Raw genomic sequence first — 57,671 nt, forward strand, 5'->3', positions numbered from 1 at the left:
ATGGATAATGAAGCTTTAATAGATTCTTTTTCAGATTTTAAATATGAAAAAAATATAGATAGAGTTAGTCTTATGGCTATTTTAGAAGAATCAATACGAAGTGTATTAAGAAAAAAATATGATTCATCTAAAAATTATGACATTATTGTAAATCCAGATCAAGGAGATTTAGAAATATGGAGGAATCGTATTGTAGTACTAGATGGAAAAGTAAAGGATCCCAATAAAGAAATTGAATTATCTATAGCACGTAAGATAGAACCTGATTTTGAAATAGGAGAAGAAGTAACAGAAAAAGTAGAGCTACGAACTTTGGGAAGAAGATCTATTTTATCTTTGAAACAAAATCTACTTTCAAAAATCAATGAATATGATAATACCAATGCTTATAAAAAATTTAAAAATAAAGTAGGAGAAATAATGAATGTAGAAGTATATCATATTCTTGCAAAACAAATTATCATGAGAGATGAAGAACAAAATGAAATGGTTTTACCTAGACAAGAACAAATTCCAAGTGATTTTTTTAGAAAAGGAGATCCAGTTAAAGTTTTAGTAAAGAGAGTAGAATGGAGAGATAATAAACCTTTTGCTATTCTTACTAGAAAAGATGAATCTTTTTTAGAGGAACTTTTTAAGTTAGAAATACCAGAAGTTTCTGATGGTTTAATTACAGTAAAAAAAGTAGCACGTATTCCAGGTGAAAAAGCTAAGGTTGCTGTAGAATCTTATGATGATCGTATTGATCCTGTTGGAGCTTGTGTAGGAATGAAAGGGTCTAGAATTCATCCTATTGTCAGAGAATTAAGAAATGAAAATATAGATGTCATTAATTATACCTCTAACACTCAGTTATATATTACTAGAGCCATCAGTCCTGCTAAAGTTTCTATGATGGAAGTAAACGAAGAATACAAATATGTTAACGTATATGTAAAACTAGAAGAGATTTCTAAAGCCATTGGAAAAGGAGGTCAAAACATAAAATTAGCTAGTCAATTAACTGGATACAAAATACATATATTTAGAGATTTTCCTTATGAAGATGACGTTGAATTAATAGAATTTTCTGATGAAATAGATCCAAAAGTATTGGATAAATTTCATAAAGTAGGTTTAAATACTGCAAAATCTGTTTTAAATTATAGAAGAAATGACTTAAGTAAACGTACTAATCTTGAAGAAAAAATAATCAATAAAGTAGTTTCCATATTAAAAAAAGAATTTGAAGAAGAATTAAATATAAATACATAATTATTTTATTTTTATTAATACATTCTTATATGACGGATAAAGATAAAATCAGATTAAAAACAGTATTAACCAAATTTAATATCTCTTTACAAAGAGTAGTTAATTTTTTACAAAAAAAAGGAATTAAAATAGAACATAATCCTAATACTAAAATAGAAAAAAAGGTCTATAAATTTATTATGAGAGAATTTAAAACTTATAAAGAAATCCGAGAAGAATCTGAAAAGGTTGTTTTGCAAAAAAGAATGGAAAAAGAAAAAATAAAAGAAGAATTACTGAGATCAAAACATATTTATGCTACTAAAATTATACGTGATAAACCAGAAGAAGATTTAATTGAATTCAAAAAGATAGAAATAGAAAATAGTAAAAAATATGATAATCAAGAAGAAAAAAAAAATAAAAAATTAGAACAAAAAATAGAAAATAAACTTACAAAAAAACCTGAACATATTGATACTATTTATCATAAATTAGATGGAGTAATATTAACAGGAGATAGAATAGATTTATCTCAATTTGAAAAAAAGAGAGTAAAACAAGAAAATCATATCAAAAAAAAACGAAAAAGAATTAAAAAAGAAATTATTGTTGATGAAATAAAAAATTTTCCTGTAGAAAAAAAACAAGATAAGGAAAAAGAACGTTTTTATTATGAAAAAAGAATAGAAAAATCAAAAGAAAAAAAATATTCTAAAAAACTAGAAATTACTGAAGAACAAATAGAAAAGCAGATCAAAGAAACTTTAGAAAAACTATCCTACAAAGGAATAAAATCAAAAGCTTCAAAAATTAGAAAAGAAAAACGTCAACAAAAAAAAGAAAAAAGACTTTTACAAAATGAAATAGAACATGAGAATAAAGAAAAAGTATTAAAAATAGCTGAATTTACAACTGTAAATGAATTAGCATCTATGATGAAAGTAAACGCTACAGATGTTATTGTTTCTTGTATGTCTTTAGGAATTATGGTTACCATGAATCAAAGATTAGATGCTGAAATATTAACTTTAGTATCAGATGAGTTTGGATATAACGTAGAATTTATCGGATTAGATTTAGAAGAAGCAATACAAGATGATAAAGATTTGGAAGAAAATTTACATCCTAGACCTCCAATCATTACTGTTATGGGCCATGTAGATCATGGAAAAACATCTCTATTAGATTATATTAGAAATACTAATGTTATTGCTGGAGAAGCTGGGGGTATTACTCAACATATAGCGGCATATAGTGTAGAATGTTCTAATAATCAAAAAAGTATTACTTTTTTAGACACTCCGGGTCATGAAGCCTTCACTGCTATGCGAGCTAGAGGAGCTCAAATTACAGATATAGCAATTATAGTTATTGCTGCAGATGATCAAGTAATGCCACAAACTAAAGAAGCTATTAGTCATGCTCAAGCAGCTAATGTTCCTATTATATTTGTGTTTAATAAAATGGACAAATCAAATGCTAATCCTGATAAAATAAGAGAACAATTAGCAAATTTAAATATATTAGTAGAAGAATGGAGGGGAAAATATCCTACTCAAGAAATATCAGCAAAATTAGGAACTGGAATTCCCCAATTATTAGAAAAAGTACTGATAGTATCTGAATTATTAGATTTAAAAGCTAATCCTAATAAACCCGCTGTAGGAACTGTGATAGAAGCCTCTTTAGACAAAGGAAGAGGATACATAACAACCTTACTATTGCAAGGAGGAACATTAAAAGTTGGAGATTATGTATTGGCAGGAAGTCATCATGGAAAAGTTAAAAGTATTTTGGATGAAAGAGGAAAATCCATTCCATCAGCAGGACCTTCTAAACCTATTACTATATTAGGACTAAACGGAGCTCCTACTGCGGGAGATAAATTTAAAGTATTTATAGACGAAAAAGAAGCAAAACAATTGGCTTCTAGAAGAGAACAATTACAAAGAGAACAAAATATACGTGCTCAAAAACATCTTACATTAGATGAAATAGGAAGACGTATTGCACTAGGAGATTTTAAAGAACTCAAAATTATTCTTAAAGGAGATGTAGATGGTTCAGTAGAGGCTATTACTGATGCACTTCAAAAATTATCTACAAATACTATCATGATAAATATTATTTATAAAGGAGTAGGTCAAATCACAGAATCTGATGTATTATTGGCAAGTGCTTCCGATGCTATTATAATAGGATTCAATGTTCGTCCCAATATTGGAGCAAAAAACATAGAAAAAAAAGAAGATATAGAAATACGAACTTATTCTATTATATACGATGTTATTAATGATATTCAAGAAGCTATCGATGGAATGCTTATTCCTGAAATAAGAGAAAAAATATTAGGAAATGCAGAGATAAGAGAAATATTCAAAATTCCGAAAATAGGAACTATAGCTGGATGTATGGTCATAGAAGGAAAATTATCAAGACAAGCAAAAGTAAGATTAATACGAGAAGGAATTGTTATCCATAATGGAGAATTTACTTCTATGAAACGTTTTAAAGAAGATGTAAAAGAAGTTTATAAAGGATATGAATGTGGATTAAGCATAAAAAATTATCATAATCTAAGATCCGGAGATATTGTAGAGGTTTATGAAGAATTAGTTGAAAATAATAAAAACTGATAAATTTTATGTATAGAACACATAATTGTGGAGAACTGTGTAAAAAAGATATTGGAAAAGAAGTTATTTTATCTGGATGGATTCAAAACATAAGAGATTTAGGATCTTTATTTTTTATAGATATTAGAGATTATTTTGGAATTACACAACTTATTTTTACAAAAAAAAAGAAAAATATTTTTTTAGAAAAAGAGTTTTTAATTAAAATCAAAGGAAAAGTAATAGAAAGATTATCTAAAAATTATAAGATTCCTACAGGAGAAATAGAAATTCTCGTATTTTCCATAGAAATATTAAACTCCTCTATTTCCATTCCTTTTAGCATAGAAAATGAAAAAGATGGAACTGAAAAAGTTAGAATGATGTATAGATACCTTGATATAAGAAGAAATACTATAAAAAATAATTTAATTATTCGTCATGATCTCACTTTGGAAATACGAAATTTTCTTTCTAGAAATGGTTTTCTAGAAATAGAAACTCCTATACTTACAAATTATACTTCAGAGGGAGCTAGAAGTTTTGTTGTCCCGTCTAGAACACAAATCGGAAAATTTTATGCATTATCTCAATCTCCTCAATTATTTAAACAATTATTGATGATAGGTGGGATCGATAAGTATTTTCAAATAGTAAAATGTTTTAGAGATGAAGATCCTCGTTCTGATAGACAAATAGAGTTTACACAAATAGATTGTGAAATGTCTTTTGTAGAAAAAAATGATATATTAATTTTTTTTGAAAATTTTATAAAACATTTATTTAATAAAATCAAAAATATTCAACTTGAACCTTTTCCTTCTATTTCTTATACAAATGCGATAAAAATGTATGGAACGGATAAACCTGATCTTCGTTTGGATATGTCTTTTGTTGAACTAAATCATTTAGTGAAAGATATTAATTTTTTAAAAGACCAAGAATTGGTTATAGGAATAAAAGTCAAAGAATTTGTTCATGTAAATGATTTTTTAATCAAATTGAAAAAAGTAGAAAATAAAAATTTTTTATGGATTCATATACAAAATAATAAAGAAGAAAAAAATTATATTTCTTCTAATCAAGATTTTAGTAAGGAAAATTTACTACTTTTTATCAAGTATTTTAAGGCTAGTCCTGGTGATTTATTATTTATTTATTTCGGAAATAAAAAGGAAACAAGAGAAAAACTTAGAAAAATACGTTTTAAAATCGCTCATCATTTGAATTTAATCAATCCTAAACTTTTTAAACCATTATGGATTATAGATTCTCCTCTTTTTGAATGGGAAGAAAAATATAAAAGGTATAAATCAGTACATCATCCGTTTACTAGTCCAAAAGAAGAAGATATTCATTTATTATTAGAAGAAAAAGATCCAGGGACTATTCGGTCTCAATCTTTTGATTTAATTATCAATGGAATAGAGATTGGAAGTGGATCTATTCGAATTCATAATAAAAACGTACAAAATTTAGTATTTAAACATTTAGGATTATCAATAAAAGAAATAGAATCTCAATTTGGTTTTTTTATAAAAGCTTTAGAATATGGAACTCCTCCTCATGGAGGAATAGCTTTTGGATTAGATAGATTAATTAATCTTTTGGAAGGGAATGATAACATCAAAAATTTCATAGCCTTTCCAAAAAATAATTATGGAAAAGATTTAATGATTAATGCTCCATCTTTTTTAAAAGATGAAAAATTAAATAAATTACATTTTTGATAAACAATTTTTATATCGTAAACAAGATTCTTGATATACTGATACAGCTTTTTTTTGATTTTTCCAATCTCCTATTTTTACTTTTTTGTTTTCTAAATCTTTATATACCATAAAAAAATGTTCGATTTCTTTTTTAATATGTAATCCAATTTCGTCAATATTGTTTATAGTATTATAATTAGGGTCAGAAACTGGAACAGTCATCATTTTTTCATCTTTTCCTTTTTCATCTGTCATGAAAAAAATCCCAATAGGTTTTACTTTTATTAAACAACCTGGAATTGTAGGCTCAGTTAAAAAAACCAATACATCTAATGGATCTCCATCCATAGAAAGTGTTTTTGGAATAAAACCATAATCTGTTGGATAACTCATAGGAGAATATAAAACTCGATCTAATCGAATAAGATTATTTTTTTTATCAAACTCATATTTATTTCTACTTCCTTTTGGTATTTCAATGAGTACATCAAAGTTTACTTCCATATTTTTATATTATTGTTGTATAACAGTTAAATTTTTCTAGATATAAAGCTACTCTTTTTGCAAAACGACCACCTAATTCTCCATCTATAACACGATGATCATAAGAATGAGATAAATAAATTTTATGTCTGATTCCTATTAAATCTCCTTTTGGGGTTTCTATAATTGATAATTTCTTTTGAATTAATCCTATAGCCATAATAGCAACTTGTGGTTGATGTATAATTGGAGTTCCAAAAAGATTACCAAAACTACCTATATTACTGATAGTATAGGTTCCACCTTTAGTTTCTTCAGGTTTTAATTGATTAGATTTAGCTCTTTTTATTAAATCGTTGATAATTTTTATTAATCCTCCTAAATTGTAGGAATCTGCATGTTTAATTACTGGAACAATTAAATTACCGTTAGGTAAAGCTGTTGCTAATCCAATATGGATATTTTTCTTTCTTATTATGTTTGTTCCATTAATAGATATATTGATCATAGGAAGATCTTTTATCGCTTTCACTACGCATTCTACAAAAACGGACATTAAAGTCAGTTTTTCTCCCGTATTTTTTTGAAAAGTCTCTTTCATTTTTTCTCTCCATTCTACAACGTTTGTAACATCTGCTTCAACAAAAGAAGTTACATGTGCAGATATATTTTTACTTTTAATCATATGTTCTGCAATGATTTTACGCATTCTATCCATTTCTACAATAACTTCTTCGTTTTCTTTATCATTGTTTTTTTCACATGATAAAAAAATATCATCATATTTAGGAGAAATTATTTTATTTTTTTTTATACTCTGAAGATAGTTTAATATATCTATTTTAGTAACTCTTCCTTTTCTTCCTGTACCTTCTATAGAGTTTAGTTCATAAATGCTAATCCCCTCTCTATGAGCAATAGTACGTACAAGAGGAGAAAAATATTTTTTATTTTCAGAAGAAAATATATAATTCTCTTTTATAGAAAAAATTTTTTCTTCCGTCTCTAAAATCGCTATTGATTTACCAATTTTAGCTATTTCATTAGTAGCTAATAATTTCTTTTTTAAGATACCATTAACCGGAGAAGTAATTTCAGAATCTACTTTATCCGTGGCTATTTCTACTAAAACGTCTTCTTTTTTTATGGAATCTCCCTCTTTTTTTAACCAACGAATGATAGTAGCCTCAGCTATACCTTCACCCATGGCGGGGAGCCTTAAATTATACTCTTCCATATAGATTAATCGTTTTATATTTGCAAATTAGGGATCAGACTTCATACATAAAATAAAATCAAAAATAATAAATTCATTTTAAAAAATGAAAATTCTTTCTTTAAATCAAATCAAAAAAATGGATCAATATTGTATTGATTACGAATCAATTTCTTCATTAAAATTAATGAAACGAGCAGCTAAAAGTTGTTTTAATTGGATTATAAATTATAAATATTTTCAACTTAAAAAAGTTCCATTTATAGTATTAGCAGGAAATGGAAATAATGGAGGAGACGGACTTTATTTAGCTAAAATGTTATATTTATATGGAGAAAAAGTTTCTGTATACATAATTAATATTTCTAATCATTATTCAAATGAATTTTTAATCAATAAAGAGGAAATATTAAAACATAAAATAGGATTGAAAATTATTTGTGAGAAAGATCAATTTCCTTGTTTAGATCCAAATAGTTACCTTATTGATGCTATTTTTGGTATAGGATTAAATAGAAATATAAATCAATATTGGAAATCTTTTTTTCATTATATCAATAAAAATCAATTTAAATCAGTGATATCTATAGATATTCCTTCTGGACTTTTCATGGAAAAAAATCATGAAGATTTTAAGGGAATAATTAAAGCGAATCATACTTTAACTTTTCAAGTTCCTAAACTCCCTTTTTTTTTACCTACTTATGCTGATTATGTTGGAGAATGGTCTATATTAAATATTGGATGGAAAGATCATTTCTTTCATAGAATACATACTAAAAAATTTTATATAGATAAAAGGTTTATTAATTCTATATATATATTATATAAAAGAAATAAATTTTCTCATAAAGGGAATTATGGCCATGGAATGATTATAGGTGGTAGTTATGGTATGATGGGATCGGTTGTACTTTCTGCAACAGCAAGTCTTCGTACTGGAATTGGAAAATTAAGTATTTATGTTCCATTTTGTGGATATGAAATCATACAAAATTCTATACCAGAAGCAATTGTTAAAACAGACAAATATAAAGATTGGATTGGAAATATTATTGATGATATTGATCATATTAATGCAGTAGGAATAGGAATAGGAATGGGGAATCATCCAAAAACTGCATATGCTTTGGAATCTTTTTTTTTAAAAAAAAAAAAGATTCCAATGGTGATTGACGCAGACGCTATAAATATAATGTCCAATCATATCTATTTATTAGATTATCTTCCAGAAGGAAGTATTATTACTCCACATCCAAAAGAATTTTATAGATTATGTGGCCCATGGAAAAATGATTATAACAAATTGGAAATTTTAAAAAAAATATCTATAAAATATAAAATATTTATTGTTTTAAAAGGCGCTCATACTGTAATTTCAACTCCTCATGGAGAATTATATTTTAATAGTACTGGAAATCCAGGGATAGCAACATCTGGTAGTGGAGACGTTCTTACCGGTATGATTCTAAGTTTTTTATCTCAAAAATATACTCCTAAAGAAGCCTGTATTATGGGAGTATATTTACATGGATTATCAGGAGATATAGCTGTTTTATCAAAAAAATTAAGTAAAGAATCAATCATATCTCGTGATATTATCAATTATATAGGAAAAGCTTATCATGAAATAAAATAAACTAACTGATATATGTTATATATTATTGTGTATAATAATATTATTATTAGGACTAATAAACTTATTTTAGCAATAAAATCTCCATGTTTTATATAAAAAGTATGATTTTTATTCAGATATATTTTTTGGTATAAAATCCCTTCCTTTCCATAAGGAATAGATGATGTGATATCTCCTTTTTCATTGATGAAACAAGAAATACCTGTATTTGCAGATCTAGCTATCCACTTTCTATTTTCAATAGCTCTCAAACGCGCATAAAACATGTGTTGTTGATGGCCTTGAGTCTGTCCCCACCATCCATCGTTAGTAATAATAATCATAAATTCAGCATTTTTTTTTCTAAAAAAATTAGAGACATATTCCCCAAAAACAGATTCATAACAAATAATCGGAGCTATTTTGATTCCTGAAAAAGGATGATGAAAAACGGTAGGTTGATTTTGTTTTCCAAGTTCCATTACGGTTCCACCCAAATTCAGTAAAATATTTCCTAATATAGGATAAAAAATCTTTTTATAGGGAAAAGTTTCTACCGCTGGTACTAACTTAGATTTATGATGATATTCTATATTTTTGTTAGTTCCTATTTGAATAACTGAATTAAAAATATCTATCCATATTTTTGTATTCTTATTAGTAGAAACAGGTATTGAAGTTTTACTTATATTTTTTTTATATAAAGTAAATAATTCTATTCCTGTTATAAATACGGTTTTGGGTGATTTTTTTATCAGATAATTTTTAAAAATAGAGATGATTCTATTTTTACTTATATTTTTTATGGATATTTTGCTCGATTTTCCAGGTAATGTAGTTTCAGGAGCTATTATGACTATGGATTTTAAAGATATTTTCTTATTTATTAGTTTTTTTAATTTTAAAATTAATTTTTGTGTTGATATACTATATTTTTGATTATATGGATCTATATTAGGTTGTAATATTAATACGTCTATAAATTTTTTATATTTTTCTCCTTCATATTTGAAATATATAATATTAGAAACCAATATTAATAAAAAAATTTTTCCTATGTTAAGTAAAATTTTTTGATATAAAAAAAGTATTTTTCTATTCTTTTTGTATTTTATAATGGATTCGGTGAATCCAATATTAACGATCCATATCCATAAAGTTCCTCCTAAAGTTCCAGTATATTCATACCATTGAATCCATTCTATACGATTGCAAAAACCATTTCCTAAGTTTAACCATGGCCAAGATAATTCCCATTCTAAATGTATTTTTTCAAATAAAATCCATAAACAAACTAGAAATATATATCCTATATTTCTACTTTTTACATATTTCTTTATCCATGAATAACATATAAAAACCATTGACATAAAAAAAGAATTCAGGAATACAGGAATTAAATAAGCTTCTATTGCAAAAGATCCATTAGTTTGTTTTGTATAGGATAACCAACATGTAGAAATAGCATTCCATGTGAAAAAAGTAACAAAAGAAAGAAAAAAAATGTAAAAAAAAGAATGATTTAAACTATTTTCCACATATAATAAAGGAACAAAAGCAATAAATAAAAAAAACGGATTACCATTAGTAGGCCATCCTAATCCTAATAAAATCCCTGAAAAAATACTGTAGATAAAAAATTGAATCTTTTTATTCAAATTAAAAAAAAAAAAAATGGAGCTGGCGGGGTTCGAACCCGCGTCCAAACAAGTAGTATAAAAAATTTCTACATATTTATCCAAAATAAATTTTATCCATTTTTATTTAAGTTTTGGATCTTAAATAAAAACTTAAGATTCAATATTTTTTCAGAAAACTTAAGAATCATTTGTTTTCTTATCCTTACTTAATATTAGTATTTCTATTAGAAATTGTAAGGATCAATTTCATAAGAAATATTTTGCTTCTGCATTTTTTTTGCAGATTAAGCTATTTTGAACACAAATTCATTAAGCAGCAAAAGCGTATTGTTTTTCGCCATTTGTAATTTGTAACGATTGATTAACGTGTAATACCTTACGTAACACGATATGCTTTTTTTTATAACTTATTCTTGTTGTCAAATCCAAAATCAGCCCCAATGTTAATTAAAAATTTTCCTAAAATTAGGAAATTTTTTCATATTAAACTAATTTGATCAAATGCATCTATTCGTATAAATATAAATAATAAAATAGTAAAAGACCAAAGAGATGAACCTCCATAACTAAAAAAAGGTAAAACAATTCCTATTGTAGGAAATAACCCCATTACCATTCCTAAATTAATAATGAGATGAATAAAAATAATACTTCCAACTGAATATCCAAAAATTCTTCCAAAAATATCTTTTTGTCTTTCCGATAAAAAATAAATACGACTAATAAATAACAAATAAAATATTATGAATAGGATACTACCTATAAAACCCCATTCTTCTCCTACAGTACAAAATATATAATCAGTATGTTGTTCTGGAACAAATTTTCCTTTTGTTACCGTTCCTTTCTTATATCCTTTTCCAAAAAGTCTTCCAGAGCCAATAGCTGTCTTAGAATATAATAAATTATATCCTACATTATCTCTATATTTTCTATCAAATTCATTTTTAAATATAATATTGATTCTATCTTTATGATGTTGTTTCAATAATTTTTGAAAAATAAATGGAGAAAATATGGAAAAAATAGAAAAACCGATAAACAAAAATATATAAAAAAAGAAATCAAGAAATAATATGTTCTTCTTTACAAAAAAAAGAAAAGTTATAAATAAAAACAATATAACAATAAAAGGAGATACACTTAATGAAATAAAAAACAGAAAAATAGAAAATAAAAAATAAAATATAAAATAAAAAGATAAACCTTCTCTATATAAAGTTAAAATGAAAGAAAAAAATACTATGGATGAACCTGGATCTGGCTGAAAAAATATTAGAGTAACAGGAAAAACTAATATAATAAATATATATAATAATGTTTTATTATTATTTTTTATATTATCTCGACTCAAAATATGAGCTATCATTAAAGATGTTGATATCTTAGATAATTCAGAAGGTTGAAAACTAATAGGCCCGAAAACATACCAAGATTTGGAGCCATTTATATTTTTACCAAAAAAAAAGACTCCTATTAATAGAAGTAAGGTTAACAAAAATAAAAAAGGAGTAAAAGATTTATAATGAATTGGTTTAAATAAAAAAACAAAAAATATAAAAATAAAACTTAATAAAATCCATATTAATTGTTTTTCTGCTTTTTCAGAAGAAACGGAATATAAATTTATATATCCAAAAAAAATAAAAAAAACATAAATGATTACAATCCACCAATCTATATTTCTTAATAAGATTTTATTTCTTTTTATCAAAAGAATTTTTTGTATAAGAATTATTCAATTTTTTCATTTTTGCTATACGATCATATACATTTTGTAATCCTGAGGTTAGAATTTTTTTTTCTAGACTTTTTCTATCCACATGATTTCTTATATATTTTTCTGCAATGAGACTAGCTATTGGACCAGCCCAACGAGATCCGTATCCTCCATTTTCTATGATAACAGAAACGGCTATTTTAGGATTTTTTACTGGAGCAAATAATATAAAAATAGAATGATCAGGTAATGATATTATTTTTTTATTAACTTTAATAAAATTTTGAGAGGTACCTGTTTTTCCAGCCATTCTAATATCAAACGATTTAAAACTTTTTCCTGTTCCAATTATAAAAACTTTTTCCATTCCATTTATAATTAGATCAAAATATTTACTTTTTACTTTAGTATACTTAGCTTTAGTATAATTAGGATTACATATAGGTTGATGATTGATCCGTTTAACAATATGTGGAGTATAGAAAAAACCTTTGTTTGCTATAGCACAAACCATATTTGCTAACTGTATAGGAGTAACATTAATTTCTCCTTGCCCAATACCATTGGAAATAATAGTTATAGCATTCCATTTTGTTATTCCATATTTTTTATTATAATAATCTCCAGAAGGAATTACTCCTTTTTCCCCTGTTGCTAAATCATTATATAAATAATTACCAAATCCAAAACTTTTGATAATATCACTCCATTCATTTACTCCTTTAGTAAGATTTTTAGGATATTTTTCAATAACTCGTTTATAAACTTGTGCAAAATAATTATTACAAGAAACAGCAACAGCTGTTTCTATTCCTATGGGTAATCCATGAATCCCAGAATGACAATGGATCCTTTTTTTTCCATATTTGAATCCTTTATAACATATAAAAGTCGTATTAATATCTACTACTCCCATTTGAAGACCAACTAATTCCGTTAATAATTTAAATGGAGAAGCTGGAGGATAACGAGCTTGTGTTGTTCTATCAAATAAAGGATTATCTATCGTATTTTTCATTAATTTTATAAATTCTTTAGATCGATTCATTCCTACAAATAGATTAGGATTATTTATAGGACTAGACACTAAGGTTAGTATTTCTCCATTTTTAGGATCTATTGCAACTATCCCTCCTTTTTTTTGATACATTAATTGTTCTGCGTAATTTTGTAAATTCCAGTCAACAGTCAAAGAAATATCATTTCCTCTAATAGCTTTTATATCATTTTTACTATTATTATAACTCCCTATGATACATCCTTTTCTATTTCTTAACCAATATTTTATACCCTTTTTTCCTCTCAATATTTTTTCATAAGATTTTTCTACTCCAGCCCAACCAATAAAATCTCCTATTTGATAATAATTAGATTCTTTCTTAATATCTTTTGGAGTTACTTCCCCTATATATCCTAAAATATTAGAAGAACTTTCTACTTTATAATCTCTAAGAGAACGTTTTGTCCAATCAAATCCTTTATATTTATAAAGTTTTTCTTGTATAGTAGCGAATTTCTCTTTTGAAATAAAAGGAAGAAAAACAGATGGTAAATATTTAGAATAAGCCGCGGCTTTTGATAATTTTTTATAAAAAGTATTTGTTGTAATTCCTACAAGATCACAAAATTCTATCATATTAAAACGTTCATCTACAAGGATAGGAATTACTATTAATTCATAAATAGATTTATTAAAAACTAGTAATTTGTCATTTCTATCAAAAATAGATCCTCTTTCAGGTATAATAATTTCCTGTTTAATAGAAGTATTAAAAGCATTAAGGATATACTTTTCCGTATAGATTTGTAGATAAAATAATCTAGCTATAAAAATGAGCCCTATAGTACCTAACAATAGGTAAAATCTATGTAATTTTCTCAATGTTTCGTTTTTTTTTCAAAAAAAAATATACAATACATAAAATTGTTGTAAAAATACTATCAAATATTGTTCTTAATAAAAGAATGATACTAAAAGCAGTTCCCTTAAAAATTTTTAAGATTAATAAGGAAAAGTGATGTATCAATATCAATGAAAAAATATAAAATGTTTTTCTAATAAAAGGTAATTCATCAATTGAGAAATCCTTTCTATTTATAATAAAACTTTTCCCATCAAAAAATTGTAATAGTTTTCGTCTTAAAAAAGCAGATAAAGTAGTGGAAAAAGCATGAATCCCTCCTGTATTTAAACAATTGTCTATAATATAACCAATAAAAAAAGATAAAAGTAAAAATAAAACATTATTTCCATTATATGGATATACTAATATAAAAAGGATGTATATATAAGAAAAACATCCTATAAAAGAAGGATTCAATATCGATATTTGAATTAAACAAAGAATAATAATATAAAATATGGAAACAATAAAATATTTGACTAAATTCATTATTTATTTTCAACTTTATGAACATCTGTCCATTCTTTTTTTAATAAATTTTTAACTACATAAGCATTTTCTATAGTAGAAAAATCAGCCATAAGTTTTACTTTTATAATATAATTAGCATGTGTTTCATCTAGTTGATAATAAGATACTATTCCAATAGGAATTCCTTCAGGAAAAGTTGCAGATTTTCCATCTGTTTCTACGATATCTCCTTTATGTATAATGGAATATCTGGGTATATCATATAAAACAACATGTTTATGATCTAATCCATTCCAACTTAGAATTCCAAAATATTTATTTTTTTTTAATCTAGCATTTACTTTAATTTTTGGATTTAAAAGAGAAATAGCGATGCTAAAATTTGGAGATGTTTTAATAATAATTCCTGCAATTCCATCGGATAATATAATTCCCATATCAGATTTTATTCCATCTGTACTTCCTTTATTAATAGTTATATAATTTTCTTGTTCATGAATGCTGTTATTTATAATTTTTACAGGGGTAAAAGTATATTGCTGTATATATTCAATATTTTCTTCTTTAAAATCTTTAGATATTTTTTTTATTTTATAAGATATTTGTGCATTTCGTAATTTTTGATTTTCATTTAATAGTCTTTTATTTTCAATTTCTAATAAAAAATAACTATGTAATCTAGAAATAGTTTCATAAATTTTTCCAATCATAAAATTGGAAGATCCTGAATAAATATATTGTTGAAATTTTGAATTAGAAAAAGAAAGAAAAATAGCGAAACATTCTAATAGAAGGAAGAAAATCAAGAAACGCCATTTTAAAAAAAAATTGAAAAATTCACGCATAAACTTTTTTTACCTATTTCATTAAAAATGTAAATTTGTCAATGTTTTTTAAAGCGACTCCAGTTCCTTTAACTACAGCCCTTAAAGGGTCTTCTACTAAAGAAACGGGAAGGCCCGTTTTTTTAGATATTCTTTTATCTAAACCTCTTAAAAGAGAACCTCCACCTGCCATATAAATTCCTGTTTTATAAATATCTGCAGCAAGTTCTGGAGGAGTTCTTGAAAGAGTTTCCATTACAGCATCTTCAATCCGTAAAATTGATTTATCAAGAGCAGGAATAGTTTCTTTATAAGAAAGATTTATTTCTTTTGGTTTTCCTGTTGGAAGATCTCTTCCTTGTATATGAATATCCTCAGGAGGGTTTTCTAGAGATTCCATTGCAGATCCTATATCTATTTTGATTTTTTCCGCTGTTCTTTCTCCGATATAGAAGTTATATTTAGAACGTAAAAAATATGCTATATCATTAGTAAAAACATCCCCGGCTATTTTTATAGATTTTTGACAAACTATTCCACCTAAAGCAATAACACCACATTCTGTAGTTCCTCCTCCTATATCAATGATCATGTTCCCTTCAGCTTTAGTTACTGAGATTCCAGATCCTATAGCAGCAGCCATAGGCTCTTCAATTAAATATACTTCTTTAGCATTAAGATGTTGAGCAGAATCTTTTACTGCTCTTTTCTCTACTTCTGTAATTCCGGATGGAATGCAAATCACCATTGTCAATGATGGAGTAAAAAATTTATTATTTACACCTGGAATTTTATTGATGAATTCTCTGATCATAAGTTCTGCTACTTGGTAATCTGCAATAACTCCATCTTTTAATGGCTTGTATATTTTGATATTTTCATGTGTTTTTCCTTGCATTTTTTTAGCATCTTCTCCTACAGCTAATACTTTATTTGTCCTGACATCTATAGCTATTATTGAAGGTAAATCGACTATAACCTTATTATTATGCATGATAAGGGTATTAGCTGTTCCTAAATCTATAGCGATCTCTTGAGTAAAGATATTTTTCATAAAATCTATTACTAATCCCATGAATATTTTTTTTTACAAGAATATATCCCTAAATTTAAAAATAAAATTACAGTTTTTCAGTATATTAAATGTTTCATAGAAATTTTTTCTTTTGAAGGAACATGATATTTTTTTATTACAAGGAAGTAACAAAGAAAATAGAAAAAAATATTTGGATGAATCTATAATTTTAATATCCAATAAAATAGGAAAAATTATTAAAAAATCTTCATATTTTCAAAGTGAAGCTTGGAATATGAAGAATTCATCTTATTTTTATAATAGAGTTTTACATATAAAAACTGATCATTCTCCTATTGATCTTTTAGAAAAAATATTTGATATAGAATATCTTATAGGAAGAAGAAGAGATTCCATAATAAAAAAAGAATATAAAAATAGAGAAATAGATATAGATATTTTATTTTATGATCATATGATTATATGTAGTTCTACATTAACTATTCCACATCCTTTATTGCATTTACGAAAATTCGTTTTATTACCTATGTGTGAAATTAGTCCAAATCAAAATCATCCTATATTTAATTTGACTATTTTAGAAATATTAGGATCATGTATTGATAAGTCATATGTAAAAAAATTAGATTATTAAAATAGATTTTCATTCGTAAAAATTATGAATTTTTTAATTTCTATTAATATTAGAATGATATTCTTTATTTTTTTATTCGTTTTTTATGTTTATGCAAACGATAATAAAAAAAACGAAAATATTATCTTTCCTAATTTAGAAAATAAGTTATATAAAGATATTATAAAATATGATTCTAATATCCAAGAACATAATATAGAAAAAGGGATTTCTTATTTAAAAGGAAAAGCTAACATAGAATATAATGATACAAAAATTAAAGCAGATTATATTGAATTTAATTGGAAAAGTGGAGATATACATGCTATTCAAAAAGAAAACCCTATTGTTGTAGAACAAGGAAATCATAAATATATTTCCAATAATATTTACGCAAATTTAAAAAGTAAAAAAATAGAAATCAAAAATTTTTATGTACAAGAAAAAGATTATATAATTATAGCCAATAATATTATAAAAAAAGATAATAATATAAGTTTACTAAAAAAAGTAACATACATATCGGATCCTTTTTTTATAAAAAAGAAAGATAATCATCCTGATTTCTACTTACAAACAGATTACATAAAATATTTTAATAATAATACTAGAAAGTATATTTTATCCGGACCAATTTTTTTTTATTGGTATCAAGTTCCTATGCCAATATTTTTTCCTTTTTTATTTATTCCTTTTAAAAAGCAACATAACGAAGTTTCTTACGGAATAATGTATCCAAAATTTGGAATCCAAAATAATAAAATTTATATAGAAAACATAGGATTTTTTTTTCCAATTTATGATTTTATTAATTTCAAAATATTTGGTTCTATACATCATACTAATAAATGGAATTTAAAAACAAAAATAGAATATAAATTGAAATCATCTTATCATGGTTATTTTAACTATCAATATACGGTAGAAAATAAATCCAATTATCAATTTCAATGGAAACACATACAAGATTTTAAATCCGGTTCTAAAATCAATTTTAATGCAAATATTAATTATAATAAAAATATCTTATTTACTAATCATGAGAATGAAGATTTTTCATATATCCATATAAGAAAAAAATTTTCGAATTATTTATTATTTATGGATGCATATATGATACAAGAAAATGATAATCATAAAGTAAAAACAAGATTTATAATTCCAGAGTTCATATTTCATATAAAGGATTCTACTTTTGGAGAAAACTATTTTTTACGTCATATAAAAACGGATAGCAAAGTATCTATTCATAATTTAATGGATTATTATTATCAAAAAATATCTTTTCAGACAATATTAAATCATCAGATGAATATGTCTATTTATTTTCCTTTTTTTTATCCTTACGTAAAAATTGTACCAAAATTATTTTTAGAAGAATTTTATACATGGAAATATCTAGATTTTTATCCATCTTTTTCAAGTTTTCATCAAATAGATTTTTCAACTGATATCATCATTATCCCTTTTTATGGGACTTTAAAATTAAAGAAAAATAGTATTTTTTTGGAACATAAAATAGATCCTATGTTATCTTTTCATATAAGATATTTTCCTAATGTTTTTCATAATGTAAAAAGTCATTTAGAAAAAACAATAAATCTTATATTGAATAATAATTTAGATATTCAATTCAATAAATATAAAACAATAAGAATTATTAAAAATTTAAAGACTTCCTTTATTATTAACCCTAGTTTTATCAAATGGAACAATCTTTTGTTAAATGGAAAAATAGAACTATACAATGACTTGGAAGTCAGATATCAAGGAGAGATTAATTTTGAAAAAGAAAAAAAGATGCATCTCTCTTTTTATTGTAATTATAATTATGATACTAATTTTTTTCATGGAAAGAATAAATACAATAAAAAAGGAGAAAATCGTTATGATTATTTTTTTTTCGATAGAAAAAATTATGCAAAATATCCAATTCCGTTTAATTTAAAAATCGATTTTCAATCTAATTATATATATATCAACAAAAAAAAATCATTTGATACATTTTTATGTATCAATGGATCCATGAAAATTACAAAATATTGGAAAATTGATATTAATGTAAAATATGATTTATACAATAAAAAAATTATATTTTCTAATATTACTTGTTATAGAGATTTAAGGAGTTTCAAAATGAGTTTTAATTGGATTCCTATGAATAAATGGTCTTTTTTTATAGGAATTAAAGATAAAAATTTAAGTGATTATATTCAATATAATGAAAAAAAATTAGATGACCGATGAAACCAAAAAAGTTTTTAATAGAAAAAATTCCATCTTATGGACCGTATAGTACATGTATTTTTGTAGAAAATTTTTTATTTGTTTCTGGACAAATAGCAAATATAGAAGTAGAATCTGAAACGAATAAATTGATTCGAAATTCCATAGAAATGGAAACAAATTATGTAATGAATAATTTAAAAATTATTCTTTTAGAAAATAAAATGGGATTTCAAGATGTTATTAAGACTTCTATTTTTGTAAAAAATATGAATGATTTCTCTATAATAAATGAAGTTTATTCTAGGTTTTTCAATAAAGGAGATTATCCAGCCAGAGAAACTGTTCAGGTTTCAGGATTACCAAAAAGGGCTAATGTAGAAATATCTTTAATAGCATACAAAAAAAAATAGAATAAAAATTGTGAAATATTGTTTTTTATTTTTTTTTTTTTTTATTTTTCTTTATGAAGGATTTTCTTCTAATTTTTATAAAAAAAAAATAAAGTTAATTCATGCTGATTGTATAGAAAAAAATAATAATGAAAATTCTTTTTTTTTAAGAGGAAATATTCATATAAAATATCATAATTTACATCTATTTTGTGATAAAGCCATTTATAAAAATAATGAATTTTATGGCTCTGGAAACGTTCAATTACAATCAGGAAAAGAGAAAATCATTTCTAAAAATATATATGTGGGAAAATATTTTCATTATTTAAAATTATCTGGAAGAGTAAGGTTCAATCAAGGTAAAAAAAAATTAATAGCTGATACAATAAATTATAATATTAGAAAAAAATTACTACAAGCTGTAGATAATGTAGTTCTATTTTTTGATAATGAAAACATAAAATTAACTACTAATATGTTAGAATATAATTTAGAAATAAAAAAAATTTTTTATAAAAATGGCGGAATTATTTATTACGATGAATATACTATATCTAGTAAAGAAGGTTATTTTTCTGAATCAGAAAAAAAGGCTGAATTAAAATATGGAATAAAATTGATGAGTAAAAATTATACTTTATATACAAAAACATTGGAATATTTATTTATAAAAAATCAAATAAATTTTGATGATCCAATTCTTATAAGACAAAATAAAGATATAAATAATTTTTTATATGCTCAAAAAACACTATTTTTTCTTCATAGAAAGATATTTGTTTTTAAAAAAAACATTAGTATTCATTATAATGGAAAAATTGTAAGAGGAAAAAATTTATTTTTTGATCAAAAAAAACAAAGTGGATTTCTTAGAGATATTTTTTTAGAAGATTCTAATAAAAAATATTTATTGATGGGAGGATCTGTAAACTTTAATTTGAATCATGGTTTTTTTCTTTTAAAAGAAAATCCTAAAATCATAAAAATATTGAAAAAAGATTCAGTTATTATTGATTCAGATACTTTAAAAATAAATTTAAAAAAAAATTCTATACATTTAATTCAAGCATTTTCTGTTAAAATTTTTTTTCCAAATGAACAAATTCAAGGAAAATGCCAGATTTTTAATTTAGATTTTTCTAAAAATTATATTCAACTTGATGGAAATCCTATGTTTTGGTTTCAAAATAAGCAATTTTCCGGAAATTCTATTTCTATTCATTTTGAAGAAAAAAATTATTCAATAAAATATATAAATATTATAAAAAATGCTTCTTATATAGAAAGAATAAATTTACAAGAATTCAATCAAATAGAAGGACAAATAATGATTGGTTTTTTTAACCAAAAAAATACTTTGAAAAAAATTATAACTAAAGGAAATACTAAAATCCTAATCTTTATTCCTACTTATAATGGAAAAAAATGGATTCATAAATCTTTTTGTGAAAACTTATATATAGATTGGAATGAAGAAAAAAATATAAAAAAGGTTTTTTTTACGGATAGATCCCATTCAGAATTAATTCCCGTAGATAAAGATACTCCCAAAAAATTTTTTTTTCTTCCTAAATTCTATTGGAAAGAAAAAGAAGAAACGCCCAACATAAATAAAATTTATAAAAAAATAGAAAAATACAGAATACAAAATCTATTAGAACAAAAAGAAATAAAAAAAATAATAAAAAAATAGAACTAAATTCTTCTTTTATGAAAGAAAAAGAATTAGAAAAGGACTTCCTTCAGTATCAAACTCAGGTTAACCCTTATCCTATGAAAATTATAGTGGATTATGCTGATGGAAATTATATTTATGGAAAAGATGGTAAAAAATATTTGGATTTTGTATCAGGGGTCTCTGTCAATGTACTAGGACATGGAAATAAAAAAATAAAAAAAGCCATAAAAAAACAAGTAGATAAATATCTACATACTATGGTGTATGGAGAATTTATACAAAGCCCTTGTGTTATGCTTTGTAAAAAAATATCGGAAAACACTCCATATCCACTGACTTCTACATATTTATTGAATTCAGGTACAGAAGCTGTAGAACTAGCCTTAAAAATAGCAAAATGTTATACTGAAAAAGAAAGAATAATATCTTGTAAATGGTCTTATCATGGTAGTACCCACGGATCATTGAGTATTATGGGATATGAAAATAAAAAGAGACCTTTTAGACCTTTACTTCCTTTAGTAAAATTTATAACATTTAATCATATAGAAGATTTGATCTCTTCTATTACAGAAAAAACCGCTTGTGTAATTTTAGAAACCATTCCTTGTTCTTATGGAATTATATTACCGAATAATGATTTTTTAAAAAAAGTTAAAGACCAGTGTTATAAAAAAAAAGCTTTAATGATATTAGACGAAGTTCAAACTGGATTTGGAAGAACAGGAAAACTTTTTGCTTTTGAACATTATGGGGTAATTCCTGACATTTTGGTCATGGGAAAAGGAATGGGAGGAGGAATGCCTATTAGCGGATTAATTTCATCCAAAGAAATTATGAAAACTTTTTTGGATTCCGTTCCTTTAGGACATTTAAGCACTTTTGGAGGAAATGCCGTATCGGCTTCAGCTTCTTTAGCTACTTTAGATCAACTTGTAAATTCTAATATAATGGAACAAGTATCTATGAAAGAAAAGTGGATTAGAAAATATTTAGTTCATGATAAAATAAAAAGTATTAATGGAAAAGGGCTCCTTTTATCTTTTGATCTAGAAAATCCAAATTTATCGGAAAAAGTATTCAAAAATTGTATAAAAAAAGGATTAATTTTATTTCGTTTTCTATTTAATAGTCATGCTTTACGAATTTCTCCTTCATTAACTATTACAAAAAAAGAAATTCAAAAAGGATGTTCCATTATTGTTGAATGTTTAAATAAAATTTAAAAAAAATAATGTAATTGAGATTTTTCATAGAATTAGCTTATAATGGAAAATATTTCTATGGATGGCAAATACAAAAAAAAGTAAATACCGTAGAGGAAAAATTGGAATACTGTTTATCCAAATTATTAAAAAAATCGATCAATGTAGTAGGAGCTGGTAGAACAGATAAAGGAGTGCATGCCAAACAAATGTTTGCACACTTCGATTATGAAAAGAAAATAAGTACTGATCTTATTAGGAGAATAAATATTTTCTTACCAAAATCTATTAAAATATATAGGATATTTCCGGTAAAAGAAAATATTCATGCAAGATTTCATGCTATTAAACGAACATACAAATATTACTTAATACGTGAAAAAGATCCTTTTTTAAAAGATTTTTCTTGGTATTGTTTTTATCCATTAAATATTGAAAAAATGAATGCGGCTTCCAGTAAATTAATGCAATATAAGGATTTTAGTTCTTTTTGTAAAAAAGGATTTTCTGAAATAGGAAAAAATAATATCTGTCAAATAAGTTATGCTTTTTGGTCGGTTCATAACAATATTTTATGTTTTACTATTGAATCCAATAGATTTCTAAGATCTATGGTTAGATTTATTATTGGAACATTGATTGATGTAGGAAGAAATAAAATTAGTATTTGTGAATTCATAAAAATTATAGAATCCAAAAATTCTAATTTTTGTAGTCCAATAATTCCTGCACGTGGATTATTTCTTACAAAAATTACTTATCCAGAAGATATTATCCTATGAAAAAATGAAAAACAATTTGAAAAATAAAAAATCTTCTCTAAAACAACTTCTTAAAATTAGTTTGGATTATAAATTTATACTAGTATCAACAATCATTACTTCTATATTGATATCCTTCATTTCTGCTTATCGTCCTAAATTAATACAAAAAGCGATAGATTTTCATCTTATTTATAAAGATTTTTTTGGACTAAAAAATATATTAATGGTGATTGTTATACTTCTTTTTTTGGAAAGCATTTTTCATTTTATTTTATTGTATCTTTCTAATGTATTAGCTCAAAACGTTATCGAAAGAATTAGAATTCTTTTATTTAATAAACTACTACATTTCAAAAATTCTTTTTTTAATAAAACTCCAATAGGAAAACTGGTTTCTTATTCTGTATCTGATATAGAAACTATAACTGTCATATTTAATGATGGAATATTACTTGTTTCAGGAGATGTTTTAAAAATTATCATGATTATAATTATGATGTATACTGTCCATCATCAATTATTTTTTATTGTTTTTTTTACAATTCCTTTTATGTATATCATTATACGATTCTTTCAAAAAACATTAAAAAAAACTTTTCGTGAAGAACGTATTCAAACATCTCTTTTAAATAGTTTTCTACAAGAAAATATTATAGGAATGTCTATTATTCAACTTTTTCATAAAGAAAAAGAAGAATATATAAAATTTAAGTCTATTAATAAAAAATTAATGAATGCTCATTTTAAAACCATTTTTTATTTTTCTGTTTTTTTTCCTATAGTAGAACTAGTTTCTGCAATAACTATAAGTATAGTTATTTTTTATGGAGGATTTCATGCAATTGAAAAAAGAAATATTCAACCAGGACAAATTATTGCTTTTATTTTTTTTATATATCTTCTTTTTCGTCCTATGCGACAAATAGCAGATAGATTTAATATTATACAAAGAGGAATAGCAGGAATAGAACGTATATTTTCTATATTAAATAATTATGAGGATATTATTATTAATCAAGGAAACTTACGTTTAAAAAAATTAAGAGGACATATTGTATTTAACAATGTTCATTTTTCTTATCTTGAAAAAGAAACAGTATTAAATGGAATTTCTTTTGAAATTAATCCAGGAGAAAAAGTAGCTATAGTAGGATCTACAGGTTCAGGAAAATCTACTATTACTCATTTAATTTCTAGATTGTATGAAATAAAAAAAGGGATCATTTATATTGATGGACATTCTATTCAAGATATTGAACTTAATAATCTTAGATCTCATATAAGAGTTATTACACAAGATACTTTTTTGTTTAATGATTCTATTGTAAATAATGTTACTTTAGGAAATCCTTCGATAAGTATTGAACAAATAAAAAATATGGCACGAAAAATAGGAATCCATAGGTTTATAAAATCACTTCCTAATGGATATCAGTATATTGTAAAAGAACGAGGAGGTTTGCTTTCTCTTGGAGAAAAACAATTAATTTCATTTTTAAGAGTTCAAATGCATCCTTATTCTATACTTATATTAGATGAAGCTACTACCTCTTTAAATAAAGAGTTAGAAAAAAGGATCTATCATGCTACAGATTTTTTAACTAAACATAAAACTTCTATTATTATTACTCATCGCATTTCGACATTAGAAAACGCAGATAAAATATTAGCAATTGATAAAGGATGTCTTGTAGAACAAGGCTCTCATGAACAATTAATTCAATTAAATGGTTATTATGCTGGTTTGTATAAAGAATCTTTTAGTAAAAAAAATTAAGTGCAATTAATTTTTACATAGGTTTTTTTTAATATTTTTTTTGCCCAATTTTTTATTTCATCTTCTTTTTTTACATTTATTACAAAATTTTTTAATCTTGTATAATCTTTTTCAAAAGAAATAGGATAAGAAGGAACTGTGTCTAATAATTTTACTATTACAAATACTTCTTTATTATTCATAATTTCTTTATAAGGATTAGATATTTCTCCTTTTTTTAAAAAAAATAATATTTTTTTCATCTTTTCGGAAAGATGAGTTTCTTCAATACAAATTTTATTCCGTACTATATAACTAAAAATTTTTTCATTATTATGATTAGACATGTTTTCTAAACATAATCTCTTTTTAATTATTCCTTTTCTAATAGACTCTGCAAATAATTTTGTTTTTTCTAATTCATATTTTGTATATTTAGGTTTAATAAGTATATGTTTTATATCAATTGCATCTTTTCTTTTTTTTTCTAGTTTTATTAAATGAAACCCTAAATCTGTTTCAAAAGGTTCAGATATTTCTTCTTCTTTCAAAGAAGAAATAACATGTTTAAATTCTTTTGGTAAATCATTGATTTTTATTCCTTTCATTAATCCACCATGTAATGCAGTTTTATTATCTTCTGATAATAAAATAGCTTGTGTAGAAAAATCTTCATCAGTATGTATTTCTTTTTTTATTTTTTTTAGGAAGTTAAGAACTTTATTTTTTTTCAATGAACTCCATTTTGGATAAAAAACTATATAAGAAATACATGTTTGTTTAGGAACAAAAAGTATTTTGTTTTCATTTTTAAGAAAAAATTTTCTTACTTCTTCAGGGGTCACATCCACAGAATCCGTAATTTTTTTATGTAAAATTTCTATATATTGTTGATTCTTAATAATTTCATTTAATTCTTGTAAAAATTCTTTTTTTTTAAACTGTGTTGTTATCAATTCTTCTTGATCGACATATTTTTTCTTCATTTCTGAAAAAAAAGATTGAATCCGTAATTGTAATTCTTGGTCACTTATTTGTATACTATTATCTTTTTTTGCATAATCAAGCATTAATTTCTGAATGAGAAAATGATTGAAAGCATTACAATCATAATTTTTTATTTCAGAGTTTAAAATAATTTCATTTCCTACTACAGCAGCAATTCCTCCTAATTTATCTAACCCATAAGAAAAATAACTATATATTAATGTAGTAAATAAAAAAAAATAATAAAGACACTTTTTTATCATAGATATCCTAATATCAAAATAATATTAAAATATAAATAAATAATTGATAATATCATGACTTTAACCGCTATAAATATGTACAAAAAATATAAAAATAAATATGTAGTAAAAAATGTTTCTTTCAAATTAAATCAGGGAGAAATAGTAGGATTAATTGGACCAAACGGCGCTGGAAAAACTACTTCTTTTTATATGATAGTAGGAATTATAAAACCAGATATGGGAAAAATATTTCTTCATGAAGAAGATATTACAGAAAAACCTATGTACTTACGTGCTAGAAAAGGAATTGGATATTTATCACAAGAATCATCTATATTTAGAAAGTTGTCTGTAGAAGATAATATTTTATGCATATTAGAAATGCAAAAAAAGTTTTACAAAAACAGAAAAAAAATAACGGAAAAATTAATCGAGGAATTTGGATTACAAGATATACGAAAAAATCGTGGAGATCTTCTTTCTGGGGGCGAAAGAAGAAGAACTGAAATTGCTAGATGTTTAGCCATAAATCCTAAATTTATTCTTTTAGATGAACCTTTTTCTGGAATTGATCCAATTGCTATAGAAGACTTACAAAAAATTATTTTTTCTCTAAAAAAAAAAAATATAGGTATATTAATAACGGATCACAATGTACAAGAAGTTTTTACAATAACAGATCGCATTTACTTAATGTTTGAAGGTCAAATTTTGAAACATGGAAGTAGTATAGAAATTATGCAAAATTCTATGGTAAAAAAAGTTTATCTAGGGAATCGGTTCTTCAAATAAATAAAAGAAATGAATCATCGTTTTAAAGGACCAGAAATTGGATTGTTTCTTAATGGAGAAAAGACTCCTTTTTTATGTAAAAAAATTTTTCTTTACGAAAAAATATTTGCTGTTGATGGAGCATTTTACTATTTGAATCAACATGGGATTTCAGTAGATTATATTATTGGAGATTTTGATTCTCTTTTAAAAAAAGATTTTCCTAAAGAAAAAAATTTTTTAATCACTTGTGATCAAAAATATACCGATTTTGATAAAGCATTAAATATAATTTATGAAAAAGGATTTTTTAATATAAATGTTTGGGGAGGAAGTGGAAAAGAACAGGATCATTTTTTAGGAAATCTATCTGTAGCTTTAAAATATAAAAAAAAGTTATCTATTATCTTTCATGATCAATATCATACTTATTTTTTTTCTGAAAAAAAAACCTTTTTTCAGAAAAATAAGAAAAAAAAAATATCTTTATTTCCATTTCCTATAGTAGAAGGACTACAAACATATGGCTTAAAGTATCCCATCAATAATGGATTTTTAAAAATAGGTAAAAATATAGGGATAAGAAATGAAACTTGTGAAAAAAAAATAGAAATAATATACAAAAAAGGAGAATTATTAATATTTATAGAAAAATAAAATTTATAGAAAAAAACATAGATATTTTTTTTATTTAAAATAATTTCAGTTTATTTATCATGTTGTTTATATGATTTGCAGATTTATTTAAAAGATTTTTTTCTTTTTTATTTAATTGTAATTCTATAATTTTTTCTATTCCATTTTTTCCTAAAATAACTGGAACTCCTAAATATATATTTTTATAATTATATTCTCCGTTTAAAAAAACGGAACATGAAAAAATACGTTTAGAATCTTTCAAAATAGCTTCCACCATTTCTACAATAGATGCTCCAGGAGCCATCCAAGCAGATGTTCCCAATAAATTTACTATTTCTTCTCCTCCTTTTTTTGTTTTTTCAATGATCCCATCGTTTTCTCTTTCTGAAAGAAATTCTTGTAGGGGAATTCCAGATATAGAAGTATATCTATATAAGGGAACCATAGAGTCTCCATGTCCTCCTAATAATAAAGTTTGTATATCATTAGGAGAAATTTTTAATTTTTTTGATAGAAAGTAGCGATATCTTATAGAATCTAATATTCCAGCCATTCCAATTATTCGAGAAGAATCGACTTTAGCGGTCATATAACTGACATATGTCATTACATCAAGTGGATTAGATACTATAATAAATTTAGATTTTGGAGAAAAATAAATAGATTTTTTAGTAACAGAATGAATAATTTTTTCGTTAATATTCAATAAATCATCACGACTTAATCCAGGCTTTCTAGTTATACCACTAGTGATAATAATTATTTCTGAATTTTCAGATTTTGAATAATCACTAGTAGTCCCAACAACTTCAGTGTTCGAATGGATAATAGGCAACATTTGAGAAATATCTAAGCTTTTACCTTCAGATAATTTTTCTTTAATATCTAACAAAACAATTTTTCTTACAATATCTTTTTGGGCTAATAAACTAGCACAAAATGCTCCTACGTTTCCAGATCCAATAATAGTAACTTTCATGTTATTTTTTTACTTATTTATCTAAATTTGTATCCATAAATATAAATAAAATACAATTTCTATTTTTTATGAAAGAGAATTACGTAAGAAGAAATAAATTCTATTTTAGACATATAGGGCCATCTTCCGATGATATTCAAAAAATGTTGAAAGAATTAAAATGCTCTTCTATAAAAGATTTTATCATAAAAACTATTCCTGAAGAAATACGTTTTAAACAAAAACTAAACCTCCCCCATTCTATTTCTGAGTATAAATATTTAAATCATATTCGTAAAATAAGTAAAAAAAACATGATTTATCGTTCTTATATAGGATTAGGATATAAAAATACTATCACTCCAAGTGTAATTCAAAGAAATATATTGGAAAATCCAAGTTGGTATACTCCCTATACTCCTTACCAATCAGAAATATCTCAAGGTCGTTTGGAAGCTTTGATTAATTTTCAAACGATGATTTCAGATCTTACTGGTATGAAAATAAGTAATGCCTCTATGTTGGATGAATCTACTGCTTCAGCAGATGCTATGTTTATGATTTATCAAGAGAAAATAAAAAAACAACAGATAAATAATGATTATTCTTTTTTTATTTCAGACGAAATATTTCCACAAACTTTTTCCGTTTTGAAAACCAGATGTTTTGGTTTAGGAATTCCTTTTATTAGAGACTCTCATAAAAATTTATTGAAATATAATAATAAAAAAATATTTGGATTAATTATCTCTTATCCTTCTTGTTTAGGAGAAGTTTATGATTATAGAGAAACAATTGAATACGCAAAAAAAAAGAATATATCAGTAATAGTTTCTACAGATATTTTATCTTTATCTTTATTAAAACCTCCTGGAGAATGGGGAGTAGATGTAGTTGTAGGATCTAGTCAATCTTTTGGGATCCCTATGGGATATGGAGGGCCACATGCCGCTTTTTTTTCTACACATGAAAAATATAAACGTTTTCTTCCTGGAAGAATTATTGGAATATCCATGGATAATAAAAGAAATAGGAAAGGATTTCGTATGTCTTTACAAACTAGAGAACAACACATAAAAAGAGAAAGAGCGACTTCTAACATTTGCACAGCCCAAGTACTACCTGCTATTATGGCTTCTATGTATGCTTTATATCATGGAAAAGAAGGATTAATAGAAATAGCAAAATGTATTCATCAATCTACGAAGAAGTTAGAATGCCTATTAATTCAAAATATAAATTTTATTACTCAGATAAATACATTTTACTTCGATACCATCAGAATAAAAACAAATTTTTTAGATAAAATTAAAGAGGTAGCAGAAAGAAAAAAAACTAATTTTAGATATGTAGATAAAAAACATTTAACTATCACTTTGGATGAAACTACATGTCATAAAGATTTATATCATATTTTATCTATATTTCATGAAGTTTATTATGGAAACAAACAAAAAAAAAATAAGTATAATTACAATCCGAAAATTAATGAAGAAGAATATAAATTTCCTGGTTCTTTAAAAAGAACTTCTAACTTTTTAAATCATACAATTTTTCATAAGTTTCATTCAGAAACTGAATTAATGCGTTATATAAAACGATTAGAAAAAAAAGATCTTTCTTTAACCCATTCAATGATTCCACTTGGATCATGTACTATGAAATTGAATGCTTCTACGGAGTTATTCGCTTTGAGTCAACAAGAATGGAGAGATGTACACCCGTTTGCCCCTGATAAGCAAGCCATTGGATATCAATTTATGATTAAAAATTTAAAGAAATATTTAAAAGAAATCACTGGTTTTTCTGGAATTTCTTTACAACCTAATTCAGGAGCTCAAGGAGAATATGCTGGACTTATGGTTATAAAATCTTATCATTATTCGTTACAAGAACATCAAAGATGTGTAGCATTAATTCCTTCTTCTTCTCACGGTACTAATCCTGCTTCAGCAATCATGGCAGGAATGAAAGTAATTCCCATAGCAACAAAAGATAATGGATCTATTGATAGAAATGATTTGTTTAAAAAAGTAAAAGAAAATACAGATTTTTTATCTGTATTAATGATTACCTACCCTTCTACTCATGGGGTATATGAAACACATATTAAAGAAATAATAGATATTATTCATGATAATGGAGGACAAGTTTACATGGATGGTGCAAATATGAATGCTCAAGTAGGGTTGATGAAACCATCTGATTTAGGTATTGATATTTGTCATCTAAATCTTCATAAAACTTTTGCTATTCCTCATGGAGGAGGTGGACCTGGAATGGGTCCTATTTGCGTAGCTCCACATTTAAAATGTTTTCTTCCTAATCATCCTTTTCAAAAAAAGGAAACAATCAAAAGACAAGAAAAAAAGAAAATACAAGAACTAACGATATCTTCTGCTCCTTATGGATCTTCTTTAATTTTAACTGTATCATATGCATATATACGTTTGTTAGGACCATATGGTCTTAAAAAATGTACAGAAATATCTATCCTCAACGCTAATTACATAAAAGAAAAATTAAAAAAATTTTATAATATATTATATGTGGGAAAAAATAATATGGTGGCACATGAATTCATTATAGATTGTAGAACTTTTAAATCTATAGGAATAGAAATTATAGATATAGCAAAAAGAATGATGGATTATGGATATCATGCTCCTACTATATCTTTTCCTGTAGAAGGATGTATGATGATAGAACCAACTGAAAGCGAATCTAAAGAAGAAATAGATCGTTTTATTGAAACACTAATCAATATACGAAAAGAAATTCAAGAAATTGAAGATAAAAAATTTTCTGTAAAAGATAATGTTTTTAAAAATGCTCCACATGATATAAATATATTAACTAATAATGAATGGATTTTTCCTTATAGTAGAGAAAAAGCCGCATATCCATTATATTGGGTTAGATATAGAAAATTTTGGCCATCAATAAATCGTATTGATGATGGATATGGAGATCGAAATTTGATTTGCACATGTGAAGTATAAGTAAAATTAAAAAATTTTAAATTTTGAATATGGGGTAACATGAATAGAATCAAATAATTTTTTTTTATATTTTAATAATCCTGTTATAGCTACCATTGCTCCATTGTCTGTTGTATATTGATTTTTTGGAATAAAAATTTCCCATTTCTTGTTTTTTTCTGCAAAAGAAATAAATGTTTTTCTAATTTCGTTATTAGAAGAAACACCTCCTGCTAATACGATTCTAAAAATATCAGTATTTATAGTTGCTTTTTGCACTTTTTCCAAAAGAATTTCTGCTACTATTTTCTGAATAGAAGCACATAAATCGGATAAATTTTCTTTTATGAAACATGGATTGTCTTTTGATTTTTTTTTAATAAATTGTAAAACATGGTTTTTAAATCCACTAAAGCTAAAATTTAATTTTTTTACATATGGTTTGGAAAAACCAAACTTTTTACAATTTCCATTTTTTGAAAAAAATTCTATCATAGGACCTCCAGGATAATAAAATCCTAATTTTATAGCTATTTTATCTAAAACTTCGCCTACTGAATCATCTAAAGTACTTCCTAATATTTTCATTTGAAAAAAATCATTTACTTTTATTATTTGAGTATGTCCTCCACTTATTACTAAACTTAAAAATGGAAATTTTGGATAGTTATTATTTATATTAGCATTTTTTATAAAATGAGTCAATATATGAGCCTGAATGTGATTTACAGTTAATAAAGGTTTTCCTAGACCCATTGATAATGATTTTGCAAAAGAAGTTCCTACTAATAAAGATCCTATTAATCCAGGTCCTAAAGTAAAAGATACTGCATCAATTTCATTTTGGTTAATTTTTGCGGTATGAATAGCTTTACGAACAGCTATTGGAAGATTTTTATCATGTAATCTAGAAGCTAATTCAGGAACAACTCCTCCATATTTTTTATGAATTTCTTGATGAATGATAATATTTGATAATACATATCTATTTTTAATAATGGAAACGGCGGTTTCATCACATGATGATTCTATTCCAATAATGATTAGTTTTTTTTTCATATAAAAAATAACAATATATTTGAAAATGAACAATGTTTTTTGGAAAAAATTGTTTTTAAAAAAAACAAGAATATTTTTTCTATTTTTTGTATTAGGATTCGTTTTTTTTACTTTTTATTATAATCAAAAAAATATACAAGAAAAAACTTCAAAATTTTTTTTAAAAAAAATAAGATCTCATTTTGGTAAAAGAGTTTCTATAAAACATGCTACTATCAATTTTTTAAAAAAAGAACTCATTTTTTATGATGTAAAAATTAGAGATCATCATCATTTTCCTTTTATTCGTTTATCTAAATGTAAAATATCTATTAATAATTTATTTTATTTTCTTTTTATAAATTCTGAATATTTAAATATTCAAAATTGTTTCATCGAACATTCTTCTTTTTTTATAAAAAAATATTATAAAGAAAAAGATAATAATATCCTTTTTTTTATCAAGAATGTTTTAGTCAATAAAAAATCTAATGGAATACGTAAAATAACTTGTTATAAATTAGTTATAAACCCGTCTAGTTTAACATTTAATAAAATAAATCATGTTTTTTTTACTCATATAAAAAATATTATTATTAATAATAAAAAAATAAAAGCTACTATTTGTTCTTTCCAAGATAAAAAAAATAAAAATTTTTTAATCAAAAATTTATGTTGTGATTTAATATATTATTACTTTTCAAAAGTTGAATTTTATCATTGTTCTATTCAAACCTCTCATAGTTATTTAAAAGGATCTTTTACTTTTTACGATAAAAAGAATAAAAATTATCTTTTTGAAAAAGAAATTCAATGTAAAATTTTAAAAGGATCAGTATTAGGTTCAGATTTAGGAACTCTTATTTTCAATAAATGGTCTTTTAAATCCTTCATTCAAGGTAACATCAATGGAAAATTCAATAATATAAATAAAAAATTCGTTCTTTCTAACATTTACATAAATGATTTACAAGGAAATCAATTTTTTTCAAATAAAATTGACATTTTTTATGTAAAAAATAAATATGAAAAAATTAAATGTTATAAAACTTTTATTCGGTTAAATTATTCTAAAATAAGAAAAATAATTTCATATAATAATTATAATTTATTTATGAATTTTATAAAAAAAAGGTTAAATAATCAATGGATAACATATGAAGGAAATTTAATTTTAAAAAAAAGAAATTTACAAGTAGAAGGTATAATTCATAATTATTTTATAAAAGCTAAAATATTAGCCTTCATTAATTTTTTGAATAACGATATTCAATATACAGGTAAAATTTTCCTAAAAAAGAAATATCTTTATTTTTCTTTTAAAAAAAAGAATGTATTATCTATTGATATTAATAAATATTTTTCTACAAAAAAAAATGAAAATATTTTTATCAATTTTAAAGGAAATACGAAATGCATATCTACATCTCTATTTTTTTTCCCATATAAAATTAGTTTAGAAGGAAAAATAGACGATACAAATTTTCATAAAATATCTATAAATATAAATAATACTACTAGTAGATATAATGAACCCATAATAAAAGCAATATTAATAAATAATCAATCCTTTAAGAAAATTGATATTAATATATATAATATGCTTATTGGTCACGTTCATGGATATTTTCAATGGAAATATTTGGTTAATATTATGAAAAGAATTTTTTTTCTAAAAAATTTTTGTCATAAACAGATCAAGTATATAAATTTTAATTTTTTAATTAAAAAATCCTTTTTCGATTTTTTAGAACATAAAAAACATAGAAATATATTTTCTGATATTCAAATTTCAGGAAAAAAAGAAAATAATGTATTTAAAATGTTTGTTTTTACAAAATTAATTCGGTTCCATAAATTTTTTCTTGAAAAACCATTCATAATAATTAATTCCTCTTTAAAAAAGAAGGTTCATCTTTATATTGAAAAAATGATTTACAAAAATTTTTTTCAAAAAAAAATAGATATATCTCTTTTAAATGAAGATAATTCCTACATGATAAACTCTAAATTTTTTTTAAAAACAAAAAAAGGATATCAAGAACAAATATTGAATTTAGTTTGTAAAAAAGACAGAAATTATTTCACTTTTTATCCTTTGTATTCTTCTAAATTTAATATCAATGAATATGATTGGAAAATTAATAATTTTGGAAAAATTAAAGTAGATTTTATTCATCAAAAATATACCATTGATCATCTTATTTTTTATTCAGGAAAACAAAAAATTATTATTAATATAGATTTTATTAATAATAAAAATCAAATATTTCAATTTTATCTGCAAAACGTACAGTTAAAAAAAATTTTTTTTAAAAAAAATTTGGATGGATTAATAAATGGAATCATTTCATGTAAATACATAAATAATCAAATAGAACCAAATATACATATTGCAATAGAAAAATTATCAATTAACGATAATCCATTAGGAAATTTTTACGTTTATTCTTTTATTCAACAAAAAAATAATTATAAAATTTATGGAATTTTAAAAAATAACTCTCATGAACTTGTAAAAGTAGATGGAAATATCAACAATAAATTACGAAATAAATCAAAACTGAATTTTAAAATTCATATTAAAAATTTAAATATGGATAATTTTTCCTTTCTTTGGAAAAAAATGAATAGTGAAGTAAAAGGTATTATTACAGGAAATATACAGGTTTTTGGGAATTTATATGAGCCTAATTATTTTGGTAAATTAAAAATTACAAAATTTGGAATAAAAATCAATTCTACAAATACATATTATGAAATGACAAGTCCATTTTATATAAATATTTTTTCTAAATCCTGCACATTATCTCCTTCTTCTTTCATAGAAAAGAAATATCACACAAAAGGTTTTGTTCATGGATTCTTATTACACAAAAACTTTTTGAAATGGGATTTGAATTTATCTATTCAAACAAAAAATTTACTTGTTTTAAACACGAATGATAAACAAAACCCTTTTTTGTTTGGAAAAATATTTATTTGTGGAAAAATTCAAATGACGAAAAAAGAAAATAAAATACATATTTGTATGAAAAATGGAAAAATATTGAATTTTTCTCATTTGTATTTTAATCCTTTTGGATTAAAATTAAAACAAAAAGAAAAAGTCGTCAAAGAAAAAAATGATTTTTTGTTTGTAGATATTAAAACTAACATAAATAAAAATACTAAAGTATCAATCTTTTTAGATAAAGATTTAAAAAATTTTATTGAATTAAGAGGAGAAGGACCTCTATTTTTAAAAAAAACATCTAAAGAAAATATGAAAACTAGTGGAAAATATTTTGTTATCAGTGGATTATATCATTTTTCTAATCAAAAAAAAATACCAATTCTAAGATTAGAATTAGAGAAAGAATTTAAAATAAAGCCAGGAGGATTTATTATTTGGAATAATAATTTTTATCAATCTAATGTACATGTAATTGCTTATGAGACTAAATATGTATCTAACGCTATTGAATATATCAAAAAAAAATACTCAAAAAGCAACTTTATATTTACGGAATTAAGAATGATTTTTTCTGGTAAAACACAAAAACCCGAAATCAATATCGAAATTTTATTTCCTAAAAGTAATAAAGAAACTCAACAAAAATTATTAAATAAATTAAATTCTTTGGAGGAACAAACAATACAATTTTTTTCTGTTTTAATATTAGGTAAATTTTTTATAAAAAGTAATTTTATAAAAAATTTGTTTTATGAAAGAACTATACGAAAAATAAGTAAAAACTTTATGAAAATAAATAAAAAATATTAATAAATATTACTATCGTTTCTACAATAAATATTTTATAAAAGAAAACAGAAGAATCATATAAGGGGGAACATCCTTGATAAAATTATTATAAAAATATCTTGATAAATAACAATCTATTTCTTAAAAAGAAAGTTTTGTATCTTGGTATTTTTAATACCTTTATTCAAAAAAAATATAAGAAAAAATATAAAACAATGATTCTAAGATATAATACAGACGAAATAGACAAGACTATTGTAAGAAAATTAAATATAAATGCTAGAACTCCATATACTGAAATAAGTAAACAAATAAGTAAAGAAATAAAACCATTATCCGTTGGTACTGTTCATGTAAGAGTTAAAAAATTGGAAGATTCCGGGATTATTAAGGGTAGTACTTTGATTATTGGATATGAATCCTTAGGTTTTCATTTAATAGCATTTGTAGGAATATTATCAGATTCCCGTGAATCAAAATTAGTCAAAGAAGAATTAAAAAAAATTCCAAATATAGTACAATTATACATTACTTCAGGAAAATACAATCTATTTTGTAGAATTATAGCAAGAGATCCTTTGGATGCTAGAGATGTTATTTCCAAAATTGGAGAAATAAAAGGGGTTCTTCGAACAGAATCTACTATTTGTTTAGAAGAAAGTATTAATGATGAGAATAGATTGTTATCTAATATATTACAAAAACATCAATCATCTTATAAAAAAATATGACTATATAAAATACTGAAATTAAAAATATTGTTATTTTATCATTTTAGTCAGTATGATTCTTTTTCTTTAAAAAAATATCTCCTTCCTAAAAGAAAGATTGCAAAATTTTCAATTTTCAGATAATGGCTAACTTCTTAAAGTTTCGTAAAAATATTGCAACTAAGATTTTAGTTATAATTATTATTGCAATTTTATTATCAACATTTTTTTTTACAAAAAAAGATATTTTTAAATTTTTAAAAGAAAAAACTCAATCTTATGAAGATATACTACTTTCTCCATTGAGTTTTTTTGTGTCCAATAAATGTTATTTAGAAATAAATAAATTGAAAAAAAGGAAAAAAATTTTTTTCACGGAAAACAAAAAAAAAGATATAAAAAAAAAGATCAAAAAAATTTTTTTTCTAGTTCTTCAAATAAAAAGTACTGTATATAATAAAGACAGATATAATTTTATTATAAAAAAACAAAATAATTTCATTTTTTTTCAAAAAAATAAACAATGTATTTCTATTCCATTCAGAAATATCTATAATAAAATTAATAATATTCTAGAAAAACATTTTATAATAAATGATATTCGTACAAAAATTATAAATACATTTTTTTTCAAAAAAATAATTTGTAAAAATTGTTTTTACAATCCTTATTCTATCGAATTTTTTTTCTATGTAAAAAGAAAAAATATTCCAAAAAAAAAAGGAAAAGAAATTATAATAAAAAGAAAAATCCAAACTTTATCCTATTCATATAAAAAAATACGAAAAAAAAATTATGTATTTTTTCTAGGTTATTTTTTCATTATAATTATAATTTCTATCTTATTCATACTATATCTTTTTTATTTTCAAAATAAAATTTTTAAAAACAACAGAGAAATTAATTTCTTAATTAGTAATATATTACTGATATCAGTAATCACTATTATAATATTAAAATATAATTATAAAATATTATACATCATTCCTTTTTGTATTCTTCCTATAAGTATTCGTTCTTTTTTTAATTTCCATTTGAGCATAATTGTTCATATAATTACTATTCTATTATTATCTATAATTACACCAAACAGTTTTGAATTTACTTTTATTCAAATTATCACAGGTTTTCTAGTATTATTAACAAACAATAATATTTATAAAATGGAAACTCTTCTAATTTCTGTAATAAAAATAACCTTTACTTATATAGTAACTTTCATCTCACTCACTCTAATTCGTGAAGAATCTTTAGAAAAAATTTCTTTACATACTTTTTATTTGTTTTTTTTTAGTGGAATTTTAACTTTATTATTTGTTCGTCCACTAATATTTATTTTTGAAAAATTATTAAATATTACTTCAGATATTTCATTATTAGAGCTATCGGATACAAATACTCCTATATTAAGGTTATTATCCAAAAAAGCTCCAGGAACTTTACAACATGTTTTAACAGTAGCAACTATTGCAGAAGAAGCAGCTGTTGCAATTGGAGCTAACTCTCTTTTAGTGAAAATAGGAGCTATTTATCATGATATAGGAAAAATAAAAAACTCTAAGTTTTTTATTGAAAATCAACATGATATAATAAACCCACACGAAAAATTAAGTCCAAAAGAAAGTGCAAAAATCATTTTAGAACATGTATCTATTGGAATTAAATTAGCCAAAAAATATCACTTACCTATTTCTATTACCGATTTTATACGAACACACCATGGAAATAGCCTCGTTCATTATTTTTATGAAAAACAAAAAGAAAAATGTGAAAGTATAAAAAAAATAGACCAGAAACAATTTCAATATTCTGGACCTAAACCTTTTTCTAAAGAAACAGCCATTGTTATGATAGCAGATTCTATAGAAGCAGCTTCTAAAAGTATAAAAAATCCTTCTACTAAAGATTTAGAAAACTTAGTGGAAAAAATTATTAATAAACAGAAAATAGAAAATCAATTTTCTAATACAGATATTACTTTAAAAGAAATAGAAAAAATTAAACAGGTTATCAAAAAAAAATTGATAAGTATTTATCATACGAGGATAGAATATCCCAATCATGGATAAATTATTTGTTTATTTAACAGATCTACTTTAGATTTGTATGGGAGAATTGCCGGAGTGGTTAACGGAACAGTTTGCTAAACTGTCGGTATATATAAAAAAAACCGCGTGGGTTCGAATCCCACATTCTCCGCCGGGGTATAGCGTAGTTTGGGTATCGCGCCTGGTTTGGGACCAGGAGATCGTAGGTTCAAATCCTGCTACCCCGATATCATGGGATCACGTGGCTCAAATGGATAGAGCAACTGCCTTCTAAGCAGTAGGTTACAGGTTCGAATCCTGTCGTGATCATTTCTTAGATATCTTTCCTTCTAAAACTTCATCTATCATTCCATATTCTTTAGCTTCTTGAGAAGTCATCCAATAATCTCTATCTGAATCTTTTTCTATTTTTTCTATGGATAATCCAGAATGTTTAGATATAATTTCGTAAAGTTCTCTTTTTAATTTTAATATTTCACGAACCGTAATTTCAATATCTGAAGCTTGTCCTTGTGTTCCTCCAACAGGTTGATGAATCATAATTCTAGAATGTTTTAATGCAGATCTTTTCTTTTTTACACCAGAACAAAGTAAAACTGCGGCCATAGAAGCAGCCATCCCAGTACAAATTGTAGCTACATCAGGATCTACGATTTGCATCGTATCATATATTCCTAGTCCTGCATAGACATCTCCTCCAGGAGAATTAATATATATTTGTATATCCTTCATAGAATCTACAGATTGTAAAAATAATAGTTGAGCTTGAACTATATTAGCAATTTGATCTTCGATAGAAGTTCCTAAAAAAATAACTCTATCCATCATTAATCGAGAAAAAACATCCATTTGAGCTACATTTAATTTTCTTTCTTCAACAATGTAAGGAGTCATAAATTTTATGTATTCATTAATTGTTAAAGTATTAATTCTCTTATGTTTAGTAGCATAAAGCATAAATTCTTCTGATCCTTTACGGTAATCCATTTTTTTATGTTGAAAATTTTATTAAAGTTACTCATAATTCATTTTCTAATGAAAAATAGAAAAAAAAAGTTTATACATGCATAAAAAAATATAGAAATTAGAAAATTTATAATTTGAATAAAAAATATTGAATTCATACAGAAAATTAGCAATACAAACAATTATATATTCTATAGGATTCATCTTTCCAAAGATCATGAATTACGCTTTTTTAAAATTCTTTACCGTTTCTTTAAACAGAGAAGAATTTTCTATCTATACGGATATGTACGCATTATCTTTTTTGGTCATAGGATTTATTTCTTTTGGATTAGAAAATAGTTATTTTAGGTTTTTATATAAAAAAAATTATAATCAAGAAACTGTTTTTTCAACAGGTGTGATAATCCAATTATTGATTACTTCTTTTTTTTTTATTATTGCTATAAACTCCATAAAATACTTAGCTCCTATAGCAGGGTATCAGAATCATCAAGAATACTTTTTTATGTTTTTTTTAATTATATTTTTCGATACTATTTGTATTCTTCCTATGGCATGGCTTCGTGCACACGATAAACCTTTAAAATATGCTATAATCAATGTAGTAAATATTTTAACACAATCATTTTTAATTATATATATGTTTTCCAATACACTTCATCTAAAAAAAACTTTTTTTTGTTCTATTTTAAATTGGATAAGTTCTTTTACGGATAGAACAGGTTACATATTCTTTGCAAATATGATTTCATCTTTCATTAGTTTTTTTTTAGTACTTCCTATTCTTTTAAAAAAAGTAACTATAAAAAAATTCAATCAAATTCTTGCTAAAAGAATGTTAAATTATGGAATACCTATAATGTTTGGATCTATTGCTTTTTCTATCAATGAAAATTTAGATAAAATTTTGATTAAAAGATGGGGATCTGATGAAATTAATGGATCTTATTCTGCTTGTTATAAGATAGCCTCTTTTATGAGTTTATATATTAAAATTTTTAGGTTGGGAATAGAGCCTATTTTTTTTAAAAAATCTGAAGATTCAGATGCAAAATATTTTTATGAAGAAATCACTTATATGTTTATTCTTTTCGGGTTAATTTTTTATGTATTAATATGTGGAAACATAAGCATGTTTATAGATTTTTTTATTGATAAAAAATATCATATTGCAATATCTATTATTCCTATAATCATGATGGGGAACCTATTATTAGGTATTTATACCAATTTATCTATTTTTTATAAAATTATAGATAAACCTATTATTGGTACTTATATATCTTTAGTAGGAGTATTAATTACCTTTGTATTTAATATAATTTTTATTCTAATTCCTAACAGGAATTTTATGATTCCTGCATGGGGAACCCTTTCATCTTATGGATGCATGCTAATAATTTTATACATTTGGGGAAAAAAATTTTTCTTTATATGTAAAGAAATAAAAAACATCATAATACATTTTTTGTTCGCACTATTTTTAGTATTTATAATAATTGTAATAATAAAAAAAATGGAGTTTCGTTTATTTTTTCAATTTATGTATTTAATAATTGTTTTTATTTTAGAGAAAAAAAGATTGGTTAATTTAATCAAAAAAAAATAAATTTTGTGTCAAAAACGTTAGTTGCTAATATCAAAAGATCTATTTCTATTAATTTTTTGGAAAGAAAGTTAGTATCAACAGATATTGTTGGTATGGATTTTTCTAAAAATATTAATCCTTATTTTTTGTTAAAAAAAAAATTAATCAAAGCTATTTGCATTATTTATATTGAAAAAAAAGAAATTAAAATACTTGTAATAAACGTTTTTTTCAAAAACATGATAATTATGCCCAATGAAAAACTAGCAATTCTAAATATAATTAAAGAAACAAGAATAAAGTGGAAAAAATGCGCTTTTCTTAATAGAACTGAAAGAGGGGATAATAGTTTTGGAAGTAGTGGAATATGATGACATCATGAATATGAAAATTATAATTCCTATGGCTGGAAAAGGGGAACGTTTACTTCCTCATACTTTAACTACTCCTAAACCATTCATTCCTATTGTAGGAAAAACAATTTTAAAAAGACTTTTGAAAAGTTTATCTAGAATTATTGAAATTTTTTCAATTCAAGAAGTTGTTTTTATTATAAGAAGTTTTGATAATGAGATTGAAAAACAATTGTTTAAATTAACTCATGATATAAAAGTCAATCCCATTATTTACTATCAAAAAACTCCACTTGGAACAGCAGATGCTTTATTAAAAGCAAAAGATTCTCTAATTGGAGAATCAATTATTATTGTTTTTTCCGATACTTTATTTTATAACAATACTCCTTTTGAGGAGGAAATTACTAATTCAATAGACAATAATATCATATGGACAAAAAAAGTTAATAATCCTCATCTTTTTGGAGTCGTAAAATGTGATTCTTCAGGATTAATTACTCATTTTATAGAAAAACCAAATAATTATGTCTCTAATCTAGCTATTATTGGTCTTTATTATTTCAAAAATAGTCTTTTATTAAGAAAAGAATTACAAGCTACTAATAACATAATAAAAAATGAACAAGAATATCAATTTACATATGTTTTAGAAAATATGAGAAAAAAAGGAGTAAAATTTATTAGTAAGCAAGTTAAAGAATGGATGGATTTTGGAAACAAAAAAAGAACTATTTGTTCAAATTCAAAAATATTATCTATAGAATCTAAATATTTAAAATTAATTCATAAAAAGGCAATCATAAAAAATAGTTTAATTATAAAACCTTGTTATATAGAAAAAAACACAAATATTGAAAACAGCATAATAGGACCTTATGTTTCAATAGGTAAACATTCAAAAATAAAAAATAGTCACATAGAACAATCAGTTATTCAAGATTATACGGAAATTCAATGCGCAAATTTAAATAATTCTATGATAGGAAATCATGTTTCTTATATAAAAAAAACAAAAGAAGTTAATTTTGGAGATTATTCCATTTTTAATGGATAAAAATATAATAGAATCATAATTTTTGTTATATTTGTTTATGAATTTTATTTCTTTTTTAATACTACTTGGAACTTTTGGAACCACAGAAATCGTGGTTATTGTTATTCTTGCACTTTTGCTTTTTGGTGGTAAAAAAATACCAGAGTTGATGAGAGGATTAGGAACAGGACTGAAAGAATTTAAAAAAGCATCTGAAGAAAAAAATTCAGTATCCGAAGAATCTTCTGAAAAATCTGAATAAACAATAACTTTAGACAAAGTTTCTCTCATTTTACGTATTTGTTTATTAGTACTTATTTTCTTTTCTAAAAACTTGAAAAAACTAATAATGGAAACGATAAGAAAAATTATGTTCTTTATGCTCATTTTCAAAAGTTTGATAATTCAGTCTATATCAAAATCATTTTGGGAACAAAAAAATGTCATTAACTTTCAAAAAAATATTTCCAGTCAAAAATTAGATTTAATCTATATAGAAAAATTATGGAAAAAAATGTTGGGAGGAAAAAAAAAATCTATGTATGGGAAAAAATTATATCATAAAAAAAACATTATTATTACTAATATAGATGAAGAAGAGTTAAAATTGAGATTACATTTTTTGAATCAAAAATCCCAAATAAAAATATTAAAATATAATACAATAGTACATGCTTCTATAGAAAGTTATCTTCGTATGAGTAGATATATAGAAAAAATTATTTCATTGTCAGATTTTTACTTTCCTATGTTCGAAGAGAAACTTGAAAAATATAGACTTCCAAAAGAATTAAAATATTTAGCTATTGTAGAATCAAATTTAAATCCTGTTATCACTTCCAAAGTAGGAGCACAAGGAATATGGCAATTTATGCCTGAAACTGGTAAAATATATGATCTTAATATCAATTATATTTATGATGATAGAAATGATCCTGTAAAATCTACAGAAGCTGCTTGCCGTTATTTGAAATTTTTATATAAAAAAATAGGAAATTGGGAATTAGCATTAGCGGCTTATAATGCTGGCCCTGGAACTGTGGATAAAATATTACAACATCATAATACAAATAAAAAAGACTTTTGGGTATTATGGGAATACTTTCCGAAAGAAACAAAAAATTATATTCCAAAATTTATTGCTATTAATTATATCATGAATTATTATAAAGAACATCATATTTCTGTATCTCGTTCTACTACTTACAAATATAATTATAAAGAAACATCATTAATTCCTATACAAGAAAAGATATCTTTAAAAGATTTTTCCTATAGATTAAACATTTCTTACCAAGATTTAATGTTTTTAAATCCACAATATCTTGTAGATATTATTCCTTCTGGAAAGAATTTTTTTTTAAGATTACCAAAAAATAAAATTTTTCTTTTTAAAAAATTGAATTGTTTTTCAAAAAAATATCATGAATAGAAACATGGAAAAAAAAAGAAAATCTTTGAAACTTGTATTAGAAAAAATGGATAAAATATATGGGAAAGGGACCGTTATGCAAATGGGAGATTCTTATATAGACGATTTAGAAATTATTTCTTCTGGATCTTTAAGTTTAGATATTGCTTTAGGTATTAAAGGATTTCCAAAAGGTCGTATTATTGAAATATATGGTCCAGAATCTTCTGGAAAAACTACTTTAGCTTTACATGCAATAAGCCAATCTCAAAAATTAGGAGGTTTTTCCAGTTTTATTGATGCGGAACATGCTTTTGATTGTATTTATGCCAAAAAAATAGGAGTAAATATAAAAGAATTAATAATATCTCAACCAGATAATGGAGAGCAAGCATTAGAAATTGTGGATAATTTGATTAGATCTGGAATTATTGATATGATAGTAGTTGATTCCGTGGCGGCTTTAACTCCTAAGAGTGAAATAGATGGAGAAATGGGTGACTCTAAAATAGGATTACAGGCTAGATTGATGTCTCAAGCTTTGAGAAAACTAACTTCTAGTATTGGAAAATCTAAAAGTATTTTAATCTTTATTAATCAATTAAGAGAAAAAATTGGAGTCTATGGAAACCCAGAAGTTACAACAGGAGGTAATGCCTTAAAATTTTATTCATCAATAAGATTAGACATTAGAAAAGGAAATATCATTAAAAATGGAGAAAAAATATTAGGAAATAGAACAAGAGTAAAAGTTGTTAAAAATAAGTTATCTCCTCCTTTTAAAATAGCTGAATTTGACATTGTATATGGAGAAGGTATTTCAAAAATAGGTGAAATTATAGATATAGGAGTAGACTTAGGGATTATTAAAAAAAATGGATCTTGGTTTAGTTATAAAGATCTAAAATTAGGACAGGGGAGGGATTCTGTAAAAGAATGCTTAAAAGAAAAAAAAAACATTATAAATGAAATACAAAAAAATATAATCCATCAATCTTTTCAAAAGAAGTAAATATAAAATGAAAATTACTTTTTTAGGAACTGGAAATTCTCAAGGAATTCCTATTATTGGTTCTAAACATCCAGTATGTTTATCTAAAAATCCAAAAGATCAAAGACTTAGAAGTTCTGTTTTAATCGAAAAAAAGAAGAAGTTTTTTTTGATTGATTGTGGCCCTGATTTCCGGTATCAAATGTTACGAAGTAATCATACTAGATTAGATGGAATTCTTATAACACATGAACATTATGATCATATAGGAGGATTAGAGGATATAAGACCTATTAATGTCAATATGAATAATAGATCTATCCCTGTTTATGGATTACGTAGAGTTTTAGAAAATATAAAAAAAAGATTTTTCTATATTTTTTCATCAAATAGTAAAAAAAAAACCAATATAGCAAATGTATCTATACATGAAATAGACCATTATAAAAATTTCTTTTTGTTAGAACATTTTAAAATTTTTCCTTTGTCTATATGGCATGGGGCTCTTTCTATTTTGGGGTTTCGTATAGATAATTTTGCATATATAACAGATGCAAATAATATTCCTATTAAAACAATTCAACAGTTAAAAAATTTAGATCTTCTAGTTTTAAATGTTTTAAGAAAAAAACCCAAACATCCTTCTCACTTTACCCTTTTTGAATCTTTGAACATTATTGATAAAATTTCTCCTAAAAAAACTTATTTAACACATATTAGCCATATGCTTGGATTTCACGAAAAAATTGAAAAAGAATTACCTAAAAATGTACATTTAGCTTATGATGGATTAACAATTAATCCATAAATATGTTTTTATAAACATATACTGAAATTTATCATATGAAACCTTTAAAAAAGATTATTTCATTTATATTTTCCAATAAAATTACTTCTATTTTATTTATAATACTAGCATTTTCAATGGCTATAGCAACTATTATAGAACAAAAATATTCCACTGATCTTGCAAAAATATTTGTTTATGAATCTACTTGGTTTGAGATGGTCATGTTATTGATGATTATCAATTTAATAGGAAATATATGGAAATATAAGTTATGGAACTATAATAAATTTCCATTATTTATATTTCACGTATCTTTTGCATTTATTTTTATTGGGGGAATTTTTTCTAGATATTATAGTTTTGAAGGAATAATGTCTTTAAGAAAAGGAAATATTAATCAAAAAATTATTTCTAGAAAAAACTATATAAAATTAAAAATTCATCAAGGTATTTATACAAAAACTTACCATGATCCTTATATTCTTTCTTCTTATCATAAAAAATATGAAAGAAAGTTTATGTTTAAAGATTATCCCTTGAACATAAAAATTATAGATTATATCCCATCGGCTAAAATTATTCTTACAAAAAAAGAACCCGTATATAAAATTATAAGAATTATTTCAATAAGTAAAAAAGGAAGAATAGAACATTTTATCAAAGATAAAGATACAAAAAATATCAATGGAATTGTATTTTCATTAAATAAGAAAATTCCTTTTGGAATACAGATTTTTGATAAAAAAAAGAAGATTTATATAAAATCTTCTTTCCCTACAGAATGCATTAATATGGGCAATAAGAAAAGAAATTTTTTATTAAAAAATATTTCTAATATTTTAAAAGTAAAGAAATTATACCAAATAAAAATAGATCATAAAATTATACATTGGGTTATTCCTGAAGGAATAGTAAAAGGGAGATTAGAGTATATAGAATCACATAATCAAGAAAATCAAGATACCTTATTAAGTGCTATTACAGCGATAATATATTTTCAAAAAAAATCAAAATTGGTAACTTTTCTAGGGGGAAAAAATACAACAAAAATGAGTTCTCCTATATTATTTAATAAGGATTGTTTAATATCTATTGGATATGGATCTATATTTTTAAATCTTCCTTTTTTTTTACAATTAAATGAATTTCAAGTTAAACATTATCCAGGTTCTAATTTACCATCTTCCTTTGTAAGTAATGTTACACTTATAGATAAAAAAAAGAGAAAAAATTATTTTATTTCTATGAATAACATTTTAATTTATAAAGGGTATAGGTTTTTTCAATCGGGATACGATCCAGATGAGAAAGGGACCTATTTTTCTGTAAATAATGATTATTTAGGAACCTATTTTTCTTATATAGGTTACATTTTAATGAGTATAGGGATGGTAATGACTTTATTTTGGAAAGGAAGTAGATTCAGTTTTTTGAAAAAAAAATTGAAATATTTTTATAACAAAAATTTGTTATTACTATTTATATTTTTACTTATTATAAGTAAAAGTCACTTTTCTTTTGCTAAAATACATGAATTGCAAGAAATTCCTTTAGGAAATATTTCTGATGCGATTCATATTCCTAAAAAACATGGAGAAAAATTCGGACGTTTATTAATACAAGATCCTCAAGGAAGAATAAAACCGGTGAATACTATGGCTATTGAACTGCTTAGAAAAGTTCATAAAAAAAATAATTCTATAGGAAATATAGATGCTAACCAATGGTTTATATCCATTCATCAAGATAACATTTTTTGGTCAAAAGTTCCTTTTATTAAAGTTGATAAAAAAGGAGGATTAAAATTTTTAAATAGAATAAGATACAATTCAGATTATTATGTTTCTTTAATAAATCTATATACTATAGATCAAAAAACATTAAAATTAAAATTTATTCTTCAAGAAGATTATGAAAAAGCTTTTTCTAAAGATCCTATGCAAAGAAATGAATATGATAAAGCAGTACTTAGACTGAGTGAACGAGTCGGAATTATTCATGAAATATTTCAGGGAAAATATCTACGTATATTTCCTATACCAAATGATAGTAATCATACTTGGGAAAGTTGGATAGTATCAAATTCATATAGATTAAATCCTGAAGGATTTTCTATGTTTAACAATTATCTAAAATCTTTATTCCTATCTCAAAGAGAAAAAAATTGGATGATTGCAGATGATGCAATAAATAAAATTCAATTATTTCAATTGAAACATGCTAAATCTATTTTGCCTTCAAAAAATAAAATAAATATAGAAATCATTTATAATAAAATAAATATATTTTATATTCTATTTTTTTTATATGCTTTTTTAGGTATAATTATTATTATTAACTCTTTTTTTATTCTTTTTTTCCAAAAAAAATACATGTATTTTTTTTCAAAGATATTTGTTTTAATTTTATTTTCTTTATTTATTTTTAATTCTTTAGGTTTAATTTCAAGATGGTATATTTCTGGACATGCTCCATGGACTAATGGATACGAATCTGCTATTTTTATCAGTTGGTGTTTAATTGCTATAGGTTTTTTATTTTATAAAAATACTCTTATTCCAGGAATAACAAGTGTAATGGCATCTATTTTATTAATGATAGCGAATGGAAGTATAATGGATCCGGAAATAACTAATTTATCTCCAGTATTAAAATCGAAATGGTTAATTATACATGTAGCAACAATAACGTCTAGTTATGGATTTTTTTTTACAGGATCTTTTTTAGGATTTTTTGTTTTTATTTTGTATATCTTGCAAGCACGTTTTCATTCATATAGTAAAAGAATTCAAATTCATATGGAAAAATTAACTATTATTAATGAAATATGTTTAACCATGGGCCTTTTTTTATTAACAATAGGAACTTTTTTAGGTTCTGTTTGGGCAAATAATAGTTGGGGACGTTATTGGAGTTGGGATCCAAAAGAAACCTGGGCTTTGATAAGTATTATGGTATATGCTTTTGTATTGCATATTAGATTAGTTGTACCTATAGGAAACATGTTTATATTTAATCTTTTTAGCTTATTATCAATAAGTTCTATTATTATGACCTATTTTGGAGTCAATTATTATTTATCAGGATTACATTCTTATGCTAAAGGAGCTCCAATAACTATTCCTTATTGGATATATTATAGTTTATTAATTCTAATTTGTCTATCTACTTTAGCCTATTATTCTAAATTTTATACATTACAAAAAAAAATAGATAAATAAACAGTGAATTTCTATTTCTTTTTTTTTAAAAAAAAAAAAAAACATTTGATAAAAAAAGAAAGTACTCTATTTAGAGATGCGTTTGGAAATTTACATTTTATAAAACGTTTCTTAATTTTTACTTTTGGGTGCATTTCTTATAATCGTTATAATGGATTCAGTCAATTACAATTGAAAGGAACAGAATTACTTAGAGATTTGCCAGATAAAAAAGTTCTTTTTGTATCTAATCATCAAACTTATTTTGCAGATGTTTTTGCTATGTTTCATGTTTTTTGTAGCGTAAAAAATGGATTCATTAATAGCGTTAGAAACCCTATTTATCTTTTAAATCCAAAAGTAAATATATATTATGTAGCCGATAAAAAAACTATGAATAAAGGATTTTTAACAAAATTATTTACTTACTCTGGGGGGATTACTGTTAACAGAATATGGAAAAAAATAGGAGACAATAAAATAGATAGATCCATATCCGAAATTGCTCGTATGGGAATAGCTTTGAATGATGGGTGGTTGATTACTTTTCCACAGGGAACTACTCAAGCATTTGCACCTGGAAGAAGAGGAATCGTTCATGTTATTAGAAAATATAAACCAATTGTTGTTCCTATTGTAATAGATGGATTTCAAAAAGCTTATGATAAAGTAGGAATAAAAATAAAGAAAAAAGGAGTATTAAAAAAAATGAGATTTAAACAACCCATTCAATTGGATTTAAAAAAAGATACTACTGATAATATTATGGAAAAAATAATGGATGCAATAGAACAATCCCCTAAATATTATAGAAAAAATAACTCATCATAATTATGAAATCTAAATTGATAAGAAAGACTTTTCTAAGTTTTTTTAAAGAAAAAAAACATAGAATAATTTCTTCTTTTCCTATTTATTCCAAAAATGATCCTACATTATTATTTGTTAATGCTGGAATGAATCCTTTTAAAGATTATTTTTTAGGATATGTAAAACCAAAATATTCAAGAATAGTAAATATACAAAAATGTCTTAGAGTTACTGGAAAACATAATGATTTAGAAAATGTTGGATATGATAATTATCATCATACTATGTTTGAAATGTTGGGTAATTGGTCTTTTGGAGATTATTCTAGAAAAGAAATAATAGAATGGACTTGGGAATTATTGGTAAAAGTATATAAAATTCCAAAAAAAAATATTTATGTATCTATTTTTATTGGAGATAAAAAAGATTCCTTATCCATGGATAAGGAATCTTTCAAATATTGGAAAAATTTAATGGATGAAAATCATATACTTTTTTTTGGAAAAAAAGAAAATTTTTGGGAGATGGGGGCTACAGGTCCTTGTGGGCCTTGTACTGAAATACATATAGATTTACGTAATGAGAAAGATAAAAAAATATTATCTGGGAAATATCTTATTAACAAGAATCATCCTAATGTTATAGAGATTTGGAATCTCGTTTTTATAGAATTTTTTCGAAAATTCGATGGAACATTAGAAATCCTTCCTATAAAACATGTAGATACAGGAATGGGATTAGAGAGATTAACTATGGTATTGCAAGAAAAATTTTCTAGTTATGAAACTGACCTTTTTTATTCTATTATTCAAGATATAAAATCATATTTTGGAAATATTAATGAAAAAGATATTCATCAAAATATATCTATTAAAATTATAGCAGACCATTTAAGAGCCCTTGTTTTTTCTATTTCTGATGGACAATTACCATCCAATAATGGAGCTGGTTATGTAATAAGAAAAATATTAAGAAGAGCCGTGATTTATGCTAATCGTTTTTTTTCTCAGACAATCCCTTTTATTTATCAACTTGTAGATTCTTTAATTATAGTAATGAAAGATATTTTTCCAGATTTAGAAAAAAATAAACAATATATACAAAATATTATTCAGGAAGAAGAAATTTCTTTTTTTAGAGTTATTGAAAAAGGAAGTCAAAAAATAAAACATATTATTACAAAAACTAAAAAGAAAAATGAAAATATTATTGATGGAAAAATAATTTTTCAACTATATGATACTTATGGATTTCCTATAGAATTATCTAAAATGTTAGTTGAAAAAAATAATTTATTAATTGATAATAAATTATTTCAAAAAAAATTATCAGAACAAAAAGAAAGATCTAGAAAAAAAATGGATTCAATTGTAAAAACAGATTGGATAAAAGTTCATGATCATCAATTTTATGAAAATAATTTCGTAGGATATAATGTAATGGAATGTAATGATGTTTTGATATTGAAATATAGAAAAGTAGAAAATAAATTAGATAAAACTCATTATTATGAATTAGTTTTTTCTAAAACACCTTTTTATCCTGAAGGTGGAGGGCAGTTAGGAGATACAGGTCATATTAGGAATAATTTTGATGATATTTTTATTTTTAATACTAAAAAAGAAAATTCCGTAATTATACATTCTGTTAGAAAATTACCTTCGTCTGTTTTTCATTCTTTTAAAGCTATAATAAATGAAAATAGAAGAAAAGAAATTGAAAAAAATCATACTTCTACTCATTTATTGTATTTTGCATTAAAACAAATTCTAGGAAATCATATCCAACAGAAAGGTTCTTATATAGGAGATGATTATCTCAGATTTGATTTTTCTCATTATAAAAAAATAACTACGGAAGAATTACATAATATTGATAACTTAGTTCAAGAATTAATTTTTTCCGATATTTATTTGGAAGAAAAAAGATATTCTTCTTTGGAAGAAGCTAGAAAAGTATCTTCTTTTTTTCATAGTGAAACGTTTGAAGATAATAAGCAAGTAGTACGAGTAATTACTTTTGATAAATCTTCTGAATTGTGTATTGGAACACATGTTAAACATACTGGATTAATTCATGTTTTTAAAATTATATCGGAGTCTTCCATTTCTTATGGAATACGGAGAATTAAAGCTATTACTTCAAAAAAAGCTATTTTATATTTAAAATCTATTGAAAATCAATATTTATCTATAAAAAAAGCGATGAATAATCCAGAATCTCCGATAAAAAGTTTTTTTTTATTACAAAATTCTAATAAAAAATTAAAACAAGAAATATCCAAAATTTATTCATATAAGATAAAAACATTTAAAAAAAAGTATTTTTTGAAATCTATTCAACTTACATCTTCTATTAAATATATATGTGATATCGATTCATCACAAGAAATAGAATTGGATATAAATATTATAAAAAAAATAGTTCTTGATTTAAGGAATGAAATCTCTGATTTATTCCTTATTACAGGATTTAAAAAAAGTGGAAAAGCAGTTATTTTTATATCTATTTCAAATTCGGTTATCAACAATAAAAATATTCATGCTAATGAAATCATACGTCCTATGGCTTCTTATATATGTGGGAAATATTGGGGAAAATCATTTTTTTCTACAGCAATAGGATCTAATATTGATGGTTTAAATTTAGTTTTAAAAGATATAATAAACATAAAAAATCGTTTAATGAAAAATAATTTGATAGATTTTTAAAATGTTTAAATTTGAAAATAAAAAATAGTGTATGAGTGATAGGTATTCTTTTCTAAATTCTTTTAAAGATATAGAATTTCTATACAATAAGTATAAGAATGATCCTAATTCAATAGACTCCAGTTGGAGCGATTTTTTTCTTGGATTTGATTTTGGAGAAAATCAAAAAAAATATGAAAATTTAGAATTTCATGAAAAAAATTTCGAAAATATACATACAGAATTTTTAGTATATAATCTAATTTGTGCTTATAGAAAAAGAGGACATTTTTTCACAAAAACAAATCCTATACGAGAAAGAAAAAAATATTTTCCATCCTTAGATTTAATAAATTTTGGATTATCTGAAAAACAATTAGATACTTATTTTGAATCTGGAAAATTAATTGGAATTGGAAAAAATTCGTTAAGAAATATAATTCACCATTTAAAAAATATTTATTGTGGATCTATAGGGATTGAATACATATATATCGAAAATCCTAGAAAAATTCAATGGATAGAAAAATGGTTTCAAAAGAATAAATTACAACAATTTTCTTCGGATAAAAAGAAATTTTTTTTGAAAAAATTAAATGAAGCTATAGCTTTTGAAAAATTCGTTCATACTAAATTCGTAGGTCAAAAAAGATTTTCTATAGAAGGAAATGAATCAACTTTACCTGCTTTAGAAGAAATGATAGAATACTCTTCCAATAAATATTTAACAGAAGATATTATAATTGGAATGTCGCATAGAGGTCGTTTAAATCTTCTTTCTAACTTTTTTAAAAAAGATTATTCTCAAATATTTAGTGAATTTCAAGGAAAAGAATATAAAGAAAAAACTTTTTCTGGAGATGTAAAATATCATTTAGGATTTTCTAAAATAAGAAGAACGAGTCTAGGTAGATATATCAGAATGAATTTAGTACCTAACCCCTCCCATTTAGAATCCGTAAATGCTATTGTAGAAGGAATTACACGTGCAAAAATAGATACCATTTATAATCAGAATAGTAATTCTGAAAAAATAATTCCTATTTTAATTCATGGAGATGCTGCCTTATCCGGTCAAGGAATCGTATATGAAGTAATTCAACTATCTAAGTTAAAAGGATATCAAACTGGAGGAACTATTCATATTGTAATTAATAATCAAATAGGATTCACTACAAATTACACAGAAGGACGTTCTAGTATATATTGTACAGATATAGCGAAAGTAGTACTTGCTCCAGTTTTACATGTTAATGCAGATGATGTAGAATCTGTTATTCGATCCATTCATTTTTCTGTAGATTTTAGAATGCGTTATCATGAAGATATTTTTATAGATTTACTTGGATATAGAAAATATGGACATAATGAAGGAGATGAACCTAGATTTACTCAACCTTCCTTATACAAAGTTATTTCTCAACATACAAATTCTTATAATTTATATAAAAATAAATTAGAAGAAGAAGGAATTATCAATAAAAAAGATATAGTATGTATGGAAAAAGAATATGAAAATATTCTTCATGGAGGATATGATGAAGCGAAAAATATTAAATGGAATGTATTAAACTCTTTTTTGGAAGAAGAATGGAAAAATTTTCCTATAACATGTAGCAATAAAGAAATTTTTCAAGAAGTAGATACAAAATTTCCAATCGATAAAATTATAAACATATCTAATATAATTTTTACTCTTCCAAAAGAAAAAAAATTCTTTCGAAAAACGGAATCTCTTTTTCAACAAAGACTAAAAATGATTTCTAAAAAATTAGTAGATTGGAGTATGGCGGAATTATTAGCTTATGGAACTCTTTTATATGAAGGAATTTGTATTCGTTTATCAGGAGAAGATGTAGCTAGAGGAACTTTTTCTCAAAGACATATTATTGTAAAAACAGAAGAAAAAGAAGAAGAAATAACTCTTCTAAATCATATAGGAAAAGGAAAAATTCAAATATACAATTCTCCTTTATCGGAATATGGGGTTTTAGGTTTCGATTATGGATATTCTATGTATTCTCCTTATGTTTTAACTTTATGGGAGGCTCAATTTGGAGATTTTGGAAATGGGGCACAAATTATAATAGATCAATACGTTTCTTCAAGTGAAAATAAATGGAAAATTAGTAATGGAATTGTATTATTATTGCCTCATGGATATGAAGGACAAGGCCCTGAACATTCTTCAGCACGTATAGAACGTTATTTACAACTTTGTGCAAATAATAATTTATTTGTAGTTAATTGTACTACTCCAGCTAATTTTTATCATCTTTTAAGAAGACAGATGAAATTGAAGTACCGTAAACCTCTTATAGTTTTTACTCCTAAAAGTTTACTTAGAAATACAAAATGTGTATCTACAATCAAAGATCTTTCTCAAGGATGTTTTCAAGAAATATTGGATGATATTTCCACTATAAATAGTGATGAAGTTACTAGATTAATTTTTTGTTCAGGAAAGATATATTATGAATTACTTCACAAAAAAAAAACTATTAAAAACGAAAATACAGCATTAATACGTATAGAACAAATTTATCCATTAAAAATAGAAAAAGTTAAATATTTATTGGATAAGTATAAAAATAAAAGGGAAATTTTTTGGGTACAAGAAGAACCAGAAAATATGGGGTTATGGAGTTTTATTTTAAGAAAATTAGGAAATATTATATCATTCAGATTAATTGCTCCATCTGAAAGTTCAAGCCCATCTACAGGATCTTATCTAAATTTTTTAAAAATTCAAAATGAAATATTAGAAAAATCTTTTTTTTAATTTGAATTAAATTTATTAAATAAATATTATGATAATAGAGGTAAAAGTCCCTTCTCCAGGAGAATCAATTACAGAAGTAGAGGTATCTACATGGATTGTTAAAAATGGAGATTACGTTTTTAAAGGTCAAATAATAGCGGAAATAGATTCAGATAAAGCTACTTTGGAAATTTCTGCAGAAGAAAATGGAGTCATAACCTTAATGAAAAAAAAAGGAGAAAAAATACGAGTTGGAGATATATTATGTATTATAGACACTTCTAAAAAAGAAAATAAAGTTACTGAAGTAAAAGAAAAAGAGGATAAAAATGATAATAATGAAGAAAAAGAAAATTATAAAAATATTAAAATTCCTTCTCCAGCTTCAAAAAAAATTTTAAAAGAAAAGAATATTTCTATTGAATCCATTCAAGGAACAGGAAAACATGGAAGAATTACCAAATCCGATTGTATTAAAAATATATCTATGAGGAACCCCAATTCTACTATATATAGACCCAAAACAATAACAGTTCTTTCTTCTATAAGAAGAAGGATTTCTGAAAGATTAGTTTCTATAAAAAATAAAACAGCAAGTCTTACTACATTTAATGAAGTTAATATGCAAGAAATTTTTCTTATCAGAAACAAATACAAAGAAACATTTAAAAAAAAACATGGAGTACATTTAGGTTTTATGTCTTTTTTTATACTTTCTTGTGTTAGAGCTTTACAACAATATCCAGATGTAAATGCTATGATTAGTGGAGAAGAAAAAATTAATTTTGAATATTATGATATTAGTATTGCTATATCTGGCCCTAAAGGGTTAATGGTCCCTATTATTAGAAATGTAGAACATTTATCATTTCGTGGAATTGAACAAGAAATAAACAAATTATCTACACGTGTTCATAATGGAAGTATATCTATAGATGAAATGACAGGAGGAACTTTTACTATTACTAATGGAGGAGTTTTTGGCTCTATGTTATCTACTCCAATTATAAATCCACCACAAAGTGCTATTTTAGGAATGCATAAGATAATGGAAAGACCTATAGTGATTGATAATTCGATTAAAATATGTCCTATGATGTATTTAGCTTTATCTTATGATCATAGAATTATTGACGGAAGAGAATCCGTTGGATTTTTAGTATCTGTAAAAGAATCTATAGAAAATCCGATAAAATTTTTGATGGAGGGATCTGAAAAAAATATTTCTAAAATATTAGAATTATAAAATTAGAAAAAAAATTTTTTTGATATGAGAAAAATTTTATTCATTTTTTTTTCTTTTTTTGTTTTATCTAAAGGGATGAACAATGATAATATAAAAAATCATCTTTTTATAAAAAATTATGAAAAAAAATCTATTAATATAATTTTTATGTTACCTTTATTTTTGAATTCTATTTCAAAAGAAGGAGAAATTTATAACAGAAACAATGAATTGGGGAATCGTGCTTTTTCTTTTTATATCGGGGCTAAAGCTGCTTCGGATTTTTTTCTTTTAAAAAGAAAAGAAAAAGTTTATATTCAAGTATTTGATACTAAAAATGAAAAGATCAGAATAAAAAATTTTATACATTCATACAATTTTTCTAATATTCATGCTATTATAGGTCCTTTTTTTCGTTCTTCTTTGGAAGAAGTTGCTCAAAAAAATAAAAAAATACCTATTATTTCTCCATTTACATCTTCTGATTCTTTAAATTCATATACTAATGTAATACAAGCTGAAACAAAAGATACTTGTCTTGTAGAACCTATTTTAGAAAAAATAAGAATTATTTATAAAAAAGATAAAATAAATATTTTATATCTACTTGGAA

42 protein-coding genes, 3 tRNA genes and 1 other RNA gene (1 of these 46 running past the window's edge) are annotated in these 57,671 nt (G+C 24.1%); 33 read left to right on the forward strand and 13 right to left on the reverse strand.

From position 1 onward, the window contains the following. Genes nusA through aspS form a run of 3 tightly spaced genes read left to right on the forward strand, consistent with a single transcriptional unit; the run spans nt 1 to nt 5,581 of the window. The gene (gene nusA / locus H0H63_RS00005; protein ID WP_185858524.1) at nt 1-1,254 is read left to right on the forward strand and encodes a transcription termination factor NusA; all 1,254 of its coding nucleotides are present in this window, start codon (nt 1-3) and stop codon (nt 1,252-1,254) included. Between the two features lie 29 nt (nt 1,255-1,283). Further along, nucleotides 1,284-3,872 carry a translation initiation factor IF-2 gene (infB, locus tag H0H63_RS00010; protein WP_185858525.1) on the forward strand — a complete coding sequence of 863 codons (2,589 nt, stop codon included), beginning with the start codon at nt 1,284-1,286 and terminating at the stop codon, nt 3,870-3,872. Nucleotides 3,873-3,880: 8 nt separating this feature from the next. Then, nucleotides 3,881-5,581 carry an aspartate--tRNA ligase gene (aspS, locus tag H0H63_RS00015; protein WP_185858526.1) on the forward strand — a complete coding sequence of 567 codons (1,701 nt, stop codon included), beginning with the start codon at nt 3,881-3,883 and terminating at the stop codon, nt 5,579-5,581. Here the strand turns inward: aspS and H0H63_RS00020 are convergent. After that, complete coding sequence (locus H0H63_RS00020) at nt 5,570-6,067, reverse strand: inorganic diphosphatase (RefSeq protein WP_185858527.1); 498 nt, start codon at nt 6,065-6,067, stop codon at nt 5,570-5,572. The two genes, aspS and H0H63_RS00020, sit on opposite strands and share 12 nt — an antisense overlap. 4 nt (nt 6,068-6,071) lie before the next feature. After that, the gene (locus H0H63_RS00025) at nt 6,072-7,283 is read right to left on the reverse strand and encodes a dihydrolipoamide acetyltransferase family protein (RefSeq protein WP_185858528.1); all 1,212 of its coding nucleotides are present in this window, start codon (nt 7,281-7,283) and stop codon (nt 6,072-6,074) included. An 85-nt stretch (nt 7,284-7,368) separates the two neighbouring features. Here H0H63_RS00025 and H0H63_RS00030 point away from each other — a divergent pair, with 85 nt between their 5' ends. Continuing rightward, nucleotides 7,369-8,901 (forward strand): NAD(P)H-hydrate dehydratase, encoded by a 1,533-nt coding sequence (locus tag H0H63_RS00030; protein WP_185858529.1) that lies wholly within the window; start codon nt 7,369-7,371, stop codon nt 8,899-8,901. Here the strand turns inward: H0H63_RS00030 and lnt are convergent. The 7 genes from lnt to H0H63_RS00065 form a co-directional block, all read right to left on the reverse strand. After that, on the reverse strand, nt 8,886-10,538 hold the full coding sequence (lnt, locus tag H0H63_RS00035; protein ID WP_185858530.1) for an apolipoprotein N-acyltransferase: 1,653 nt from the start codon (nt 10,536-10,538) through the stop codon (nt 8,886-8,888). The genes H0H63_RS00030 and lnt overlap by 16 nt on opposite strands. Nucleotides 10,539-10,552: 14 nt before the next feature. After that, nucleotides 10,553-10,959: a transfer-messenger RNA gene (gene ssrA / locus H0H63_RS00040) on the reverse strand. 39 nt (nt 10,960-10,998) lie between these two features. Then, nucleotides 10,999-12,234 (reverse strand): rod shape-determining protein RodA, encoded by a 1,236-nt coding sequence (gene rodA, locus H0H63_RS00045; RefSeq protein ID WP_185858531.1) that lies wholly within the window; start codon nt 12,232-12,234, stop codon nt 10,999-11,001. Then, the gene (mrdA, locus tag H0H63_RS00050) at nt 12,218-14,122 is read right to left on the reverse strand and encodes a penicillin-binding protein 2 (RefSeq protein WP_185858532.1); all 1,905 of its coding nucleotides are present in this window, start codon (nt 14,120-14,122) and stop codon (nt 12,218-12,220) included. The genes rodA and mrdA overlap by 17 nt, the downstream gene beginning before the upstream one ends. Then, nucleotides 14,106-14,633: a hypothetical protein gene (locus H0H63_RS00055; RefSeq protein WP_185858533.1), complete on the reverse strand. Its 528-nt coding sequence runs from the start codon at nt 14,631-14,633 to the stop codon at nt 14,106-14,108. Before H0H63_RS00055 ends, mrdA begins: the two co-directional genes overlap by 17 nt. Beyond that, nucleotides 14,633-15,460, reverse strand: coding sequence for a rod shape-determining protein MreC (gene mreC, locus H0H63_RS00060; RefSeq protein WP_185858534.1), 828 nt, complete (start codon nt 15,458-15,460; stop codon nt 14,633-14,635). Before mreC ends, H0H63_RS00055 begins: the two co-directional genes overlap by 1 nt. A 13-nt stretch (nt 15,461-15,473) precedes the next feature. Then, entirely contained in the window at nt 15,474-16,514 is a 1,041-nt protein-coding gene (locus H0H63_RS00065; RefSeq protein WP_185858535.1) for a rod shape-determining protein, read from the reverse strand. A gap of 91 nt (nt 16,515-16,605) precedes the next feature. Here H0H63_RS00065 and folK point away from each other — a divergent pair, with 91 nt between their 5' ends. Genes folK through H0H63_RS00100 form a run of 7 tightly spaced genes read left to right on the forward strand, consistent with a single transcriptional unit; the run spans nt 16,606 to nt 25,133 of the window. Beyond that, entirely contained in the window at nt 16,606-17,109 is a 504-nt protein-coding gene (folK, locus tag H0H63_RS00070; protein ID WP_185858536.1) for a 2-amino-4-hydroxy-6-hydroxymethyldihydropteridine diphosphokinase, read from the forward strand. A 24-nt stretch (nt 17,110-17,133) separates the two neighbouring features. Next, nucleotides 17,134-19,335: a putative LPS assembly protein LptD gene (locus H0H63_RS00075; RefSeq protein WP_238784405.1), complete on the forward strand. Its 2,202-nt coding sequence runs from the start codon at nt 17,134-17,136 to the stop codon at nt 19,333-19,335. Next, nucleotides 19,332-19,727: a Rid family detoxifying hydrolase gene (locus H0H63_RS00080; protein WP_185858537.1), complete on the forward strand. Its 396-nt coding sequence runs from the start codon at nt 19,332-19,334 to the stop codon at nt 19,725-19,727. The genes H0H63_RS00075 and H0H63_RS00080 overlap by 4 nt, the downstream gene beginning before the upstream one ends. 10 nt (nt 19,728-19,737) lie before the next feature. Then, entirely contained in the window at nt 19,738-21,402 is a 1,665-nt protein-coding gene (locus tag H0H63_RS00085) for an OstA-like protein (protein WP_185858538.1), read from the forward strand. 17 nt (nt 21,403-21,419) lie between these two features. Then, nucleotides 21,420-22,613, forward strand: a complete 1,194-nt coding sequence (locus H0H63_RS00090) for an aspartate aminotransferase family protein (protein WP_185858539.1) — start codon at nt 21,420-21,422, stop codon at nt 22,611-22,613. A 14-nt stretch (nt 22,614-22,627) separates the two neighbouring features. Next, nucleotides 22,628-23,374, forward strand: coding sequence for a tRNA pseudouridine(38-40) synthase TruA (truA, locus tag H0H63_RS00095; protein WP_185858540.1), 747 nt, complete (start codon nt 22,628-22,630; stop codon nt 23,372-23,374). Nucleotides 23,375-23,378: 4 nt separating this feature from the next. Next, nucleotides 23,379-25,133, forward strand: a complete 1,755-nt coding sequence (locus tag H0H63_RS00100) for an ABC transporter ATP-binding protein (protein ID WP_185858541.1) — start codon at nt 23,379-23,381, stop codon at nt 25,131-25,133. Here H0H63_RS00100 and H0H63_RS00105 read toward each other — a convergent pair. Then, nucleotides 25,130-26,362, reverse strand: a complete 1,233-nt coding sequence (locus H0H63_RS00105; RefSeq protein WP_185858542.1) for a peptidylprolyl isomerase — start codon at nt 26,360-26,362, stop codon at nt 25,130-25,132. The genes H0H63_RS00100 and H0H63_RS00105 overlap by 4 nt on opposite strands. A 54-nt stretch (nt 26,363-26,416) precedes the next feature. Here H0H63_RS00105 and lptB point away from each other — a divergent pair, with 54 nt between their 5' ends. Both lptB and H0H63_RS00115 read left to right on the forward strand, forming a co-directional pair. After that, nucleotides 26,417-27,136 (forward strand): LPS export ABC transporter ATP-binding protein, encoded by a 720-nt coding sequence (lptB, locus tag H0H63_RS00110; protein ID WP_185858543.1) that lies wholly within the window; start codon nt 26,417-26,419, stop codon nt 27,134-27,136. Between the two features lie 9 nt (nt 27,137-27,145). Next, nucleotides 27,146-27,772, forward strand: coding sequence for a thiamine diphosphokinase (locus H0H63_RS00115; RefSeq protein WP_185858544.1), 627 nt, complete (start codon nt 27,146-27,148; stop codon nt 27,770-27,772). A gap of 34 nt (nt 27,773-27,806) precedes the next feature. Here H0H63_RS00115 and mdh read toward each other — a convergent pair whose 3' ends face one another. After that, the gene (gene mdh, locus H0H63_RS00120; protein WP_185858545.1) at nt 27,807-28,733 is read right to left on the reverse strand and encodes a malate dehydrogenase; all 927 of its coding nucleotides are present in this window, start codon (nt 28,731-28,733) and stop codon (nt 27,807-27,809) included. 68 nt (nt 28,734-28,801) lie between these two features. On the opposite strand from mdh, the gene gcvP reads away from it, so the two are divergent. Then, a complete protein-coding gene (gcvP, locus tag H0H63_RS00125) occupies nt 28,802-31,714 on the forward strand; it encodes an aminomethyl-transferring glycine dehydrogenase (RefSeq protein WP_185858546.1) in 2,913 nt (970 codons plus the stop codon). A 6-nt stretch (nt 31,715-31,720) separates the two neighbouring features. Here the strand turns inward: gcvP and tsaD are convergent, their stop codons facing one another. Next, the gene (gene tsaD, locus H0H63_RS00130) at nt 31,721-32,752 is read right to left on the reverse strand and encodes a tRNA (adenosine(37)-N6)-threonylcarbamoyltransferase complex transferase subunit TsaD (RefSeq protein ID WP_185858547.1); all 1,032 of its coding nucleotides are present in this window, start codon (nt 32,750-32,752) and stop codon (nt 31,721-31,723) included. Between the two features lie 25 nt (nt 32,753-32,777). Between tsaD and H0H63_RS00135 the strand changes: the two genes are divergently transcribed. The 6 genes from H0H63_RS00135 to H0H63_RS00160 all read left to right on the forward strand — a co-directional run bounded on the left by H0H63_RS00135 (nt 32,778) and on the right by H0H63_RS00160 (nt 39,543). Next, nucleotides 32,778-36,497, forward strand: coding sequence for a translocation/assembly module TamB domain-containing protein (locus tag H0H63_RS00135; protein ID WP_185858548.1), 3,720 nt, complete (start codon nt 32,778-32,780; stop codon nt 36,495-36,497). 194 nt (nt 36,498-36,691) lie between these two features. Then, on the forward strand, nt 36,692-37,207 hold the full coding sequence (locus tag H0H63_RS00140; RefSeq protein WP_185858549.1) for an Lrp/AsnC family transcriptional regulator: 516 nt from the start codon (nt 36,692-36,694) through the stop codon (nt 37,205-37,207). Between the two features lie 122 nt (nt 37,208-37,329). Beyond that, nucleotides 37,330-39,255 (forward strand): HD family phosphohydrolase, encoded by a 1,926-nt coding sequence (locus H0H63_RS00145; protein WP_185858550.1) that lies wholly within the window; start codon nt 37,330-37,332, stop codon nt 39,253-39,255. A 40-nt stretch (nt 39,256-39,295) separates the two neighbouring features. Further along, nucleotides 39,296-39,385 (forward strand) — tRNA-Ser (locus H0H63_RS00150). A 1-nt stretch (nt 39,386) separates the two neighbouring features. Next, nucleotides 39,387-39,461, forward strand: a tRNA-Pro gene (locus tag H0H63_RS00155). An 8-nt stretch (nt 39,462-39,469) separates the two neighbouring features. Continuing rightward, a tRNA-Arg gene (locus tag H0H63_RS00160) sits at nt 39,470-39,543 on the forward strand. On the opposite strand, the gene clpP is transcribed toward H0H63_RS00160, so the two are convergent. Next, nucleotides 39,541-40,221, reverse strand: coding sequence for an ATP-dependent Clp endopeptidase proteolytic subunit ClpP (gene clpP / locus H0H63_RS00165; RefSeq protein WP_185858551.1), 681 nt, complete (start codon nt 40,219-40,221; stop codon nt 39,541-39,543). The genes H0H63_RS00160 and clpP overlap by 3 nt on opposite strands. A 196-nt stretch (nt 40,222-40,417) precedes the next feature. Between clpP and H0H63_RS00170 the strand changes: the two genes are divergently transcribed. The 13 genes from H0H63_RS00170 to H0H63_RS00230 form a co-directional block, all read left to right on the forward strand. Beyond that, the gene (locus H0H63_RS00170; RefSeq protein ID WP_238784406.1) at nt 40,418-41,812 is read left to right on the forward strand and encodes a lipopolysaccharide biosynthesis protein; all 1,395 of its coding nucleotides are present in this window, start codon (nt 40,418-40,420) and stop codon (nt 41,810-41,812) included. A 5-nt stretch (nt 41,813-41,817) separates the two neighbouring features. Continuing rightward, nucleotides 41,818-42,162, forward strand: a complete 345-nt coding sequence (locus H0H63_RS00175; protein WP_238784407.1) for a dCTP deaminase/dUTPase family protein — start codon at nt 41,818-41,820, stop codon at nt 42,160-42,162. A 13-nt stretch (nt 42,163-42,175) separates the two neighbouring features. Continuing rightward, nucleotides 42,176-43,201: a sugar phosphate nucleotidyltransferase gene (locus H0H63_RS00180; RefSeq protein WP_185858553.1), complete on the forward strand. Its 1,026-nt coding sequence runs from the start codon at nt 42,176-42,178 to the stop codon at nt 43,199-43,201. A 37-nt stretch (nt 43,202-43,238) separates the two neighbouring features. Beyond that, nucleotides 43,239-43,442: a Sec-independent protein translocase subunit TatA/TatB gene (locus tag H0H63_RS00185; RefSeq protein WP_185858554.1), complete on the forward strand. Its 204-nt coding sequence runs from the start codon at nt 43,239-43,241 to the stop codon at nt 43,440-43,442. A gap of 117 nt (nt 43,443-43,559) precedes the next feature. Beyond that, entirely contained in the window at nt 43,560-44,612 is a 1,053-nt protein-coding gene (locus H0H63_RS00190) for a lytic transglycosylase domain-containing protein (RefSeq protein ID WP_238784408.1), read from the forward strand. Further along, entirely contained in the window at nt 44,605-45,603 is a 999-nt protein-coding gene (gene recA / locus H0H63_RS00195; RefSeq protein ID WP_185858555.1) for a recombinase RecA, read from the forward strand. Before H0H63_RS00190 ends, recA begins: the two co-directional genes overlap by 8 nt. A 7-nt stretch (nt 45,604-45,610) precedes the next feature. Continuing rightward, nucleotides 45,611-46,390, forward strand: coding sequence for an MBL fold metallo-hydrolase (locus H0H63_RS00200; protein ID WP_185858556.1), 780 nt, complete (start codon nt 45,611-45,613; stop codon nt 46,388-46,390). Between the two features lie 35 nt (nt 46,391-46,425). After that, a complete protein-coding gene (gene ccsA / locus H0H63_RS00205) occupies nt 46,426-49,593 on the forward strand; it encodes a cytochrome c biogenesis protein CcsA (RefSeq protein ID WP_185858557.1) in 3,168 nt (1,055 codons plus the stop codon). Nucleotides 49,594-49,638: 45 nt separating this feature from the next. Then, the gene (locus H0H63_RS00210; RefSeq protein ID WP_185858558.1) at nt 49,639-50,403 is read left to right on the forward strand and encodes a lysophospholipid acyltransferase family protein; all 765 of its coding nucleotides are present in this window, start codon (nt 49,639-49,641) and stop codon (nt 50,401-50,403) included. Nucleotides 50,404-50,405: 2 nt separating this feature from the next. Then, complete coding sequence (gene alaS, locus H0H63_RS00215) at nt 50,406-53,093, forward strand: alanine--tRNA ligase (RefSeq protein WP_185858559.1); 2,688 nt, start codon at nt 50,406-50,408, stop codon at nt 53,091-53,093. 31 nt (nt 53,094-53,124) lie between these two features. After that, entirely contained in the window at nt 53,125-55,854 is a 2,730-nt protein-coding gene (locus H0H63_RS00220; RefSeq protein ID WP_185858560.1) for a 2-oxoglutarate dehydrogenase E1 component, read from the forward strand. 28 nt (nt 55,855-55,882) lie between these two features. Then, entirely contained in the window at nt 55,883-57,079 is a 1,197-nt protein-coding gene (odhB, locus tag H0H63_RS00225; RefSeq protein ID WP_185858561.1) for a 2-oxoglutarate dehydrogenase complex dihydrolipoyllysine-residue succinyltransferase, read from the forward strand. A 24-nt stretch (nt 57,080-57,103) separates the two neighbouring features. Further along, a protein-coding gene (locus H0H63_RS00230) for a type 1 periplasmic-binding domain-containing protein (protein ID WP_185858562.1) crosses the window boundary here: on the forward strand, nt 57,104-57,671 show its 5' portion. Its footprint extends 539 nt past the window's final position; 568 of the gene's 1,107 nt are visible here — the first part of the coding sequence; it begins with the start codon at nt 57,104-57,106; its stop codon lies beyond the right edge, outside the window.

This window comes from Blattabacterium cuenoti, from assembly GCF_014251655.1.
GTDB classification, from domain to species: Bacteria; Bacteroidota; Bacteroidia; order Flavobacteriales; family Blattabacteriaceae; genus Blattabacterium; species Blattabacterium cuenoti_I.

Coding starts and splice junctions, on each gene's coding strand:
- H0H63_RS00115 (WP_185858544.1), top strand. CDS start 27,146: ATGAATCATCGTTTTAAAGGACCAGAAATTGGATTGTTTCTTAATGGA.
- tsaD (WP_185858547.1), bottom strand. CDS start 32,752: ATGAAAAAAAAACTAATCATTATTGGAATAGAATCATCATGTGATGAA.
- nusA (WP_185858524.1), top strand. CDS start 1: ATGGATAATGAAGCTTTAATAGATTCTTTTTCAGATTTTAAATATGAA.
- H0H63_RS00080 (WP_185858537.1), top strand. CDS start 19,332: ATGAAACCAAAAAAGTTTTTAATAGAAAAAATTCCATCTTATGGACCG.
- H0H63_RS00020 (WP_185858527.1), bottom strand. CDS start 6,067: ATGGAAGTAAACTTTGATGTACTCATTGAAATACCAAAAGGAAGTAGA.
- H0H63_RS00075 (WP_238784405.1), top strand. CDS start 17,134: ATGAATTTTTTAATTTCTATTAATATTAGAATGATATTCTTTATTTTT.
- H0H63_RS00025 (WP_185858528.1), bottom strand. CDS start 7,283: ATGGAAGAGTATAATTTAAGGCTCCCCGCCATGGGTGAAGGTATAGCT.
- H0H63_RS00090 (WP_185858539.1), top strand. CDS start 21,420: ATGAAAGAAAAAGAATTAGAAAAGGACTTCCTTCAGTATCAAACTCAG.
- H0H63_RS00140 (WP_185858549.1), top strand. CDS start 36,692: ATGATTCTAAGATATAATACAGACGAAATAGACAAGACTATTGTAAGA.
- H0H63_RS00105 (WP_185858542.1), bottom strand. CDS start 26,362: ATGATAAAAAAGTGTCTTTATTATTTTTTTTTATTTACTACATTAATA.
- H0H63_RS00170 (WP_238784406.1), top strand. CDS start 40,418: ATGAATTACGCTTTTTTAAAATTCTTTACCGTTTCTTTAAACAGAGAA.
- infB (WP_185858525.1), top strand. CDS start 1,284: ATGACGGATAAAGATAAAATCAGATTAAAAACAGTATTAACCAAATTT.
- gcvP (WP_185858546.1), top strand. CDS start 28,802: ATGAAAGAGAATTACGTAAGAAGAAATAAATTCTATTTTAGACATATA.
- ccsA (WP_185858557.1), top strand. CDS start 46,426: ATGAAACCTTTAAAAAAGATTATTTCATTTATATTTTCCAATAAAATT.
- H0H63_RS00030 (WP_185858529.1), top strand. CDS start 7,369: ATGAAAATTCTTTCTTTAAATCAAATCAAAAAAATGGATCAATATTGT.
- H0H63_RS00100 (WP_185858541.1), top strand. CDS start 23,379: ATGAAAAACAATTTGAAAAATAAAAAATCTTCTCTAAAACAACTTCTT.
- H0H63_RS00185 (WP_185858554.1), top strand. CDS start 43,239: ATGAATTTTATTTCTTTTTTAATACTACTTGGAACTTTTGGAACCACA.
- H0H63_RS00135 (WP_185858548.1), top strand. CDS start 32,778: ATGAACAATGTTTTTTGGAAAAAATTGTTTTTAAAAAAAACAAGAATA.
- recA (WP_185858555.1), top strand. CDS start 44,605: ATGAATAGAAACATGGAAAAAAAAAGAAAATCTTTGAAACTTGTATTA.
- H0H63_RS00220 (WP_185858560.1), top strand. CDS start 53,125: ATGAGTGATAGGTATTCTTTTCTAAATTCTTTTAAAGATATAGAATTT.
- H0H63_RS00065 (WP_185858535.1), bottom strand. CDS start 16,514: ATGGGATTAGTAATAGATTTTATGAAAAATATCTTTACTCAAGAGATC.
- lptB (WP_185858543.1), top strand. CDS start 26,417: ATGACTTTAACCGCTATAAATATGTACAAAAAATATAAAAATAAATAT.
- H0H63_RS00180 (WP_185858553.1), top strand. CDS start 42,176: ATGAAAATTATAATTCCTATGGCTGGAAAAGGGGAACGTTTACTTCCT.
- mreC (WP_185858534.1), bottom strand. CDS start 15,460: ATGCGTGAATTTTTCAATTTTTTTTTAAAATGGCGTTTCTTGATTTTC.
- clpP (WP_185858551.1), bottom strand. CDS start 40,221: ATGGATTACCGTAAAGGATCAGAAGAATTTATGCTTTATGCTACTAAA.
- odhB (WP_185858561.1), top strand. CDS start 55,883: ATGATAATAGAGGTAAAAGTCCCTTCTCCAGGAGAATCAATTACAGAA.
- H0H63_RS00145 (WP_185858550.1), top strand. CDS start 37,330: ATGGCTAACTTCTTAAAGTTTCGTAAAAATATTGCAACTAAGATTTTA.
- aspS (WP_185858526.1), top strand. CDS start 3,881: ATGTATAGAACACATAATTGTGGAGAACTGTGTAAAAAAGATATTGGA.
- alaS (WP_185858559.1), top strand. CDS start 50,406: ATGAAATCTAAATTGATAAGAAAGACTTTTCTAAGTTTTTTTAAAGAA.
- H0H63_RS00190 (WP_238784408.1), top strand. CDS start 43,560: ATGCTCATTTTCAAAAGTTTGATAATTCAGTCTATATCAAAATCATTT.
- H0H63_RS00200 (WP_185858556.1), top strand. CDS start 45,611: ATGAAAATTACTTTTTTAGGAACTGGAAATTCTCAAGGAATTCCTATT.
- H0H63_RS00055 (WP_185858533.1), bottom strand. CDS start 14,633: ATGAATTTAGTCAAATATTTTATTGTTTCCATATTTTATATTATTATT.
- mdh (WP_185858545.1), bottom strand. CDS start 28,733: ATGAAAGTTACTATTATTGGATCTGGAAACGTAGGAGCATTTTGTGCT.